At 74.8% G+C, this 55,561-nt stretch carries 60 protein-coding genes and 3 tRNA genes (1 of these 63 cut by a window edge); 15 read left to right on the top strand and 48 right to left on the bottom strand.

Features of this window, described 5'->3' with window-relative positions; genetic code table 11:
- The 15 genes from ACI79K_RS12810 to ACI79K_RS12740 form a co-directional block, all read right to left on the bottom strand.
- A protein-coding gene (locus tag ACI79K_RS12810) for a YifB family Mg chelatase-like AAA ATPase (RefSeq protein ID WP_456599886.1) crosses the window boundary here: on the bottom strand, positions 1–551 show its beginning. Its footprint begins 970 nt before the window's first position; the window shows 551 of its 1,521 coding nt (coding positions 1–551); the start codon lies at positions 549–551; its stop codon lies off the left edge, out of view.
- Complete coding sequence (locus ACI79K_RS12805; protein WP_456596924.1) at positions 548–907, bottom strand: YraN family protein; 360 nt, start codon at positions 905–907, stop codon at positions 548–550. The genes ACI79K_RS12810 and ACI79K_RS12805 overlap by 4 nt, the downstream gene beginning before the upstream one ends.
- Positions 908–985: 78 nt before the next feature.
- Positions 986–1,306 (bottom strand): DUF2469 domain-containing protein, encoded by a 321-nt coding sequence (locus ACI79K_RS12800; protein WP_347057571.1) that lies wholly within the window; start codon positions 1,304–1,306, stop codon positions 986–988.
- Positions 1,303–2,091, bottom strand: a complete 789-nt coding sequence (locus ACI79K_RS12795) for a ribonuclease HII (protein ID WP_456599885.1) — start codon at positions 2,089–2,091, stop codon at positions 1,303–1,305. Before ACI79K_RS12795 ends, ACI79K_RS12800 begins: the two co-directional genes overlap by 4 nt.
- Positions 2,092–2,202: 111 nt before the next feature.
- Positions 2,203–2,925, bottom strand: a complete 723-nt coding sequence (locus tag ACI79K_RS12790) for a LuxR C-terminal-related transcriptional regulator (RefSeq protein ID WP_456588796.1) — start codon at positions 2,923–2,925, stop codon at positions 2,203–2,205.
- Positions 2,926–3,073: 148 nt separating this feature from the next.
- The gene (lepB, locus tag ACI79K_RS12785) at positions 3,074–4,024 is read right to left on the bottom strand and encodes a signal peptidase I (RefSeq protein WP_456599884.1); all 951 of its coding nucleotides are present in this window, start codon (positions 4,022–4,024) and stop codon (positions 3,074–3,076) included.
- Between the two features lie 79 nt (positions 4,025–4,103).
- The gene (gene rplS, locus ACI79K_RS12780) at positions 4,104–4,460 is read right to left on the bottom strand and encodes a 50S ribosomal protein L19 (RefSeq protein WP_091933693.1); all 357 of its coding nucleotides are present in this window, start codon (positions 4,458–4,460) and stop codon (positions 4,104–4,106) included.
- Positions 4,461–4,606: 146 nt separating this feature from the next.
- Positions 4,607–5,104 (bottom strand): NUDIX hydrolase, encoded by a 498-nt coding sequence (locus ACI79K_RS12775; RefSeq protein WP_456588798.1) that lies wholly within the window; start codon positions 5,102–5,104, stop codon positions 4,607–4,609.
- Positions 5,097–5,918, bottom strand: a complete 822-nt coding sequence (trmD, locus tag ACI79K_RS12770; protein WP_456599883.1) for a tRNA (guanosine(37)-N1)-methyltransferase TrmD — start codon at positions 5,916–5,918, stop codon at positions 5,097–5,099. The genes ACI79K_RS12775 and trmD overlap by 8 nt, the downstream gene beginning before the upstream one ends.
- Positions 5,915–6,457: a ribosome maturation factor RimM gene (gene rimM, locus ACI79K_RS12765; protein WP_456588800.1), complete on the bottom strand. Its 543-nt coding sequence runs from the start codon at positions 6,455–6,457 to the stop codon at positions 5,915–5,917. The genes trmD and rimM overlap by 4 nt, the downstream gene beginning before the upstream one ends.
- A 25-nt stretch (positions 6,458–6,482) precedes the next feature.
- Positions 6,483–6,719 carry an RNA-binding protein gene (locus tag ACI79K_RS12760; protein ID WP_113799223.1) on the bottom strand — a complete coding sequence of 79 codons (237 nt, stop codon included), beginning with the start codon at positions 6,717–6,719 and terminating at the stop codon, positions 6,483–6,485.
- 3 nt (positions 6,720–6,722) lie between these two features.
- The gene (gene rpsP / locus ACI79K_RS12755; protein ID WP_456588801.1) at positions 6,723–7,187 is read right to left on the bottom strand and encodes a 30S ribosomal protein S16; all 465 of its coding nucleotides are present in this window, start codon (positions 7,185–7,187) and stop codon (positions 6,723–6,725) included.
- A 204-nt stretch (positions 7,188–7,391) separates the two neighbouring features.
- Positions 7,392–7,733 (bottom strand): ribonuclease E inhibitor RraB, encoded by a 342-nt coding sequence (locus ACI79K_RS12750; protein ID WP_456588802.1) that lies wholly within the window; start codon positions 7,731–7,733, stop codon positions 7,392–7,394.
- Positions 7,734–7,743: 10 nt separating this feature from the next.
- The gene (locus ACI79K_RS12745) at positions 7,744–9,492 is read right to left on the bottom strand and encodes a proline--tRNA ligase (RefSeq protein WP_456588803.1); all 1,749 of its coding nucleotides are present in this window, start codon (positions 9,490–9,492) and stop codon (positions 7,744–7,746) included.
- Between the two features lie 77 nt (positions 9,493–9,569).
- A complete protein-coding gene (locus ACI79K_RS12740) occupies positions 9,570–9,740 on the bottom strand; it encodes a hypothetical protein (protein WP_456588804.1) in 171 nt (56 codons plus the stop codon).
- A 183-nt stretch (positions 9,741–9,923) separates the two neighbouring features.
- Between ACI79K_RS12740 and ACI79K_RS12735 the strand changes: the two genes are divergently transcribed.
- On the top strand, positions 9,924–11,450 hold the full coding sequence (locus ACI79K_RS12735) for an LCP family protein (RefSeq protein ID WP_456599882.1): 1,527 nt from the start codon (positions 9,924–9,926) through the stop codon (positions 11,448–11,450).
- A 31-nt stretch (positions 11,451–11,481) separates the two neighbouring features.
- Here ACI79K_RS12735 and ACI79K_RS12730 read toward each other — a convergent pair whose 3' ends face one another.
- The 7 genes from ACI79K_RS12730 to ftsY all read right to left on the bottom strand — a co-directional run bounded on the left by ACI79K_RS12730 (position 11,482) and on the right by ftsY (position 20,245).
- Positions 11,482–12,567 (bottom strand): amidohydrolase family protein, encoded by a 1,086-nt coding sequence (locus ACI79K_RS12730; protein WP_456588806.1) that lies wholly within the window; start codon positions 12,565–12,567, stop codon positions 11,482–11,484.
- Positions 12,564–14,138: a signal recognition particle protein gene (gene ffh / locus ACI79K_RS12725; RefSeq protein ID WP_456588807.1), complete on the bottom strand. Its 1,575-nt coding sequence runs from the start codon at positions 14,136–14,138 to the stop codon at positions 12,564–12,566. Before ffh ends, ACI79K_RS12730 begins: the two co-directional genes overlap by 4 nt.
- A gap of 186 nt (positions 14,139–14,324) precedes the next feature.
- Positions 14,325–14,516 carry a hypothetical protein gene (locus ACI79K_RS12720; protein WP_456599881.1) on the bottom strand — a complete coding sequence of 64 codons (192 nt, stop codon included), beginning with the start codon at positions 14,514–14,516 and terminating at the stop codon, positions 14,325–14,327.
- Between the two features lie 83 nt (positions 14,517–14,599).
- Complete coding sequence (locus ACI79K_RS12715; protein ID WP_456588809.1) at positions 14,600–16,972, bottom strand: [protein-PII] uridylyltransferase; 2,373 nt, start codon at positions 16,970–16,972, stop codon at positions 14,600–14,602.
- Positions 16,973–17,109: 137 nt separating this feature from the next.
- Positions 17,110–17,448, bottom strand: a complete 339-nt coding sequence (locus ACI79K_RS12710) for a P-II family nitrogen regulator (RefSeq protein WP_135146504.1) — start codon at positions 17,446–17,448, stop codon at positions 17,110–17,112.
- Positions 17,445–18,767: an ammonium transporter gene (locus ACI79K_RS12705; RefSeq protein ID WP_456588810.1), complete on the bottom strand. Its 1,323-nt coding sequence runs from the start codon at positions 18,765–18,767 to the stop codon at positions 17,445–17,447. The genes ACI79K_RS12710 and ACI79K_RS12705 overlap by 4 nt, the downstream gene beginning before the upstream one ends.
- A gap of 257 nt (positions 18,768–19,024) precedes the next feature.
- Positions 19,025–20,245, bottom strand: coding sequence for a signal recognition particle-docking protein FtsY (gene ftsY, locus ACI79K_RS12700; protein ID WP_456588811.1), 1,221 nt, complete (start codon positions 20,243–20,245; stop codon positions 19,025–19,027).
- Positions 20,246–20,329: 84 nt separating this feature from the next.
- Here ftsY and ACI79K_RS12695 point away from each other — a divergent pair, with 84 nt between their 5' ends.
- From ACI79K_RS12695 to ACI79K_RS12685, 3 genes are all read left to right on the top strand, one after another.
- On the top strand, positions 20,330–22,024 hold the full coding sequence (locus tag ACI79K_RS12695; RefSeq protein ID WP_456588812.1) for an alkaline phosphatase D family protein: 1,695 nt from the start codon (positions 20,330–20,332) through the stop codon (positions 22,022–22,024).
- On the top strand, positions 22,021–22,824 hold the full coding sequence (locus ACI79K_RS12690) for an endonuclease/exonuclease/phosphatase family protein (protein WP_456588813.1): 804 nt from the start codon (positions 22,021–22,023) through the stop codon (positions 22,822–22,824). Before ACI79K_RS12695 ends, ACI79K_RS12690 begins: the two co-directional genes overlap by 4 nt.
- A 90-nt stretch (positions 22,825–22,914) precedes the next feature.
- Positions 22,915–23,976, top strand: coding sequence for a DUF2332 domain-containing protein (locus ACI79K_RS12685; RefSeq protein ID WP_456599880.1), 1,062 nt, complete (start codon positions 22,915–22,917; stop codon positions 23,974–23,976).
- On the opposite strand, the gene smc is transcribed toward ACI79K_RS12685, so the two are convergent.
- From smc to ACI79K_RS12625, 12 genes are all read right to left on the bottom strand, one after another.
- Positions 23,973–27,539, bottom strand: coding sequence for a chromosome segregation protein SMC (gene smc / locus ACI79K_RS12680; protein WP_456599879.1), 3,567 nt, complete (start codon positions 27,537–27,539; stop codon positions 23,973–23,975). The genes ACI79K_RS12685 and smc overlap by 4 nt on opposite strands.
- A gap of 97 nt (positions 27,540–27,636) precedes the next feature.
- Positions 27,637–27,828 carry a hypothetical protein gene (locus tag ACI79K_RS12675; protein WP_456588816.1) on the bottom strand — a complete coding sequence of 64 codons (192 nt, stop codon included), beginning with the start codon at positions 27,826–27,828 and terminating at the stop codon, positions 27,637–27,639.
- Positions 27,829–27,976: 148 nt separating this feature from the next.
- Positions 27,977–28,246: an acylphosphatase gene (locus tag ACI79K_RS12670; RefSeq protein WP_456599878.1), complete on the bottom strand. Its 270-nt coding sequence runs from the start codon at positions 28,244–28,246 to the stop codon at positions 27,977–27,979.
- Positions 28,243–29,121 (bottom strand): bifunctional DNA-formamidopyrimidine glycosylase/DNA-(apurinic or apyrimidinic site) lyase, encoded by an 879-nt coding sequence (gene mutM / locus ACI79K_RS12665; RefSeq protein WP_456588818.1) that lies wholly within the window; start codon positions 29,119–29,121, stop codon positions 28,243–28,245. Before mutM ends, ACI79K_RS12670 begins: the two co-directional genes overlap by 4 nt.
- 4 nt (positions 29,122–29,125) lie before the next feature.
- Entirely contained in the window at positions 29,126–29,905 is a 780-nt protein-coding gene (gene rnc, locus ACI79K_RS12660; RefSeq protein WP_456596946.1) for a ribonuclease III, read from the bottom strand.
- A 20-nt stretch (positions 29,906–29,925) separates the two neighbouring features.
- Positions 29,926–30,105 (bottom strand): 50S ribosomal protein L32, encoded by a 180-nt coding sequence (rpmF, locus tag ACI79K_RS12655; RefSeq protein WP_456599877.1) that lies wholly within the window; start codon positions 30,103–30,105, stop codon positions 29,926–29,928.
- Between the two features lie 2 nt (positions 30,106–30,107).
- Positions 30,108–30,743 (bottom strand): YceD family protein, encoded by a 636-nt coding sequence (locus tag ACI79K_RS12650; protein WP_456588820.1) that lies wholly within the window; start codon positions 30,741–30,743, stop codon positions 30,108–30,110.
- Positions 30,744–30,919: 176 nt separating this feature from the next.
- The gene (locus ACI79K_RS12645) at positions 30,920–31,597 is read right to left on the bottom strand and encodes a hypothetical protein (protein ID WP_456588821.1); all 678 of its coding nucleotides are present in this window, start codon (positions 31,595–31,597) and stop codon (positions 30,920–30,922) included.
- Positions 31,594–32,079: a pantetheine-phosphate adenylyltransferase gene (coaD, locus tag ACI79K_RS12640; protein ID WP_456599876.1), complete on the bottom strand. Its 486-nt coding sequence runs from the start codon at positions 32,077–32,079 to the stop codon at positions 31,594–31,596. The genes ACI79K_RS12645 and coaD overlap by 4 nt, the downstream gene beginning before the upstream one ends.
- A complete protein-coding gene (rsmD, locus tag ACI79K_RS12635) occupies positions 32,076–32,630 on the bottom strand; it encodes a 16S rRNA (guanine(966)-N(2))-methyltransferase RsmD (protein WP_456599875.1) in 555 nt (184 codons plus the stop codon). The genes coaD and rsmD overlap by 4 nt, the downstream gene beginning before the upstream one ends.
- Before the next feature lie 7 nt (positions 32,631–32,637).
- Complete coding sequence (gene recG, locus ACI79K_RS12630) at positions 32,638–34,842, bottom strand: ATP-dependent DNA helicase RecG (protein ID WP_456599874.1); 2,205 nt, start codon at positions 34,840–34,842, stop codon at positions 32,638–32,640.
- Position 34,843: 1 nt separating this feature from the next.
- Complete coding sequence (locus ACI79K_RS12625; RefSeq protein ID WP_456599873.1) at positions 34,844–36,451, bottom strand: DAK2 domain-containing protein; 1,608 nt, start codon at positions 36,449–36,451, stop codon at positions 34,844–34,846.
- 173 nt (positions 36,452–36,624) lie between these two features.
- On the opposite strand from ACI79K_RS12625, the gene rpmB reads away from it, so the two are divergent.
- Entirely contained in the window at positions 36,625–36,816 is a 192-nt protein-coding gene (rpmB, locus tag ACI79K_RS12620) for a 50S ribosomal protein L28 (protein ID WP_305999814.1), read from the top strand.
- An 81-nt stretch (positions 36,817–36,897) separates the two neighbouring features.
- On the opposite strand, the gene ACI79K_RS12615 is transcribed toward rpmB, so the two are convergent.
- From ACI79K_RS12615 to ACI79K_RS12605, 3 genes are read right to left on the bottom strand one after another with little or no spacing between them, the layout of a single operon-like run.
- The gene (locus ACI79K_RS12615) at positions 36,898–37,524 is read right to left on the bottom strand and encodes a cytidylate kinase-like family protein (protein ID WP_456599872.1); all 627 of its coding nucleotides are present in this window, start codon (positions 37,522–37,524) and stop codon (positions 36,898–36,900) included.
- On the bottom strand, positions 37,512–38,042 hold the full coding sequence (locus tag ACI79K_RS12610) for a GNAT family N-acetyltransferase (protein ID WP_456599871.1): 531 nt from the start codon (positions 38,040–38,042) through the stop codon (positions 37,512–37,514). Before ACI79K_RS12610 ends, ACI79K_RS12615 begins: the two co-directional genes overlap by 13 nt.
- On the bottom strand, positions 38,026–39,066 hold the full coding sequence (locus tag ACI79K_RS12605; protein WP_456588828.1) for a thiamine-phosphate kinase: 1,041 nt from the start codon (positions 39,064–39,066) through the stop codon (positions 38,026–38,028). Before ACI79K_RS12605 ends, ACI79K_RS12610 begins: the two co-directional genes overlap by 17 nt.
- 92 nt (positions 39,067–39,158) lie before the next feature.
- Here ACI79K_RS12605 and ACI79K_RS12600 point away from each other — a divergent pair, with 92 nt between their 5' ends.
- Positions 39,159–39,392, top strand: coding sequence for an Lrp/AsnC ligand binding domain-containing protein (locus ACI79K_RS12600; protein WP_224500414.1), 234 nt, complete (start codon positions 39,159–39,161; stop codon positions 39,390–39,392).
- Between the two features lie 11 nt (positions 39,393–39,403).
- A complete protein-coding gene (locus ACI79K_RS12595; RefSeq protein ID WP_456599870.1) occupies positions 39,404–39,964 on the top strand; it encodes a DUF3515 domain-containing protein in 561 nt (186 codons plus the stop codon).
- Positions 39,965–39,978: 14 nt separating this feature from the next.
- Here the strand turns inward: ACI79K_RS12595 and ACI79K_RS12590 are convergent, their stop codons facing one another.
- Positions 39,979–40,656, bottom strand: coding sequence for a hypothetical protein (locus ACI79K_RS12590; RefSeq protein WP_456588830.1), 678 nt, complete (start codon positions 40,654–40,656; stop codon positions 39,979–39,981).
- Complete coding sequence (locus ACI79K_RS12585) at positions 40,653–41,789, bottom strand: D-alanine--D-alanine ligase family protein (RefSeq protein WP_456599869.1); 1,137 nt, start codon at positions 41,787–41,789, stop codon at positions 40,653–40,655. The genes ACI79K_RS12590 and ACI79K_RS12585 overlap by 4 nt, the downstream gene beginning before the upstream one ends.
- Before the next feature lie 98 nt (positions 41,790–41,887).
- On the opposite strand from ACI79K_RS12585, the gene ACI79K_RS12580 reads away from it, so the two are divergent.
- Entirely contained in the window at positions 41,888–42,688 is an 801-nt protein-coding gene (locus ACI79K_RS12580; RefSeq protein WP_456596958.1) for a CDP-alcohol phosphatidyltransferase family protein, read from the top strand.
- On the opposite strand, the gene ACI79K_RS12575 is transcribed toward ACI79K_RS12580, so the two are convergent.
- From ACI79K_RS12575 to ACI79K_RS12565, 3 genes are read right to left on the bottom strand one after another with little or no spacing between them, the layout of a single operon-like run.
- Positions 42,659–43,792 (bottom strand): cystathionine gamma-lyase, encoded by a 1,134-nt coding sequence (locus ACI79K_RS12575; RefSeq protein ID WP_456599868.1) that lies wholly within the window; start codon positions 43,790–43,792, stop codon positions 42,659–42,661. The genes ACI79K_RS12580 and ACI79K_RS12575 overlap by 30 nt on opposite strands.
- Positions 43,793–43,806: 14 nt before the next feature.
- Entirely contained in the window at positions 43,807–44,802 is a 996-nt protein-coding gene (locus ACI79K_RS12570) for an NAD(P)H-dependent glycerol-3-phosphate dehydrogenase (RefSeq protein ID WP_456599867.1), read from the bottom strand.
- The gene (locus ACI79K_RS12565; protein WP_456588835.1) at positions 44,799–45,629 is read right to left on the bottom strand and encodes a lysophospholipid acyltransferase family protein; all 831 of its coding nucleotides are present in this window, start codon (positions 45,627–45,629) and stop codon (positions 44,799–44,801) included. Before ACI79K_RS12565 ends, ACI79K_RS12570 begins: the two co-directional genes overlap by 4 nt.
- 113 nt (positions 45,630–45,742) lie before the next feature.
- Between ACI79K_RS12565 and cofC the strand changes: the two genes are divergently transcribed.
- The 3 genes from cofC to ACI79K_RS12550 are packed head-to-tail and all read left to right on the top strand — an operon-like array spanning position 45,743 to position 49,422.
- On the top strand, positions 45,743–46,390 hold the full coding sequence (gene cofC / locus ACI79K_RS12560; protein WP_456588836.1) for a 2-phospho-L-lactate guanylyltransferase: 648 nt from the start codon (positions 45,743–45,745) through the stop codon (positions 46,388–46,390).
- 4 nt (positions 46,391–46,394) lie between these two features.
- Entirely contained in the window at positions 46,395–48,467 is a 2,073-nt protein-coding gene (locus ACI79K_RS12555) for an RNA degradosome polyphosphate kinase (RefSeq protein ID WP_456588837.1), read from the top strand.
- A complete protein-coding gene (locus ACI79K_RS12550) occupies positions 48,451–49,422 on the top strand; it encodes an NUDIX hydrolase (protein ID WP_456599866.1) in 972 nt (323 codons plus the stop codon). Before ACI79K_RS12555 ends, ACI79K_RS12550 begins: the two co-directional genes overlap by 17 nt.
- Here the strand turns inward: ACI79K_RS12550 and leuD are convergent.
- A complete protein-coding gene (leuD, locus tag ACI79K_RS12545; RefSeq protein ID WP_456588839.1) occupies positions 49,371–49,970 on the bottom strand; it encodes a 3-isopropylmalate dehydratase small subunit in 600 nt (199 codons plus the stop codon). The genes ACI79K_RS12550 and leuD overlap by 52 nt on opposite strands.
- A 3-nt stretch (positions 49,971–49,973) precedes the next feature.
- The gene (gene leuC, locus ACI79K_RS12540; protein ID WP_456588840.1) at positions 49,974–51,380 is read right to left on the bottom strand and encodes a 3-isopropylmalate dehydratase large subunit; all 1,407 of its coding nucleotides are present in this window, start codon (positions 51,378–51,380) and stop codon (positions 49,974–49,976) included.
- A 112-nt stretch (positions 51,381–51,492) separates the two neighbouring features.
- Between leuC and ACI79K_RS12535 the strand changes: the two genes are divergently transcribed.
- The 4 genes from ACI79K_RS12535 to ACI79K_RS12520 all read left to right on the top strand — a co-directional run bounded on the left by ACI79K_RS12535 (position 51,493) and on the right by ACI79K_RS12520 (position 53,762).
- Positions 51,493–52,155, top strand: a complete 663-nt coding sequence (locus ACI79K_RS12535; RefSeq protein ID WP_456588841.1) for an IclR family transcriptional regulator — start codon at positions 51,493–51,495, stop codon at positions 52,153–52,155.
- Positions 52,156–52,243: 88 nt separating this feature from the next.
- Entirely contained in the window at positions 52,244–52,453 is a 210-nt protein-coding gene (locus ACI79K_RS12530; protein WP_456588842.1) for a hypothetical protein, read from the top strand.
- Positions 52,450–52,974, top strand: coding sequence for an ArsR/SmtB family transcription factor (locus tag ACI79K_RS12525; protein ID WP_456599865.1), 525 nt, complete (start codon positions 52,450–52,452; stop codon positions 52,972–52,974). Before ACI79K_RS12530 ends, ACI79K_RS12525 begins: the two co-directional genes overlap by 4 nt.
- The gene (locus tag ACI79K_RS12520) at positions 52,971–53,762 is read left to right on the top strand and encodes a M23 family metallopeptidase (protein ID WP_456599864.1); all 792 of its coding nucleotides are present in this window, start codon (positions 52,971–52,973) and stop codon (positions 53,760–53,762) included. The genes ACI79K_RS12525 and ACI79K_RS12520 overlap by 4 nt, the downstream gene beginning before the upstream one ends.
- Before the next feature lie 67 nt (positions 53,763–53,829).
- On the opposite strand, the gene ACI79K_RS12515 is transcribed toward ACI79K_RS12520, so the two are convergent.
- The 4 genes from ACI79K_RS12515 to ACI79K_RS12500 all read right to left on the bottom strand — a co-directional run bounded on the left by ACI79K_RS12515 (position 53,830) and on the right by ACI79K_RS12500 (position 55,163).
- Positions 53,830–53,902 (bottom strand) — tRNA-Glu (locus ACI79K_RS12515).
- 97 nt (positions 53,903–53,999) lie between these two features.
- A tRNA-Glu gene (locus ACI79K_RS12510) sits at positions 54,000–54,072 on the bottom strand.
- A 44-nt stretch (positions 54,073–54,116) separates the two neighbouring features.
- A tRNA-Gln gene (locus tag ACI79K_RS12505) sits at positions 54,117–54,188 on the bottom strand.
- Between the two features lie 78 nt (positions 54,189–54,266).
- Positions 54,267–55,163, bottom strand: coding sequence for a CPBP family intramembrane glutamic endopeptidase (locus ACI79K_RS12500; protein ID WP_456599863.1), 897 nt, complete (start codon positions 55,161–55,163; stop codon positions 54,267–54,269).
- Between the last annotated feature and the right edge of the window lie 398 nt (positions 55,164–55,561).

Raw genomic sequence — 55,561 nt, 5'->3', positions numbered from 1 at the left:
GGCGGCACCGCGCCCCGGACGTGCGGGACCAGCCGCTCGGTGCCCGTCAGGTGCGCGACGAGCTGGGTGAGCGTGCCGACGCCGAGCACCTCGACCCGATCCACCAGGGCGGCCTCGGCGGCGTTCGCGACGGGGACGACGACCTGCGCGTGCCCGGCCCGAGCGGCGGCCAGGACGGCCGGCAGGACTCCGCGGATGGCGCGCACCGACCCGTCCAGCCCCAGCTCGCCGAGGAGCACGAGCCGGTCCACGGCCCGCCGCCGCACGGCGCCGGCAGCGGCCAGAACCGCGGCGGCCAGCGCCAGGTCGAACCCGCTCCCCTGCTTGGGCATCGAGGCCGGCGACAGGCCGATGGTGACCCGGCGGGCGGGGAACTCGCCCCCGGCGTTGGCGATCGCCGCGCGCACCCGGTCGACCGACTGGCGGACCACGGCGTCGGGCAGCCCGACGAGGACGACGCCGGGCAGCCCGGCGGCGATGTCCACCTCGACCTCGACCATCGCGCCGCGGACCCCGGCGAGACCGACCGACCAGGTGCGGGCGAGGGTCACGAGAACGCCCCGCGCAGGTGGGTGACGACCGCCGGGCGCTCGGGGCGCGCCAGCACGCCCACGACGTCGAACCGCACCTCCGGTGCGTGCTCGTCGTGCGCCGCCAGCCAGCGCTGCGCCAGCACCCGCAGCCGCCGCTGCTTGGCCGGCGTGACCGCCTCGACGGGAGAGCCGTACCCGGTGCCCCGCCTGGTCTTCACCTCGCAGAAGACCAGGGCGTCGCCCTCCCGGGCGACGACGTCGAGCTCACCCTCGCGGCAGCGCCAGTTGCGATCGAGGACCTGCAGTCCGCGGTCGGTCAGGTAGGCGACGGCGATCCGCTCGCCGTGGGCGCCGAGTTCGGTGGTGGGAGGCACCCCTCGACCGTGCCGCTCAGGGGGCGGCGGGCGAAGGGCCGGCGGCGGTCTGTGGACGACGCCGCCGGGTGTGGACGGCTAGGGCAGGCGCGGGCCGTCCGGCAGCTCGAGGTCGGGTTTGTCGAGCTCCTCGACGTTGACGTCCTTGAACGTCAGCACCCGCACGTTCCGCACGAACCGGGCGGGCCGGTACATGTCCCACACCCAGGCGTCGGAGAGCTTGAGCTCGAAGTAGATCTCTCCCCCGGCCTCCCGCACCTGCAGGTCCACGGAGTTGGCCAGGTAGAACCGGCGCTCGGTCTCCACCACGTAGGTGAACTGCCGGACGATGTCCCGGTACTCGCGATAGAGCTGCAGCTCCATCTCGGTCTCGTACTTCTCGAGGTCCTCGGTGCTCATCGGTCCTCGGTGCTCGTCAGGGCTCGGGACACAGGGCGCATGGCCCCATCATCGACCATGGCGGTGCGACCGGTCAGGTGGGTGGTCCGCGCGGCGTGCAGGTCGCGGGCCCGGGCGACGTTGACGTACCGCATCCGGTGCTCCGGGCAGGGGCCGTGCCGCTCCAGCGCGGCGGTGTGCACGTCGGTGATGTAGCCCTTGTGGCCGGCGAAGTCGTACTCGGGCCAGCGCTCGTGCAGCTCGGCCATGATCCGGTCGCGGGTGACCTTGGCCAGCACCGAGGCGGCGGCGACGCAGGCGGCCACCCGGTCGCCCTTCCAGACCGCCAGCCCCGGGCGCGCGAGCCCGGGCACGGGGAAGCCGTCGGTCAGCACGTAGTCCGGGCCGGGGTCCAGCGTGCTGACCGCGCGGCGCAGCGCCTCGATGTTGGTGACGTGCATGCCCCTGGCGTCCAGGTCCTCGACCGGCAGGACGACGACCGACCAGGAGACGGCGCGCTGCACGATCTCCTCGTATACGCGCTCGCGGGTGGCTGCGGTGAGCAGCTTGGAGTCGGCCAGCCCCGGCACCCGGCCGCGGCGCCCCGCGGGCAGCACGCAGGCCGCCGCGACCAGCGGACCGGCGCAGGCCCCGCGGCCGGCTTCGTCGGCTCCGGCGACGGTCTCGAAGCCGCGGCGTCGCAGCGCGCGCTCCATGTCCCACAACGCGTCGGGCTGGTCGTCGGCGACCGTCCTCCGGGCACGCACCACCGGCGCGGATCGGGGGTGGGTGGGACGAGCAGCCATCGCGGCACGACAGTACGACGACGGGCGCGGGGACGACGCCCGCCCCCGGACGCCCCGCGGGCCGGCTCCCAGGAGTTCGGGAGCCGGCCCACGGAGCCGTCGGAGGATCGGTCAGAGGTCGGCGGTCGCCTCGGGGGCGGGCGCCGGCAGGGAGTGGGCTCCACAGGTGCAGCCCGGCGTGCGGTTGGAGAGCACCAGCGACACCGCGTGGGCCCGGTCGCGGGCACCCAGCTTGCGCAGGATCGCCTTGACGTGGGACTTGACGGTGTCCTCGCTGATGAAGAGGTTGCGGCCGATCTGCCGGTTGGACAGCCCCTGGAGCAGCTCGTCCAGGACGTCCTGCTCCCGGCGGGTCAGCGGCACCTCGGGTGCGAACGGCTTCGCCGCGGGCACGGCCGAGGGCTCCACCCGGCGGATCTGCGGGTCGACGACGACCCGGCCGGCGCGGGCGGCCAGGACCGCCCAGCCGAGCAGCGTCGGGGACGTGTTGATCATCAGGTAGCCGCGGATGCCGGCGGCCAGCGCCTCGTTGACCACGGCCGGGTCCTCCGAGGTCGCCAGGGCGACGATCGCGACCCGGGGGAAGCGGCGACGCAGGTCGCGGCAGGCGTTCAGCGTGGCCGGTCGGCCGGAGCCCAGCTCCACCACGACCGCATCGGGGCGGGCCGTCTCGACGAGGGTGAGGGCCCGCCGCAGCTCGCCGGGCGTGCCCACCGCCTGCATGCCGGCGGTCTCGTTGACCATGCTGACCAACCCGCGACGCAGGACGGGCGCGTCGGCGAGGAGGAGCACGCGGGTGACACCGCGTGCGGTGCTCGCCATGGGTGCGGACACGACTGACTCCGTTTCACTTCCGAGTAGGTTCAATCTCTGCATCGGAAGGGTGAAACGGTTGCTTTAATGCTTTTCCAACCTTTCCTTCAGCCGTTATCGGCATCCGGAACGGTGCAATGCGTGAGTCACAGCCGTAACGGCGCGACCATTACCGGGACGGCGGCACGCTCCTGGGCCACCGGCGCCGGCGCCAGGCGCTGATCGGCACGGCGCCGGCCAGCCCGGCCGCCCACGGCAGGACCGCCAGCGCCGCCCCGGCCGGGACCGGGGCCTGCTCACCGGCGGGCGCACCCGCCGCCGCCTCGACGCCCTGGATGTCCGGCGAGTCCAGCAGGCCGAACCGGTCCAGCGGCCACACGATGACCGCCGCCTTGCCGATGACGTCGTCGACGGCGATGGTGCCGGCGTACTCGTCGCCCATGTGGGAGCGCGAGTCCGCGGACGCCGAGCGGTGGTCGCCCATGACCCACAGCCGCCCCTCGGGCACGGTCACCGGGCCGAACGCGCGTCGCTCGATGGGCGTGTCCTCGAAGATGTAGGGCTCCTCGAGCGGCTCGCCGTCCACGGTGACCCGGCCCTCGAGGTCGCAGCACTGCACCGTCTGGCCCTCGGTGGCGATCACCCGCTTGACGAAGTCGTCCTCGCTGGGCGGCGCGACGCCGATGGTGCGCCCCACCCACAGCAGCGCGCCGGTGAACCAGTTGTCCGGCTCGTCCACCGAGATCTCCGGCGTCCAGGTGTCGGGGCCGCGGAAGACGACGATGTCGCCGGGCTCGGGCTCGCCGAACCAGTACGGCACCTTGTTGACCAGCACCCGGTCGCCGGTGCAGCCGGTGCAGCCGTGCAGGGTCTGCTCCATCGACCCGGAGGGGATGAAGAACGCCTGCACGAAGAAGGTCTTGACCACCAGGGCCAGCACGAAGGCGATCAGCAGCAGGACGGGCAGCTCCCGCAGCAGCGAGCCCTTCTTCGCGTCCTCGTCCCGGCGACGGCGCCGGCCGGGCTTCTCGGCGGCCGGCGCACCGTCGTGCGTCTCGTCGGGCTCGTCGGGTTCGCCCGGAACGACGTCGGCGGGCCCCCCGGGCCGGTCGCTGCTCATCAGGAGCAAGCGTACGGCGCAGGGGACCCGCCGAGATCCAGCCGGTCGGGCCGGCTGCAGGCGTGTCCTCGCGAGGAGGTCAGCGCGCGACGGTCTCGCGCTTCTCCTTGATCTTGGCGGCCTTGCCGCGCAGCTCGCGGAGGTAGTAGAGCTTGGCGCGGCGCACGTCACCGCGGGTGAGCACCTCGATCTTCTCGACGACCGGGGTGTGCACCGGGAAGGTGCGCTCCACGCCGACGCCGAAGCTCACCTTGCGCACGGTGAAGGTCTCGCGGATGCCCCCGCCCTGGCGGCGGATGACGACGCCCTGGAAGACCTGGATGCGGGAGCGGTTGCCCTCGATGACGCGGACGTGCACCTTGACGGTGTCACCCGGGCGGAACGAGGGGATGTCGTCGCGCAGCGAGTCGGCGTCGAGTGCGTCCAGGGTGTTCATCTCGGCAGTCCTCAGTCTCAGATGGCTCGTTCTCGGTTCGGACAGCGGAACGCCCCGGCTGTCCGTTCCGGGGTGCTGCGGCTCCGGTGCGGAGCTCCCGACAGCCCGGCCGTCGGTCAGCAGCGACTCTCTACTGTGCCACATCGTCAGCCGACGATGCGCGGCGGCCCCGTCCACGGCCCCGCCTGCAACTCGGCCAGCAGCGCGGGGAGCTCGGCCGGCACGAGGTCCACGCGCGCCGCCAGTTCTTCCGCCGCCCACCACCGGTGCGGCTCATCGGCCAGCACCTCCAGCTCGGTCAGCGCCCCGGGAACGACCTCGTGGACGACGTCGCGCAGCACGAAGAAGGTCTCGCGGGTGTCGTAGACCTGGTCGCCGAACGGGCCGACGTGCCGCCGGAGCCACACCGGCCCCTCCAGCGCGCCGGGCTCGACGTGCAGCCCGATCTCCTCGGCCAGCTCGCGAACGGCGGCCGTGCGGAGCGTCTCGCCGTCCTCCACTCCCCCGCCGGGCGTGTACCAGAACAGCACCTCGCCGGGCGGGACGGACGGGTCGGGCAGGCGCGCGCCGAGCAGCAGCACCCGCCCGGCCGGGTCGAGGACGACCACCCGCGCCGTCCTGCGCAGGACCGGCCGGTCACTCACCGGCCAGCGCCGCCCGCTCGGCGTCGGTGAGCGCGCCCTCCGGCAGCGCGGCGAGCAGATCCGGGCGGCGGGCCGCGGTGCGGCGCAGCGACTCGGCCCGGCGCCAGCGGTCGATCTCGGCGTGGTTGCCCGACAGCAGCACCGGGGGCACCTCGCGACCGCGCCAGGTCACCGGCCGGGTGTAGGACGGGCCCTCGAGCAGGCCGTCGGCGTGCGAGTCGAACTCCACGGACTCGCGGTTGCCGACGACGCCGGGGAGCAGCCGGGTCACGGCCTCGGTCATCACCAGGACCGCGGACTCCCCGCCGGCCAGCACGTAGTCGCCGATCGACACCTCGGAGACGGGTCCGGCGTCGGCGGCCCAGTCGGCGACCCGCTGGTCGATGCCCTCGTAGCGGCCGCAGGCGAAGACCAGCCCCGGCTCGGTGGCCCACTCCGCGGCCATGCGCTGGGTGAACGGCCGGCCGGCGGGGGTCGGGACGACCAGCCGGGTGCCCGGCGGGCGGACGGCGTCCAGCGCGCGGCCCCACGGCTCGGGCTTCATCACCATGCCGGGGCCGCCGCCGTAGGGGGCGTCGTCGACGGTGCGGTGGACGTCGTCGGTCCACTGCCGCAGGTCGTGCACGCCGACCTCGACCAGGCCGCGCTCGATGGCCTTGCCCAGCAGCGACTGACGCAGCGGCGCCAGGTACTCGGGGAAGATCGTGACGACGTCGATGCGGAAGGCGTCGCTCAGTGCACCCGGTTCGCTCCCGCGGGCCGCTCCGCTCCTCGCTCGTTCCTCGCTGCGATGCTCACGCCCCTGTCCGCTCACAGGTCGAGCAGCCCCTCCGGCGGATCGACGACCAGGAACCCTCCGTCGACGTCGACGGTGGGCACGATCGCCGAGACGAAGGGGATCAGCGCCTCGCGCCCCTCGGCGCGGCGCACGACCAACAGGTCCTGCGCCTCGTGCCGGACGGCGGTGACCTCGCCGAGCACCGAGTCGTCGGTCAGCCGCGCGGTCAGGCCGACCAGCTGGTGGTCGTAGTAGGAGTCGGGCTCCTCGATCTCCGGCAGGTCGGCGACGCGGACCAGCAGGAGGGTGTTGCGCAGCTCGTCCACGGCCTCGCGGACGTCGTAGACCTCACCGGCCGGACCGGCCAGCTGCAGCAGCAGGGTGCCGCTGTGCCAGCGCTTGTCGACGACGGTGAGCGGGCCCCGGTCGGCCGGATCGGTGAGCAGCACCGCGCCGGGGGCGAAGCGGAGGTCGGGGTCGTCCGTGCGGACCTCGACGGTGGCGAGACCACGGACACCGTGGGGCCGGCCGATGCGGCCGACCACCACGGTGTCGGTGGGTTCGTCCTGTGTCACGTGCTCGCGCTCGAAGAGCTCGTGCTCAGCGCCCGTCGGTGTCGACGACGTCGACCCGCAGGCCCCGTCCGCCGACTCCGGTCATCACCTGGCGCAGCGCCTTGGCGGTGCGCCCGCCGCGGCCGATGACCTTGCCGAGGTCGTCGGGGTGCACCCGGATCTCGAGGGTCTTGCCGCGGCGGTTGGTGAGCAGGTCGACGGTGACGTCGTCGGGGTTGTCGACGATGCCCTTGACCAGGTGCTCGAGCGCTTCTTCGAGCACGTCTTACTCGGCCGGCGTCTCGGCCGGAGCAGCGTCGGCCGCGGGGGCCTCGGCGGCGGCGGCCTTGGGAGCGTCGGCCTTGGGGGCGGCCTTCTTCTTCGGGGTGGTGGCACCGGCGGCCGGCTCGTCCATGCCGGAGCGGACGGCGGCCTCGTAGAGGGCCTTCTTGTCCGGCTTCGGCTCGGCGACCTTCATGGGCGGCGGCGCGGCCTCGCCCTTGAACTTCTGCCAGTCACCGGTGACCCGGAAGATGGCGGCGACGGCCTCGGTCGGCTGCGCGCCGACACCCAGCCAGTACTGCGCCCGCTCGGAGTCGACCTCGATGAAGGAGGGGTCCTCCTTCGGGTGGTACTTGCCGATCGTCTCGATCGAGCGCCCGTCGCGCTTGGTGCGGGCGTCGGCGACGACGATGCGGTAGTACGGCGCGCGCATCTTGCCGAGGCGCATGAGCTTGATCTTGGTTGCCACGGTGTGTGGTGTTCTCCTCGAACGCGTTTCGGTGCTCGCCGGAACGACGTGTGGGGGTACGCCGGGGCGGAGCCAGGGACACGGGCGTCAACGGTGAGAGGGCCGCTGCCGCCGTGTTCGACCGTTCATTGTGCCAGAAAGAGGAGCCCTCCCTCCTCCCGCCCTCGCAGGCCCGGGCGCGGGCCTCTGGACGGGGCCGAGGAGCTAGTCCTCCGCGGCGACCAGGAAGCCGCCCCAGCCGTCGTAGCTCCCGCCGTGCCGGTCGACGATGCCCACGACTTCACGGGTGAAGGCGGCCGCGGTGTCGGAGTCGACGGCGGTCATCGCGCTGAACTCCAGCCAGACGGTGAGGAACCGGCGCCGCAGCCCGTCGATCCGGTAGCCGGCGGCGACCAGCTCCTCCCCCGCCGCCTCGGCCGCCCTCCGCGACCGGAAGCCGGCCAGGTGGTCGATCGGCCGGGGCTGGTGCACCTGGTCGCCCATGCCCAGGCGCTGGTCCACCAGCTGGGCGCTGAGGGCCACCTGCTCCTCGACGTCCCGCGGCACGGCGCGGGGCTCAGCCGCGGACGGCGGCGACGACCCGGCCGGCCGCGCCGTCGACCGGGATCTCCTCGCGCTCGCCGGACTTCCGGTCCCGCAGCTCGACGACGCCCTCGGCCAGGCCGCGGCCGACGGTGACGATCGTCGGCATGCCGAGCAGCTCGGCGTCCTTGAACTTCACGCCGGGCGAGACCTTGGGCCGGTCGTCGTAGAGCACGGTGAGTCCCTGCCCCACCAGCTCCTGGGCGAGCGCCTCGGCGGCCTCGAAGACGGCGGCGTCCTTGCCGGTGGCCACGATGTGCACGTCGGCCGGGGCGACCTCGCGCGGCCAGACCAGACCCAGCTCGTCGTGGGTGGACTCGGCGATCGCGGCGACGGCGCGGGAGACCCCGATGCCGTAGGAGCCCATCGTGACGGTGACGAGCTTGCCGTTCTCGTCGAGCACCTTGAGGTCCAGCGCCTCGGCGTACTTGCGGCCGAGCTGGAAGATGTGGCCGATCTCCACGCCGCGGGCGAGCTCCAGCGGGCCGGAGCCGTCGGGCGCGGGGTCGCCGGCGAGCACCTCGGCGGCCTCGATGACGCCGTCCCAGGTGAAGTCGCGCCCCGCGACCAGGTCGAACACGTGCTTGCCGGGCCGGTTCGCGCCGGTGATCCAGCGGGTGCCCTTCACGACCCGCGGGTCCACCAGGTAGCGGATCCCCGACTCGCTCTCGCTGCCGAGCGCCTGGGGGCCGATGTAGCCCTTGACCAGCGCGGGGTGCTTGTCGAAGTCGGCGAACGGCTCGACCTCGGCGGGGGCGACCTGCGCCTCCAGCCGCTTGAGGTCGACCTCGCGGTCGCCGGGGATGCCGATGACCAGCGGCTCGCGGGTGCCGTCGGGGTGCACCAGCAGGACGACGACGTTCTTCAGCGTCGAGGCGGCGGTGTAGCCCTCCTCGGGGAACATCTCCTGCGCGACGGCGACGAGCGTCTCGATGGTCGGGGTGTCGGGAGTGTCCTCGACGTGCGCCTCCGGCAGGCCGTCGAGCGGGATCTCGTCGGGGACGACCGTGGTGACCGCCTCCACGTTGGCCGCGTAACCGCCGGGCGAGCGGACGAAGGTGTCCTCACCGATCGCCGTCGGGTGCAGGAACTCCTCGCTCTTGGAGCCGCCCATGGCCCCGGACATCGCCGAGACGATGGCGTACTCGAGGCCGAGGCGGTCGAAGATGCGGATGTAGGCGTCCCGGTGCGCGGCGTAGGACTTGTCCAGGCCGGCGTCGTCGACGTCGAAGGAGTAGCTGTCCTTCATCGTGAACTCGCGGCCGCGCAGCAGGCCGGCGCGGGGCCGCGCCTCGTCCCGGAACTTGGTCTGGATCTGGTACAGCGACAGCGGCAGGTCCTTGTACGACGAGTACAGGTCCTTCACCAGGAGCGTGAACATCTCCTCGTGCGTGGGGCCGAGCAGGTGGTCGACACCTCGGCGGTCCTGCAGGCGGAACAGGTTGTCGCCGTACTCGGTCCAGCGGCCGGTGGCCTCGTAGGGCTCCTTGGGCAGCAGCGAGGGGAAGTGCACCTCCTGGGCGCCCATCCGGTCCATCTCCTCGCGGACGATCCGCTCGACGTTGCGGAAGACCCGGAAGCCCAGCGGCAGCCAGCTGAACCCGCCGGGGGCGGCACGCCGGATGTAGCCGGCGCGCACCAGCAGGCGGTGGCTCGGGACCTCGGCGTCGGCCGGGTCGTCCCGAAGGGTCCGCAGGAACAGGGAGGACATCCGCAACAGCACGGAGCGAGTCTCCCAGGCGGCCGCAGGCCGACGTCCACGGGACCGGCTTGGCGCGGCCGACGGCCGGGGGCGACCCGTCAGGCCGGCTCGGGCACCCCGCCCGGGTCGCCGCCGGGGTCGTCGGGCGAGGGCTCGACCGGCGCGGGCGGCAGCGTGTCGGGTGTGTCGGGCAGCAGCTCGCCCGGGTCGTCGGGCGCCGGCTCGGTCGGGTCGATCGGGGAGTCCGGTTCCGGGAGTGGCGTGACCATGCGACGAGTCAACCAGCGTCGCCGCGCGGTCGGCACGTCGTGACGGAGCGCCGTCCCGGTCTGCCGGACTGCCGTGGCCTGAGTCGCAGGCGCCGCCGCCCGGCGCAGCGTGGCTACGATCGAGCAGGTCAGAGGCTCGTCGACATCCCCCGCGCGGGGCCGATCCCGGGAGCGAGGAAGTTCGTGGGCCGAGACCGCCAGCAGGACGATCGCGGCGGTCGGCCGCTGCCCCCACGGCTCGACCCGCGCGCCGGCCTCCCGCCGCGTTCCCGCGCCGGTGCCAGCCCTGCCGGCCTCCGCGAGCGGGGCGGTCGCCGCCGTCTCGTGGTCGGCAGCCGGATCGTCGCCGGGCTGCTCTCGGTGCTGCTGCTCGCCGGCTCCGGGTGGGGCTGGTACCTCGGCCAGGTCGCCGACGCGACGGTCAACCGGACCGACGCCATCCCCACCGACGGCAACGACGACAGCGGGGACGTCGGCGAGGCGATGAACCTGCTGCTGGTCGGCAACGACAGCCGCAGCACGCTCACCGAGGAGCAGCTGGCCGAGTTCCAGGCCGGCACCGACTCCGGCATCAACACCGACACGATGATCCTCGTGCACGTCCCCGCCGACGGGTCGCGCGCCTCGTTCGTCTCCTTCCCCCGCGACTCCTGGGTGGAGATCCCCGGCCACGGCATGGACAAGCTCAACGCCGCCTACGCCTACGGCTACGCCGCCGCCGGCGACGCCGCCAGCGAGAGCGCCCGCCAGGCCGCCGGCGCCCAGCTGCTGGTGCGCACGATCAGCCGGCTGACGGGGCTGCAGATCGACCACTACGCCGAGGTGGACCTGCTCGGCTTCTTCGAACTGAGCACCGTCGTGGGCGGCGTCGAGGTCAACCTCTGCGAGCCCGTGGACGACCGCGAGTGGTCCGGCGCGGTCTTCCCCGCCGGCAAGCAGACGATCAGCGGCGCGGACGCGCTCAAGTTCGTCCGCCAGCGCCACGGGCTGCCGGGGGGCGACTTCGACCGCATCGTCCGCCAGCAGGTCTTCATCGCCGGGGTGCTGCGCAAGATGCTCTCCGACGACGTGCTGCTCGACCTCGGCAAGCAGCGCGAGCTCGTCCAGGCCGCCGCCGAGTCCCTGACGGTGGACGAGGACCTCAACCTGCTGCAGCTCGCCGAGCAGATGCAGTCGGTCACCACCGGCAGCATCGAGTTCCAGACCGTGCCCAACCTCGGGATCGACCGGGAGGGCAACGCGTCGATCGTCCGGCTCGCCGACGAGACCACCCTGCGCCAGTTCTTCGCCCAGCTGTCGGCCGAACCCGAGGAGGCCGCGCCGGAGGCCGCCCCGCCGGAGCCGGTCGACCCCGCCGAGGTGGCGGTCGCCGTCTTCAACGGCTCCGGCACCAGTGGCCTGGCCGCGCAGGCGGAGACCCAGCTGGAGGCCGAGGGCTTCTCGGTGGTCTCCACGGGCAACGCGGACTCCGCCGACTACGCGCAGACCGAGGTCCGGTACGCCGCCGGCGACGAGGCCCTCGCCGCCACCCTCTCCGCCGAGATCCCGGGCGCCGTCACCCGGGCGGTCGACGACGCCACCCCGGGCACCGTCCAGCTCGTCCTCGGCTCGGACTTCAACGGCATCGGCCAGGAGACGGACGTCCAGCCGCTGGTGGCCGAGGCCGAGGAGGAGGCCCGCACCGCCGCCGACACCGGCTGCATCAACTGACGCCCACGCAGCTGCGGGAAACGCTCGCTGATCAGGCGACGACGCGGCCGCGCAGGATGGTTCGTCGCGGTCGCTGCAACGAGTCGAGGTCGGCGCGCGGGTCGGTCTCGTACACGACGACGTCGGCCGTCGCCCCCTCCTCGATCCCCCGCAGCCCGAGCCACTCCCGCGCCCGCCACGAGCCCGCCGCCAGGGCCGCCTCGGCCGGGATGCCGGCCTGGCACAGCGCCCGGATCTCGTCGGCGATGACGCCGTGGTCGATGCCGCCGCCGGCGTCGGTGCCGGCGAACACCGGCACGCCCGCCTCGTACGCGGCCCGCACCACCGCACCGGAGTTCGCGTACAGCCGCCGCATCGTGCTGGCGTAGCTGGGGAACTTCTGCTCCCCCGCCGCCGCGAACCCCGGGAAGTTCTCCACGTTCACCAGCGTCGGGACGACGGCGGTGCCGCGGCGGGCCATCTCGCCGATGAGCTCCTCGGTCAGCCCGGTGCCGTGCTCGATGCAGTCGATCCCGGCCTCGATCAGCGCCGGCAGCGCGTCGGTGCCGAAGGTGTGCGCGGTGACCCGGGCGCCCTCCTCGTGCGCCGCCGCGATCGCCGCGGCGACGACGTCGGCCGGCCACTCGGGGGCCAGGTCGCCGACCGACCGGTCGATCCAGTCGCCGACCAGCTTCACCCAGCCGTCACCCCGGCCGGCCTGGATGCGCGTCTGCTCGACGAGGTCCTCGGGCTCCAGCTCGACGGCCAGCCCCGGGATGTACCGGCGGGTGCGGGCGATGTGCCGCCCGGCCCGGATGATCGTCGGCAGCTCCGGGTCGCCGTCCAGCTCCCGGGTGTCCACCGGCGAGCCGCAGTCGCGCAGCGCCAGCACCCCGGCGTCCCGCTCCACCAGCGCCTGCGTGCGCGCGTGGGCGATGTCCTCGACGTGCCCGCCGCCGCGGGCGATGCCCACGTGGCAGTGCGCGTCGACCAGGCCGGGCAGCAGCCAGCCACCCCGGCTCACCGTCTCCGCTCCCGGGACCGGCTCGAAGGTGAACCGCCCGTCGCGCACCCAGACGTCGCGGTGCTCGCCCTCGGGCAGCACCACACCGGACAGGTGGAGGGCGGGGGCGGTCACCGCCCGTTGCCGTCCTTGAACTGGTCGAAGTTCAGCTTGGTGAGGTCAGGCATGGCCTGACCCGGGGGCAGCCCCGGCATCCCGCCGCCGCCGAAGGGGTTCGCCCCGAAGGTGTTGCCCGCGCCGGGCGGCAGCCCGGGGGCGCCCACGGGACGGCGCGCCGGGCCACCCTTGCCCTTGCCCTTCTTCCCCTTGCCCTTCTTCGACTGCGCCTGCATCTGCCGACCGCGAGCCTTCTTCGACATGGGGCCCATGCCGGGCAGACCCATGCTGCCGGCCATCTGGCCCATCATCTTCTGGGCCTGCGCGAACCGCTCCAGCAGGCCGTTGACCTCGGTGACCGTCACGCCCGAGCCGTTGGCGATGCGCACCCGGCGCGACGAGTTGATGATCTTCGAGTTGACCCGCTCCTCGGGCGTCATCGACTGGATGATCGCCGCCGTGCGGTCGAGGTCGCGGTCGTCGACCTGCTTGAGCTGCTCCTTCATCTGGCCCGCGCCCGGGAGCATGCCGAGCAGGTTGGCGATCGGCCCCATCTTGCGGATCGCCATCATCTGCTCGAGGAAGTCCTCGAGGGTGAAGCCCTCGCGGGAGGCGAGCTTGCCCGCCATCCGCTCGGCCTGCTCGGCGTCGAACGTCCGCTCGGCCTGCTCGATCAGCGTGAGCATGTCGCCCATGCCGAGGATGCGCGAGGCCATCCGCTCGGGGTGGAAGACGTCGAAGTCGCTGAGCTTCTCGCCGGTGGAGGCGAACATGATCGGCTGGCCGGTCACGTACCGCACCGACAGCGCGGCACCACCGCGGGCGTCGCCGTCGAGCTTGGTGAGGACGACGCCGCTGAACCCGACGCCCTCCTGGAACGCCTGGGCCGTCGTGACGGCGTCCTGGCCGATCATCGCGTCGACCACGAACAGCGTCTCGTCCGGGCGGACCGCGTCGCGGATGTCGGCCGCCTGCTGCATCAGCTCGGCGTCGATGCCCAGCCGGCCGGCGGTGTCGACGACGACGACGTCGTGCATGGTCCGGCGGGCGTGCTCGATCGAGTCGCGGGCCACCTGCACCGGGTCGCCGACCCCGTTGCCCGGCTCCGGCGCGAAGACGTCGACCCCCGCCTGACCGGCGACGATCGACAGCTGGTTCACCGCGTTGGGGCGCTGGAGGTCGGCGGCGACCAGCAGCGGTGTGTGCCCCTGCGACTTCAGCCAGCGGCCCAGCTTGCCGGCGAGGGTGGTCTTACCGGCACCCTGCAGACCGGCCAGCATGATCACCGTCGGCGACTGCTTGGCCAGCCGGATGCGGCGGGTCTCGCCGCCGAGGATCTGGATGAGCTCCTCGTTGACGATCTTGACGACCTGCTGCGCCGGGTTCAGCGCCTGCGAGACCTCCGCCCCCCGGGCGCGCTCCTTGACCGCACTGATGAATGCCCGCACCGCGGGCAGCGCGACGTCGGCCTCCAGCAGCGCGATGCGGATCTCCCGCGCGGTCGAGTCGATGTCCGCGTCGGACAGCCGGCCCTTCCCGCGCAGGCCGGTGAACACCTTGTCCAGGCGGTCGGAGAGGGTCTCGAACACAGCACGTCCTCAGCAGTCTCGGGCGCGGGCTCGCCGCGCCACCTGTCTCCCAGCGTATCGAGTGGGGAGGTGACGGGGCGGCCCTCCCGCAGGGTCCCGCCGCCAGCCGGCAGGCGGTGGGGGGCGGGAGCCCCGCCCAGAGGCTCACGCCGAGCGTGCGAGGCGTGAGGGGGACGGGGAGTTTTCTCAGGCCGCGCGGGCGCAGCGGACCTCGGCGCGCAGCAGGGCCGTCTGACCGGTGACGATCGCGGTGCCGCAGTCGGCGCACGCCCACTCGGGGCACTCGCCGCCGTCCTCGGTGTGGCCGTCGACGCACGGCGGCTGCACGAAGTCCCGGTCGTCCCCGCAGGACGGGCAGGGCCAGTGGCGGCTCTCCACGAGTCGGCTCCTCTCGGCAGGTGGGACCGGTCCGTCCCCTCTGCCCACGACCGTCGCACGCGGGTACGACAGAACGAGGTAGCTCAGGACGGCGTGTCGGGTCCCGCCGCCACGGCCGGGCCCCGGGTGGCCGCGACGAGGGCCGCGTCGACCCGTTGCCGCTGCTCCGGGTCCACCGGGGAGCCCGAGGGGTCGGCCACGTAGAAGCAGTCGACCGCGTCCCCGCCGAGCGTCTCGATCCGGGCCGACGTGACGTCCAGCCCCTCCGCCGCGATCGCCGCGGTCAGCCGGTAGAGCAACCCGGTCCGGTCCCCCGCGCGCACCTCCACGATCCCGGTCGCCCGCCCGCTGACCTCGTGGTTGTGCCAGGAGATCCGCGGTGGCGCGGAGCGGGTCTCCTGGCGGTAGTCGGCCTCCCGCTGCCGCAGCCGCTCGGGCAGCGAGAGCGTCCCCTCCAGGGCGGCGCGCACGCCGTCGGCGAGGATCTCCGGCACCGGCGCCCGCCCGAACCGGGGCCGCACCGCGAACACGCCGGTGCCGTAGCCGTCGGCCACGGTCATCTTCGCGGCCCGCACGTCGAGCTGGTTCAGCGCGAGCACACCGGCGCAGGTGCTGAGCAGCCCCGGCCGGTCGGGGGCCCCGATCGTCACCTGCTGGCCGTCGGCCACCTCCTCGATGCCGACCGTCACGCCCCGGGTCGCGCCCGGGATGCCCGGCGCGAGCACTGTCGCCTGCGCCCGCGTGGCCGGGTGCAGCACCGGCTCCGGCTCGCTCAGCGGCGCGCCGCCGAGCTGCGCCTGCACCCGGGCCACCAGCGCCGCGACCAGGTGCGCCTTCCACGGTGACCACGCCGACGCGCTCGTGGCCGCGCCGTCGGCCTGCGCCAGCGCGTGCAGCAGGTGCAGCACGGAGGCGTCGCGGCCGATGGTGGCGGCCACCCGATCGATCGTCGCCGGGTCGTCGATGTCGCGCCGGGTCGCCGTCGCCGGCAGCAGCAGGTGGTGGCGCACCAGCGTGCCGAGCGTGGCGACGTCGGCCCCGGCGAAGCCCATCCGCGCGCCGATGGCGGCGGCGATCGGCTCGCCCACCTCGCTGTGGTCACCCGGCCAGCCCTTGCCGATGTCGTGCAGCAGCGAGGCGACCAGCAGCAGGTCGGGCCGGTCGACGTCGCGGGTGAGCTCCGCGGCCGCGGCCGCGGCCTCGATCAGGTGCCGGTCGACGGTGAAGCGGTGCCAGGGGTGCCGCTGCGGCAGCGACCGGATGCGGTCCCACTCGGGCAGCAGGCGGGCGAGCAGGCCCTCCTGGTCCAGCTGCTCCAGCACCGGCACGGCGGACCGGCCGCTGGCCAGCAGCCGGAGGAAGGACCACCGGACCTCCGACGGCCAGGGCTCCGGCACCGGCGGGCTGTGCACGGCGAGCACCTTGAGCGTGTACGGCGACAGGAGCAGGTCGGCCCGGGCGGCGGCCGCTGCCGCCCGCAGGAGCAGCCCGGGGTCGGCGGCCGGCCGGGCGTCCCGCGCGAGCACCACCTCGTCGCCCTGCCGGACGACGCCGTCGGCCAGCGGCTCGCGCCGCACCCGGCGGTAGCGGCCCCGGGGACGGCGGACCAGCCCGGCCTCCACCCGGCGCCACGTCTCGTCGGCGACGAACGCCAGCCGCCGCCCGGCCAGGCTCACCTCGCGCAGCAGCACGTCCTCGTCGGCCAGGCCCAGCGCGGCGGCCACCGCCCGCTGCTCCTGGCGCACCAGGACGTCGGAGGCCCGCCCGGACCGCCGGCGCAGTTCGTCGCGCACGTCGAGCAGGAAGGCGTAGGCCTGCTCGACCTCCGCGGCGGGCTCGTCGGCGAGCTGGGCGGCGGCCGCCGCACGCAGCACCTGCCCCTCGCGCAGGCCGCCGTAGGCCTCCTTCAGGTCCGGTTCCAGCAGGAAGGCGAGCTCGCCCAGGCGGCGGCCGCGCTCGCGCCGCAGGTCGCGCAGCTGCGGCAGGAGCCGGGAGGCGTGCTGCCGCCAGCTGGCCAGGGTCGCCGTGCGCAGCCGGGCGGCCAGCCCGGCGTCGCCGGCCACCAGCCGGGCGTCGAGCAGCCCGAGCCCGGCCTTGACGTCGGTGGAGGCGACGGCGACCGCCTCGGAGACCGAGCGCACCGAGTGGTCCAGCCGCAGGCCGGCGTCCCAGACCGGGTACCAGAGGGCGTCGGCGAGGGCGGCGACCTCCGGCCGGTCCTCGTGCACGAGGACCAGGTCCAGGTCCCCGTGCGGCGGGGGCTCCCGGCGGCCGAGGCTGCCGACGGCGACCAGCGCCACCCCGTCGGTGCCGGTCCGGGGCGGCGTCCCCCCGCGGCGGGTGTGCGACGGCGGGGTGCCGGCCACGGCGTCGTCCAGCAGCCCGGCGAGCCATCCGTCCAGGGCCGCGACGCGTTCCGCGCGGCTCAGGCCCGGCAGCGCCTCGGTGTCCAGCACACATCCCCCTCCGGTGGAGCAACGGTCGGAAGATGCGTCGGCCGGGGCGGTGGAGGAACCCACCACCCCGGCCGACGCGGGCCCCGTCCAGAGGCTCGCCCGAGCGGGCGAGGGATGAGGAGGACGGGGTCCTTCGACTAGAGCGCGTCGTCCCCGCGCTCGCCGGTGCGGACCCGGACGACCTCGTCGATCGTCGTCACCCACACCTTCCCGTCGCCGATCTGGCCGGTGGAGGCGGCCTCGACGACGGCGTCCACGACCCGGGCGGCGTCCAGCTCGCTGACGACCACCTCGATGCGGACCTTCGGCACGAAGTCCACCTGGTACTCGGCGCCGCGGTAGACCTCGGTGTGACCCCGCTGCCGGCCGAAGCCCTGGACCTCGCTGACGGTGAGCCCGGCGATGCCGATCAGCTCGAGGGCGTTCTTGACGTCGTCGAGCTTGAACGGCTTGACGATCGCGGTGACCAGCTTCATGACCTGATCCCTTCCGTGTTCCGGGCCTCGGCGCGCGCCTGGCCGGCCATTGGGGCGGTGGAACCGCTGCTGCCGAGAGAGGCGAGGTCGTAGCCCGACTCGGCGTGCACGACGGTGTCGATACCGGTGACCTCGTCGTCCTCGGTGAGGCGGAAGCCCATCGTCTTCTGGATGACGAATCCGATGACCAGCGTAAGGACGAAGGAGAAGACGAGGACGGCCACCGCCCCGACGACCTGCCGCCAGAGCTGGTCGACGCTGCCGCCGTAGAAGAGGCTCTCCACGCCGGCGGGGGCGTCGGGGTCGGCGAAGAAGCCGATGGCGATGGTGCCCCACAGGCCGCCGACCAGGTGGACGCCGACGACGTCCAGCGAGTCGTCGTAGCCGAGCTTGTACTTCAGGCCCACTGCCAGGGCGCAGAGCGCACCGGCGATCGCGCCGATGACGATCGCGCCGATCGGCGAGACCGCGGAGCACGCCGGCGTGATGGCGACCAGACCGGCGACCACACCGGAGGCGGCGCCCAGGGACGTGGAGTGCCCGTCCCGCATCTTCTCCACCAGCAGCCAGCCGAGGATCGCCGCACCCGTGGCGACGAGGGTGTTGACCCAGACCACCGAGGCGGTGTTGTCGGCGGCCAGCGCGGAGCCGGCGTTGAAGCCGAACCAGCCGAACCACAGCAGCCCGGCGCCGATCATGACCAGCGGCAGGTTGTGCGGCCGCATGGCGTCCCGGCCGAAGCCGCGCCGCTTGCCCAGCACCAGCGCCAGCGCCAGGCCCGCCGCACCGGCGTTGATGTGCACCGCGGTGCCGCCGGCGAAGTCGATCGCGGCCAGGTCGTTGGCGATCCAGCCGCCGACCACGTCGTCGCCGTCGAAGGCGAAGACCCAGTGCGCCACCGGGAAGTAGACGATGGTCGCCCAGATGCCGGCGAAGACCATCCAGGCACCGAACTTGGCGCGGTCGGCGATCGCACCGGAGATCAGCGCGACGGTGATGATGGCGAAGACGGACTGGAAGCCGACGAAGGCCATCGTCGGGAGCGCGGCGTCGGTGTCCTCCATCAGGCCGTTGAGCCCGAAGAACTCGAAGGGGCTGCCGAGGAGGCCCCCACCGATGTCGTCCCCGAACGCGATCGAGTAGCCCCAGAGCACCCAGAGCACGCTGATCAGCGCCAGGGCCCCGAAGCTCATCATCATCATGTTGAGGACGCTCTTCGCGCGGACCATGCCGCCGTAGAACAGTGCGAGGCCTGGGGTCATCAGCAGCACGAGCGACGCACTGGTGAGGATCCAGGCGGTATTGCCGGTGTCGAGCACGGCAACCTCCTGTGTCGGGTCGTCGGCCGGGCGGCCGTATCGGTGAGCTCGCGACCTCCGTGCGAGGAGGGCGACGCGGAGTTCACCGTGCCGGGCCCGTGTTTCCGGCGACGTCGGCGCCACGTTTCGGGGTCGTGAACTCCGCAGCGCGTGTCCCGCCCCCGCGTTGCGGGCGTGTTGCGCCGACCGGACCGTGTGATCCCTCGCACCCTCAGGGCGCGCGAACGCTCCGGCTGCTCACCCCGCCGACCCCGGGGTCACCCCTCGCCGACGAGCCCCTCGGCGAACGCCCTCGGCTCGAACGGCGCCAGGTCGTCGGGGCCCTCGCCGAGCCCGATCAGCTTCACCGGGATGCCCAGCTCCTGCTGCACCCGCACGACGATGCCGCCCTTCGCGGTGCCGTCGAGCTTGGTGAGCACCACGCCGGTGACCTCGACCGCCTCGGTGAACACCCGGGCCTGCACGACGCCGTTCTGCCCCGTGGTGGCGTCGAGCACCAGCAGCACCTCGGTGACCGGCGACTGCTTCTCCACGACCCGCTTCACCTTGCCCAGCTCGTCCATGAGCCCGGACTTGGTGTGCAGCCGCCCGGCGGTGTCGACGACGACGGTGTCCACCTCGGCCTCCATGCCGGTGCGCACCGCCTCGAAGGCGACGGCGGCGGGGTCGCCGCCCTCGCGGCCGCGGACGGTGAGCACGCCCACCCGCTCGCCCCACGTCTCCAGCTGGTCGGCGGCGGCGGCCCGGAAGGTGTCGGCCGCACCGAGGACGACGCTCTTGCCGTCGCCGACGAGCACGCGCGCGAGCTTGCCGACCGTGGTCGTCTTCCCGGCGCCGTTGACCCCCACGACCAGCACCACGCCGGGCCGGCCCTCGTGCCGGGCCGTGCCGAGCGTCCGGTCGAGGTCGGGGCCCAGGACCGCGGCGAGGTTGTCGACGAGGAGCTCGCGCAGCTCGGCCCCGGAGGCGGTGGCCAGCACCATCGACTGGGTGCGCAGCCGCTCGACGATCTGGGTCGTGGCCGCGACGCCGACGTCGGCGGCGAGCAGGGTCTCCTCGATCTCCTCCCAGTCGTCCTCGGTCAGCTTCTCGCGGGCCAGCACTGTGAGCAGGCCTCGGCCCAGCGAGGACTGCGAGCGGGCCAGCCGCGAGCGCAGCCGCACCAGCCGTCCCGCCGAGGGCGCCGGGGTCTCGAACACCAGCCCCGGCTCGGGCTCGGCCGGGGGCAGCTCCACGGTCGGCGGAGCCTCGGGGACCACCGCGTCGGGCTGGTCCTGCAGGCCCAGCCCCGAGGCGGTGGCACCGGTCGGCCGCGGCTGCTCGACCGGCGGAGCGGGGGGCCGGGGGCGGGTCAGCGTCGTGCCGCTGGCGGCGTCGTCGTCGAGCCGCGTCGTCCGCCGGCCACGGCCGACGAGCAGGCTGACCCCGGTGATGAGGGCGACCAGCAGGATCGCGATCGCGATCAGCACGAATTCCATGCCCCGAGTCTTCCAGCCGCCGCCCGGCCGGCACCTGCGGGACACCGGGTGTCCGCAGCCGGGGACGTAGGCCAGGCTGTGCCCATGCCGCCCTCCGTTCCCAGCGCCCCCGCCCTCGTGCTGGGCCCCCTCCTGCGGCACGTCGATCCCGTCTCCGCCACCGTCTGGGTCGAGACGGACCGGCCGTGCGAGGTCGACGTGCTGGGGCGGCGGGCCCGCACCTTCGCGGTGAGCGGCCACCACTACGCGCTGGTGCTGGTGGAGGGGCTCGCGCCCGGCAGCACCACGCCCTACGAGGTGCGGCTCGACGGCGTCGTCGTCTGGCCGACGGCGGGGACCGGCTTCCCGCCCAGCCGCATCCGCACTCCCGGCCGGCCGGGGCCCTTCCGGCTCGCGTTCGGGTCCTGCCGGTACGCCAGCGCCCGGACGGTGGAGGAGTCGGAGGGCATCCCGCCCGACGCCCTCGACCTCTACGCCCGGCAGCTCGCCGCCCGGCCGGAGGACGAGTGGCCCGACGCGCTCGTCCTGCTCGGCGACCAGGTCTACGCCGACGAGCTCACGAAGCGCACCCGCGGCTGGCTGGCCCGCCGCCGGGACCGGGCGCAGCTCCGCCGGGCGCCGCGCGCGCAGGTCGCGGACTTCGAGGAGTACACGCAGCTCTACGTGGAGTCGTGGCGGGACCCGGAGGTGCGCTGGCTGCTCTCCACGATCCCGTCCTCGATGATCTTCGACGACCACGAGATGATCGACGACTGGAACAGCTCGGCCGCCTGGCGGCGGACGATGCGCGCGAAGGACTGGTGGCGCGGCCGGATCACCGGCGGCCTGATCAGCTACTGGGTCTACCAGCACCTGGGCAACCTCAGCCCGCGGGAGCTGGCCGAGAACAAGGTGTGGCGCGCGGTCCAGGACCTCACCGACGCCGCCGGGGACGCGACCGTCGACGCCGAGCCGGTCCTGCGGGAGATGGCCGTCCGCGCCGACGAGGACCCCACGAGCACGCGCTGGAGCTTCGTGCGGCACTGGGGCGACGCCCGGCTGGTCATGGTCGACAGCCGCGCCGGGCGGGTGCTGCAGGAGGACGGCCGGCGCATGCTCGACGACGACGAGTTCGACTGGGTGGAGGCGGCGATGCGGCAGGCCGCCGCCGACGAGGTGCAGCACCTGGTGATCGGGACGTCGCTGCCGTGGCTGCTCCCCCACGCCGTCGACTCGCTCGAGCGGTGGAACGCCACCCTGAACGTGCGCCACCACGGCCGGCTGCGGGGCCGGCTCGCCGAGCTGGTGCGCCAGCTGGCCGATCTCGAGCACTGGGCGGCGTTCGGGCACTCCTTCGACCGGCTCGGCCGCGCGGTGCTCTCGGTGGCCCGGGGCGAGTACGGGCCGGCGCCGGCGACCACCCTGGTGCTCTCCGGCGACGTGCACCACGCCTACTCGGCGGAGGTCGTGGCGCCGGTGGGGCTCACCTCGCGCGTGCACCAGCTCACCGTCTCGCCGCTGCACAACCAGGCACCGCACCCCATCAAGGTCGCCTTCCGGATCGGCTGGAGCCGGCGCGCCCGGCGGCTCACCGAGCGGCTGGCCCGCTGGGTCGGCGCCGAGCCCGCGGGCCTGGAGTGGGAGAAGCAGGCCGGCCCGTACTTCGGCAACCAGATCGGTGAGCTGTTCCTCGACGGCCCGGAGGCCCGCTTCGTGCTCTCCGTGAGCGAGCGGGGCTCCGCTGCCCTGAGCGAGGTCGCCGACATGCAGCTCTCCGAGCCTGAGAGGGTGGCGCGGTGACGAAGCCGGCCCCCGGTCCCGACCAGCCGCCGATCCCGGTCCGCCTGGTCACGTTCAACACCCACCACGGCGTGGGCGCCGACGCCCGCCACGACCTGCCGCGGCTGGCCACGCTGCTGGCCTCGCTCGACGCCGACGTGATCTGCCTGCAGGAGGTCGACCGCCACTTCGGGCCGCGCAGCGAGGACGTCGACCAGGCGCTGCTGCTGTCCCGGGCGCTGGACATGCAGCTCGCGTGGGGGCCGGCGATCGACGAGCAGCGACCGGGCGACCAGCCGCCCCGCCAGTACGGCAACGCCCTGCTGTCGCGGTTGCCGATCCTGATCAGCGACGTCCACCCCCTGCCCGGCAGCGGCGAGCCGCGCAGCGCGCTGCGGACCATGGTGGAGCTCGACGGCGGAGCGCTGTGGATCACCGCGACGCACCTCACCACGCGGTCGGCCGAGGAGCGGGCGGCGCAGGTGGCCGCGCTGGCCGGGCTGCACACCGACGCGATGGAGACCGGCGTCCTGGTCGGTGACTTCAACACCGCACCCGACGCCCCGGAGCTGGACGCGCTGCGGCAGCGGTTCACCGACGCCTGGCGACTGGCCCGCGCCCGCGACGACCAGGGCGCCGGGTGGCGGTTCTGGCAGGCCGACGCCGGTCACACCCATCCGGCGCGGTCGCCGCACCGCCGCATCGACCAGGTCTGGGTGTCGGCCGGGATCGCCGTCGCCGGGGCCCACGTGCTCGATGCCGAGGGCGCCTCGGACCACCTGCCGGTCGTCGTCGACCTGGAGGTCCGCTCCGGGGTCTAGGCATAGGAAGCTCTACCTACGATTCGGGCGCGGATCCGCAGGTAGAGCTTCCTATGCCCTTGGCACGCGCACCGGCGTTAGCCTCGCCGGGTGCGCGAGGTGTACCGGCGCTTCGCCGTGACCGAGGCCGCGATCTCGCCCCTGCACGCACACGTCGCCCGGGCCCTCGCCGGCTCCGACGCTGCGCTGCGTGCCCTCGGGGCGCTGCCGGCGCGCAGGCGGCACCCGGACCTGGTCCTCGCCGGGCTGCACGACCTCGCCCTCGCCGGACGCGCCCCCGCGCTCGCCGCCGCCTACGCCACCGGGGACGGCGACGCGGCTGCCGCGGCGGCGATCGACACGCTGCTGCGGAGGACCGAGGAGCTCGTGGCCCTGGCCGGGCGCCGGCGGCCGCGCACCGACGGCACCGGCGCCTGCACCGTCCTCCACCCGGCCGTCGCCGAGGCGGCGCACCGGGTGGGCACCGAGGCGGTCGGGCTGGTCGACGTCGACTGCGCGGCGGGGCTCCGGCTCGCCGTCGACCGCGTCGGCATCACCTACGGCGGCGGCCCACCGCTGGGCGACCCGGCGTCCCCCGTGCAGCTGTCCTGCTCGGTCGTCGGCGACCGGCCCGTCCCGGCCCGGCCCCTGCCCGAGGTCGTCGCCCGGATCGGCATCGACCCCGATCCGCTGGACGTGACCGACGCGGACGACGCCCGGTGGCTGCGCGCGTGCCTGCGACCGGACGACGCGGAGCGGCGCGCCCGGCTCGACGCGGAGCTGGCGCTGGCGGCGACGGCCCCACCGGAGCTGCTGCGGGGCGACGCCGTCGAGCTGCTGCCCGAGGCCGTCGCCCGGGTGCCCGCCGACGCCCTCCCCGTCGTCGTCACGGCGTGGGCGCTGTCGCGCCACCCGCCCGAGAGCCGCCTGCGCTTCCTGCACCGCCTCGACGAGGTGGCCGCGCGCCGGCCGGTCGCGTGGGTGTCGGCGGAGGGCGTCGGCGTCGCACCGGGGGTGCCGACGCTCGGCGACCGGCGCGCCTCCGGCCACAGCATCCTCGGTCTGGCGCTGCTCGACGGACCGTCGCTGCGGGTGGAGGCCGTCGGCCGCTGCTGGTCGAGGGGACGCCTGCTGGCCTGGCTGGCCGGGTCCCGGGCACTCGGGAGCCGCTAGGCCGTCTCGAGCTCCCGCAGCCGCTGGCTGATGACGCCGGTGATCCCGTCGCCGCGCATGCTCACGCCGTAGAGCGCGTCGGCGATCTCCATCGTCCGCTTCTGGTGCGTGATGATGATCAGCTGCGAGGTCGACCGCAGCTGCTCCACGAGCACGAGCAGCCGGCCCAGGTTAACGTCGTCCAGCGCCGCCTCGACCTCGTCGAGCACGTAGAACGGCGACGGCCGCGCGCGGAAGATCGCCACGAGCAGCGCGACCGCCGTCAGCGACCGCTCGCCACCCGACAGCAGCGACAGCCGCTTGACCTTCTTGCCCGGTGGCCGGGCCTCCACCTCGACGCCGGTGGTCAGCATGTTCTCCGGGTCGGTGAGCACCAGCCGGCCCGAGCCCCCCGGGAACAGGGTGGCGAAGACCTGCTCGAACTCCCGCGCCACGTCGGCGAAGGCGGCGGCGAAGACGTCGTGGATGCGGCCGTCGACCTCGCGGACGACGGTGAGCAGGTCCCGGCGGGTGGTCTTGAGGTCCTCCAGCTGCGTGGCGAGGAAGGTGTGCCGCTCCTCCAGCGCCGCGAACTCCTCCAGCGCCAGCGGGTTGACCTTGCCGAGCGTGGCGAGGTCGCGCTCGGCCCGGGCCACCCGCCGCTCCTGGACGGCGCGCTCGTAGGGCACCGGTTCGGGTGCCGGCTCCCCCGCCGCCTCCGCCTCGGCCACCTGCTGCGGCGACGGCGGCACCGGCGCGGCCGGCCCGTACTCGCCGAGCAGGGTGGGCAGGTCGACGCCGAACTCCTCGGCCGCCCGGGTCTCCAGCGTCTCGATGCGGTAGCGCTGCTCGGTCCGCGCCACCTCGTCGCGGTGCACCTCGTCGGTGAGCCGGTCGAGCTCCGCGGTGGCCGCGCGCACCCGGCTGCGGACCTCCAGCAGCTCCGCCTCGGCGCCGCTGCGCGAGGACGCCAGCGCGTCGCGCTCGGCCGCGGCGCGGGCCAGGGACCGCTCCAGCGCCGTGAGGGCGGCCTCGGCGTCGGTGCGCACGGCTGCGGCGACCGCCGCGCCGCGCTGCCGTGCCGCCCGTTCGGCCGCGGCCCGCTCGCGGGCGGCCCGCTCCTGCCGGGCCTGCCGGCGCAGGGACTCGGCCCGGCCCTGCAGGGCCCGCGCCCGCTCCTCGGCGGTGCGGACGGCGAGGCGCGCCTCCGTCTCGGCCTGCCGGGCACCGGCCACCTCGGCCCGCAGCCGGTCCCGGTCCTCGGTGGGCGGCTCCTCCTCGACGGGCGCCGCCTCCGCCGCGGCCAGCTGCTCCGCCAGCCGGGTCAGCGTCTCCAGCGCCTGCTCCAGCGCCTGCTCCGCGCGCACGCGGGCGGCCAGCGAGCGCTCGGCCTCCGATGCCGCCGACCGCGCCGCGGCACCCAGCTCGGCCAGCGCCGCCGCCTCCGCAGAGCGGGTGCGGTCGGCGGTCTGGCGGGCGGCGAGCGCCTCCTCGACGGCGGCGGACCGCGCCTGCGCCTCCAGCCTCGCGGCGGCCAGCTGCTCGGCGAGCTCGGCGGCCCGGGCCGACGCGGCGGTCAGCTCGTCGCCCGCCTCGTCGACGCGGGCCCGCAGCTCCAGGTTCGACGGCGCATCGGCCTGCCCGCCCAGCGCCCAGTCGGCGCCGAGGAGGTTCCCGGTCGCGGTGACCGCGCGCACCCGGGGGTGGGTGCGGACCAGCGCGACGGCGGCGTCCAGGTCGGCGACCAGCGCCACCCGCTCCAGTGCCCGGGCCAGCGCCGGGCGCAGCGACTCGGGGGCCTGCACGGCGTCCAGCGCCCACCGGGCCCCGGCCGGCAGCTCCGGCCAGCCGTCCCGCGGGACCGGTGGCAGGCCGCCGGTCACGAGCAGCCCGGCGCGGCCGCCGTCGGTGCGGGTGAGGTGGTCCAGCGCCGCGGCGGCCTCCGCCACCCCGGCGACGACGACGGCCTCGGCCATGCCGCCCAGGGCGGCCGCCACGGCCACCTCGTCGCCGGGGGCGACGGTGAGCTGCTCGGTGACCGGGCCGACGACACCGGGCAGGCCTGCGCCGAGCACCGCGGCGGCGCCGTCGGCGGGGGTGAGCCCGAGGGCGAGCGCGTCGCGGCGCGCCTGCCAGGACGCCCGGTCCCGCTCGGCGGCGCGCTCGGCCTCGGCCAGCTCGGTCACCCGGCGCGCCGCGGCGGCGTGCGCGGCGGCGGCGTCCTCGTGCGCGGCGACCAGGGCGAGGTCGGTGTCCTCCTGCTCGGCGACCTGACCCCGCCGGTCGGCCAGCCGGTCGGCGGCGGCCTCGGCGCGGTCGGTGGCCTCGCGGGCGGCGACGGTGAGCCGCTCGATCTCCGCCTCACCGGCGTGCACGCGGGAGCGCGCCGCGGCGACCTGACCGGAGAGCCGGGCCAGGCCCTCGCGGCGGTCGGCGAGCGCGCGGGCGGCGGCGACCCAGGCCTTCTCGGCGGCGGCCAGGGCCGCCTCCAGCTCGGCCCGGCCCGCCACCACGGCCGAGAGGCGCTCGCGCTCGGCGGCCAGGCCGGCCGCCAGCTCCGTCTCGGTGGCCGCGACCCGGTCGGCCTCGGCGTCCAGCTGGTCCGGGTCGCGCCCGGTCGCGGCAGAGGGGGCGGCGGCCGAGAGGTGCCGGTGCCGCTCGGCAGCCAGCTGGGCGACGCTGCGGAACCGCTCCCCCAGGGCCGAGAGCCGGTACCAGGTGTCGGAGGCCGCCTGCAGGCGAGGCGCGCTCGCCGCCAGGCCGCTCTCCAGCTCGGCCTCGCGCCGGGAGACGACGGAGAGCTCGCGCTCGACGACGGCCCGCCGCTCGCGGGCCGCGGTCTCGTCGGCCACGTCGCGGTCGAGGGCGTCGCGCAGCTGCACCAGGTCGTCGGCGAGCAGCCGGAGGCGCGCGTCGCGGAGGTCGGCCTGGACGCCGGCGGCGCGCCGGGCCACCTCGGCCTGGCGGCCCAGGGGCTTGAGCTGGCGGCGCAGCTCGGCGGTCAGGTCGGCCAGCCGGTCGAGGTTGGCCTGCATGCCGTCGAGCTTGCGGAGCGCCTTCTCCTTGCGCTTGCGGTGCTTCAGGACGCCGGCGGCCTCCTCGATGAAGGCGCGGCGGTCCTCCGGTCGGCCGGAGAGGACGGCGTCGAGCTGCCCCTGGCCGACGATGACGTGCATCTCGCGCCCGATGCCGGAGTCGCTGAGCAGCTCCTGGACGTCGAGCAGCCGCACCTTGTCGCCGTTGATCTCGTACTCGCTCTCACCGGAGCGGTACATGCGGCGGGTGATCGACACCTCGGTGTACTCGATCGGGAGAGCGCCGTCGGAGTTGTCGATCGTGAGCGTCACCTCGGCGCGGCCCAGCGCCGGCCGCCCCGCGGTTCCGGCGAAGATGACGTCCTCCATCTTGCCGCCGCGCAGGCTCTTGGCCCCCTGCTCGCCGAGAACCCAGGAGATGGCGTCCACGACGTTGGACTTGCCCGACCCGTTGGGGCCGACGACAGCGGTGATGCCGGGCTCCAGCCGCAGCGTGGTGGCGGACGCGAAGGACTTGAAGCCCTTGAGCGTCAGGCTGGAGAGGTGCACGGGACGTGGACTCTAGCCCGGTCGCCGCGCGGCCGGGTGCGGCGCGAGGCCGGTGGTGCGCCTGTGACGGATCAGTTCGCGAGCTGGGAGGTCCGAGCTACGCGAGCGCGGGCTCGGCGGTGTCGCCGGTCATCGACAGCAGCTCGTGCGCGATGGCGGCGTCCCGCTGGGCGCGCAGCTCGGCGAGCTCCTGCTCCAGCCGCTGCACCCGGGCCCGCAGGGCTGCGTTCTCCTCGACCACCCGGAGCTCCGCAGGGGTGACGACCGAACCGAACAGGGCCTTGGCCATGGCTGTGACGGCCTTTCGAGAGCGAGAGGGGATGACCGGCGCCCCGGTAGACGGTCGGCGCGGGCTGGATGTTCCCAGGGTGACACCACCATCGGCGCTGGTCAACGGCGACGGGGCAGGGCCCCGTGTCGGGGGGATGTCGGCTTCGTCACGCCGTGGTGAAGCCCGACAGCTCTTCCGGCGTCGCGAAGCGGACGTCGACGTCGGTGACCCGTCCCGGGGCATCCGGGCCGTCGAGGGCAGCGACCACGTCGCGCACGGCCTGCTCCGGCCCCTCGGCGATGACCTCGACCCGGCCGTCGGCTCGGTTGCGCGCGACCCCGGCGAGGCCTGCGTCGCGCGCCAGGCCGCGCACGAAGGCGCGGTAGCCGACGCCCTGGACGTGGCCGGAGACCAGCGCCTCGACCCGGACGGTCATGCTCGCCGCGCTCTCGGTCGGGGCTGGCAGGTGGGGCAGCTGTAGCTCGAGCGGTTCATGAAGGACTCCCGGCGGATCGGGGTGCCGCAGCGGGGGCACGGCCGGTCCTCCTGCCCGTAGACGGCCAGGAACCGGGAGAAGTAGCCGCTCTGCCCGTTGACGTCGACGTACAGGGAGTCGAACGAGGTGCCGCCCTGGGCGAGGGCCTCCCCGAGCACGTCCCGCACCCCGTCGAGGAGGTCGGCGACCTGCGCCCGGGTGAGCCGGTCGGTGGGCCGGGCGCCGTGCAGGCGGGCCCGCCACAGCGCCTCGTCGGCGTAGATGTTGCCCACCCCGCCGATGAGCGTCTGGTCGAGCAGGGCGCGCTTGACCTCCGTGCGGCGCCGGCGCAGCGCGGCGGTGAACGCGTCGACGTCGAAGGAGGGGTCGAGCGGGTCGATCGCGATGTGCGCCAGCCGCGACGGCACCCCGCCCTGCTCGGGCACGTCCTCCACCGCCAGCCCCCCGAAGGTGCGCTGGTCGACGAAGCGCAGCTCGCGCCCCCGGTCGGTGAAGGTGAAACGGGCCCGCAGGTGGGTCTCGTCGGGGGCAGACGGCTTCTCGACGAGCAGCTGGCCGCTCATGCCGAGATGCCCGACGAGCGCCTGCCCGGTCGGCGTCCCGTCGGCCTCGGCCAACGGCAGCCACAGGTACTTCCCCCGGCGGTGGGCGGCGGTGAGGGTGCGCCCGGTGATCGCCGCCACGAAGTGGTCGGCGCCCTCCAGGTGCCGGCGGACGGCCCGCGGATGGTGCACCTCGACGGTGGCCACGGTGCGCCCCGCCACCCACTGCTCCAGCCCCCGGCGCACGACCTCCACCTCGGGCAGCTCGGGCACGGGGCTACTCCTCCGAGAGCGAGCGCCAGGCGGCCTCGGCGGCCTCCTGCTCGGCGGCCTTCTTGGTGCGGCCCGCGCCGGTCCCCCGCACGATGCCGGCGAGCAGCACCTCGGCCCGGAACGTCTTGGCGTGGTCGGGACCGTCGTCGTCCACCTTGTAGACGGGCGCCCCGAGCCCCTGCGCCGCCCCGAGCTCCTGCAGGCTGGTCTTCCAGTCGAGGCCGGCGCCGCGAGTGGCCGCCTCGACCAGCAACGGGTCGAACAGCCGGTGCACGACGGCGGAGGCGGTGTCCAGCCCGCAGCCCAGGTGCACCGCGCCGATGAGCGCCTCCATCGCGTCGGCGAGGATCGAGTCCTTCTCGCGGCCGCCGGTGGTCTCCTCACCCCGGCCGAGCAGCAGGTGCGGGCCGAGCCCGCCGTCGCCCAGGCGCCGGGCGACCCGGGCCAGCGACGTCATGTTGACCACCGAGGCACGCAGCTTGGCCAGCTGCCCTTCGGGGAGGTCTGGCTGGCTGCGGTACAGCTCGTCGGTGACGACGAGCCCGAGCACCGAGTCGCCCAGGAACTCAAGGCGCTCGTTGGTCGGCAGGCCACCGTTCTCGTAGGCGAACGACCGGTGGGTCAGCGCGAGCGGCAGGAGGCCACCCGGCAGCGCGACGCCGAGCGCGTCGAACAGCCAGGTGGCGGCGCGCTCGGCGTGCTCCGCACCGCCCGGAGGCGCCGCGGGGACGCGACCGTCGACGGCATCCCCGTCAGGATGCCGAGCGGCGGCCGTCGTCCCCATGGCGGTGCGGGTGTGCGAGATCAGATCGACAGGACCTGGCGGCCGTCGTACTGCCCACAGGTCGGGCAGGCCTGGTGCGGGGGCTTGAGCTCGCCGCAGGCGCGGTTCGGGCACGGCGACAGGGTCGGCGCGCTGGCCTTCCACTGCGACCGGCGCATGCGGGTGTTGGCACGCGACATCTTCCGCTTCGGAACGGCCACGATCAGTTCTCCTCTGGGGTGGTGGATTCGCCGGGGGTGCCCGGCGAGGAAGCAGTGGTGCCGAACTTCGCCGCGAGGCCCGCCCAGCGGGCGTCGACGACCTCGTGGGCGTGATCGGCGGGGAGATCGTCCAGGCGCTGGCCGCAGTCGACGCACAAGCCGGAGCAGTCCTCGGTGCAGACCGGGGCCAGCGGGAGGCTCAGGACGACGACGTCGCGGGCGAGCGGCTCCAGGTCGAGGAAGTCGCCCTCGATCCGGCGCACCTCGTCCTCCTCGCTCGTCGCCTCCGTGGTGCTGCCCGCGTAGGCGTACAGCTCCTGGACGTCGAGGCGGAGGACGTCCTCGATCGGCTCCAGGCAGCGCGCGCAGGAGCCCGCGACCGGGACCGAGAACTCGCCGGTGACCAGCACGCCCTCCATGACCGACTCCAGACGCAGGTGCAGGTGGACGTCGGCGGCCTCGGGCACGCCGAGCAGCTCGACCCGCCAGTCACCGGGGGCCGGCGCGGTCCGATCCAGCTCCTGCATCGACCCCGCCCGCCGGCCCAGCTCCCGGAGGTCGACCTTCCAGGGGTTGGCGGCGGGACGCCGGTCCTCGTGAGGCACGGCGCCGGAGCGGTTCGGCGAAGCAGCAGGCATGTCGGTACTCGCGGTCGGGAGCGGGAGGGGTGGACGGCCGGGCGTGAAGCCGACGGCCGGACCAGGGATCGAGACTACCCGATCCCCGCCACCGACCGGGGCCAGGGACCGGAACGGCCGCCGTCCAGGGACCCGCCCCGAGCGTGCGAGGGGTGGGGAGGACGGTGGTCCTTCACCTACTCCCGGAGGGTGCTGCGAGCCTTGTCCACCGAGCGCAGCATCCGCTCCAGCGTCACCCCGAACTCGGCCAGCCTGCTGTCGACGTACTCGTCGACCTCCGCCCGCATCCGCGCGGCCTCGGCGTGCGACTGCTCGCCGAGCTCGTCGGCGCGGGTGACCGCGGAACGGTAGACCTCGGTCTCGGTGATGAGCCGCTCGTGCTCGGCGTGCGCCTCGGCGATGAGGGCGGCCCGGTGCTGCTGGCCCTCGGCGACCAGCGCCTCGGCCTCGGCCTCCGCCTCCAGCAGGATCTGCTCGGCGTCGGTCTGGGCCTGGGCCAGCAGCTCGTCGCGCTGCCGCCGGGCCGTGCCGACGATCTCGTCGCGCTGCCGCTTGGCCTGGGCGAGGAGCTGCTCGCTGTCCGCGCGGGTCCGGCCGGTGAGCCGCTCGGCCTCGGCCTGCGCCTGCTGCAGGATCTCGGTGCGCTGCTCGACGATCGCACCGGCGGCCTGCACGTCCTCGGGGAGCGACTCGCGCAGGTCGTCGAGCAGGTCGAGCACGTGGTCGCGCGGCACCATGCACGAGCTCGACATGGGCACGCTGCGGGCGTTCTCGATGACCGTGGTCAGCTCGTCCACGGTCTCGTAGAGGCGGTAGACGACCTCGGTGGTGTGGCCGCGCCCGGGCCGGGTCACGAGCGCCCCTCCCGGGCCCGCTCGCGCAGCCGGTCGTCGACGGCCTTGGGCACCAGCCGGGAGACGTCGCCGCCGAAGGTGGCGATCTGCTTGACCAGGCTGGAGGAGAGGTGGCCGACCTGCGGGGCCGTCGGCACGAACAGCGTCTCGACGGCAGCGAGCTCCCGGTTCATCTGCGCCATCTGCAGCTCGTACTCGAAGTCGCTCACCGCGCGCAGACCCTTGACGATGACCGGGATGTCGTGGCTGCGGCAGTAGTCGACCAGGAGGCCCTGGAAGCTGTCCACCCGCACGCTGGGCAGGTCGGCGACGGCCTCCCGGAGCAGCTCCATGCGCTCCTCGACCGAGAACAGCCCCGCCTTGCCGGGGTTGACCAGCACGGCCACGACCAGTTCGTCGTAGAGCCCGGCGGCCCGGTTGATGACGTCGACGTGCCCGTTGGTGACCGGGTCGAAGGAACCTGGGCAGACGGCACGCCTCACGGACGCCGACCGTACCGGAGCACGGCCTCGCCGTAGCGTCGCTCGCGCACACCTTCCAGGGGTGTCGGCCACTCCCACTCCCGTTCCCGGCTGGACCGCTCGACCACGACCACGCCTCCGGGGGCCAGCCACTCCCCCGCAACCAGGGCGCCGAGCACCTCGCGGACCTCCTCGGCCGGCGTGGCGTAGGGCGGGTCGGCGAGCACGACGTCGAAGGCCTGCGGGGCCGGGCCGGTGACGACGGTGCGGACCGAGCCCGCCACCACCCGCCCGCCGGGCAGGCCGACGGCGGCGAGGTTGGCCCGCAGCACGGGGAGCACCTTCGGGCCCGACTCGACGAACACCACGGCGGCCGCGCCGCGGGAGAGCGCCTCCAGGCCCAGCGCGCCGGAGCCGGCGTACAGGTCCAGCACCGCGGCCCCGTCGAGGTCGACCAGCGTGCCGAGGGAGTTGAACAGGGCGCCGCGGGCCTTGTCCCCGGTCGGGCGGACCCCCGCCGGCGGCACCTGCAGGCGCCGGCCCCCGGCGAGCCCGGCGATCAGCCTCGTCACTCCCGCCTCACGCCTTCTCCAGCCACTCGGCGCGCTCGTCGCTGGCGAGGGCTGCGACCTCGGCGGCGAGCCCGGGGTGGTCGGCCAGCCCCCGCTCGGTGGACAGCAGGGTGGTCGCCTCGGCCCGCGCCTCGGCGATGAGCTCCTCGTCCTCCAGGAGCGAGAGGAGCTTGATGCCCGACCGCCGGCCGGACTGGGCAGCGCCGAGGACGTCGCCCTCCCGCCGGGTCTCGAGGTCGAGCCGGGCCAGCTCGAAGCCGTCGGAGGTCGATGCGACCGCCGCCAGCCGCTGCCCGGTCGGCGACGCCGACGGCGCCTCGGTCACCAGCAGGCACAACCCGGCGTGCTGTCCCCGGGCCACCCGGCCGCGCAGCTGGTGCAGCTGGCTGACGCCGAACCGGTCGGCGTCCATCACCACCATGACGGTGGCGTTCGGCACGTCGACGCCGACCTCGACGACGGTGGTGGCCACGAGCACGTCGATCTCCCCTGCGGCGAAGTCGCGCATGACGCCGTCCTTCTCCTCGGGGGTCATCCGCCCGTGCAGGACGGCGAGGCGCAGCCCGGCCAGCGGGCCCGCGCGCAGGGCGTCGGCGACGTCGAGGACGGCCAGCGGGGGCCGGCGGTCGCTGCGGCCGTCCTCGTCGGGCGGTGCGCCGTCGGCGTCCTCGGGCTCCTCGTCGGCGCCGGCCTTGTCCTCCTCGACGTCCCCGATGCGGGGGCACACCACGTAGGCCTGCCGGCCCGCGGCGACCTCCTCGCGGAGCCGCTCCCACGCCCGGTCGAGCCAGCCGGGCTTCTCCACGACCGGGACGACGGAGCTGGCGACACCCCCGCGACCGCTGGGCAGCTGCCGGAGGGTGGAGGTCTCCAGGTCCCCGTAGACGGTCATCGCCACGGTTCGCGGGATCGGCGTGGCGGTCATGACGAGCACGTGCGGGGGCCGGCTCCCCTTGGCCCGGAGGGCGTCCCGCTGCTCCACGCCGAAGCGGTGCTGCTCGTCGACGACGACCAGCCCGAGGTCGGCGAACTCGACGCCCTCCTGCAGCAGGGCGTGGGTGCCGACGACGATGCCGGCCCGCCCTTCGGCGACCTCGGCGCGGGCCTCGCGGCGGGCGGCGGCCTTGAGCGAGCCGGTGAGCAGGGTGACGCGGGTGCCGGCGGGGTCGCCGTCGAGCTCGCCGGCGCGGCCCAGCGGCCCGAGCAGGGCGCGGATGCCACGGGCGTGCTGGGCGGCGAGCACCTCCGTCGGTGCGAGCAGCGCGGCCTGGCCGCCGGCGTCGACGACCTGGGCCATCGCCCGCAGGGCGACCACGGTCTTGCCCGACCCGACCTCCCCCTGCAGCAGCCGGTGCATGGGCTGGTCGCGGTCCAGCTCGGCGGCCAGCTCCTCGCCCACCTCCCGCTGCCCCTCGGTCAGCGCGAACGGGAGCGCCGCGTCGACGGCGTCGAGCAGGCCGCCGGGCCGGCGGGGCCGCGCGGTGCCCGGCTCCAGGGCGGCGGCCCGGCGGCGGGCGGCCAGCGTGAGCTGGAGGGTGAGCGCCTCGTCCCACTTCAGCCGGCGCTCGGCGCGCTCGACGTCCCGGCTGGTGGTGGGGCGGTGGATGTCGAGCAGGGCCGCGGGCAGGGACAGCAACCCGTGCCGGGTGCGGATCTCCTCGGGGAGCGGGTCGGTGACCAGGTCGGCGAGGTTGCCCGCGCCGCCGAGCAGCAACTTCACCGACTTCTGGATGACCCAGCTGGAGACGTCCTTGCTCGCCGGGTAGATCGGCACGAGCTCGCGCGCCCAGTCGTCGTCGTCATCGTCGCCGCTGAGCAGGTGCATGTCGGGGTGCGTGAACTGCAGCTTGCCCTGGTAGCTGCCGACCGTGCCGGCGAACATGCCCCAGACGCCGGGCGCCAGGCGGGCGTGCTTGTGGCTGAAGAAGACCAGCTTCATGGTGCTGGCGCCGTCGCCGACGGTGACCTCGGTGATCGTGCCGCGGCGCTGCCGCATGGGCCGGGTCCTCACGGTCTTCACCTGGGCGAGCACCGTCACCCGGTCGCCCGGCTGCAGGTCGTCCAGCCGGGCCATCTCCCCGCGCCGCGCGTAGCGGCGGGGGTAGTGCCGCAGCAGGTGGCGGACCGTGTGCAGGCCCAGCTGCTCGGCCATGCCGGTGGCGGTCTTCGGTCCCAGCACCCGCGCCAGCGGGGTCTCCAGGGTCACCGCCACGTCACTCGACCCCGATCTGCAGCGGGATCGAGCTGGGGCCCCCGCCGTAGCGGACCACCTCGACGGTGGGGTGCACCGTCGCGAGGTGGTGGCAGACCGAGTCGCCGAGCGCCTCGTCGGGGCCGACGACCAGGGTGGCCATCTCGCCGCCCGCCGAGAGCAGCCGGTCGAGCAGGTCGCAGGCGACGGCGGCGAGCTCCGCGCCGATCACGACGACGTCCCCCTCGGCGGAGCCGAGCACGTCGCCCGGCCGGCAGCGGCCGGCGGAGGTGAGCGCCTCCTGGTCGGCGACGGTGAGCTCGGCCCAGCGGGTGGCCGCCGCGGCCTCGGCCATGGTGATGACGTCGTCACCGAACCGCTGCTGCGGATCGGCGACCGCCACCGCGGCCAGGCCCTGCACCGGGGAGCGCGTGGGCACGACGCCGACCTCCCGCCCGGCCTCCCGCGCCCGGGTGGCCGCCCGGGCGGCGAGCGCGTGCAGGCCGGCGTCGTTCGGGAGCACCACCACCTCCTGGGCGGCGGCGGCGACGATCTCCTCGTACAGGTCGTCCTCGGTGACCCCACCGGCGTCGCAGACGACGACGCGGACGCCCTCGGCGCGGAAGAGCTCGGCCAGGCCGTCGCTGTGCACCGCCGCGACGGCCGCGCGCAGGCCGGGCACCGGCGCGGCCGGGGGCACCGGCGCCAGCGGGGTGACCGTGATGCGGTGCGGCCGGCCGGCCTCGATGCCCGCCTCGATGGCGGCACCGACGTCGGAGACGTGCACGTGGACGTTCCACTCGCGGCCGGTCGGCGTGTCCACGCCGACGACGACGAGGCTGTCGCCGAGCTCGGCGAGGCGCTCGTGCAGCCGGGCGACCGCCGTCTCGTCGGCGTCGGCGAGGAGGTACTGCACCTCGCTGCCCGGACCGGGCGGCGGCTGGTGCGGGGCGTGCTCGACGCCGTGCCGGTGGGGCCGGCGCCCGTCGCGGCGGGCCAGCGCCGGGCGGACCGGCTGCACGCCGGTGACGGTGCGCACGAGGGCGTCCAGGACGATCGACAGACCGGCTCCCCCGGCGTCGACGACGCCCGCCTCGCGCAGCGCGGCGAGCTGGCCGGGGGTCCCCTCCAGGGCGCGCCGCGCACCGTCGGCCGCGGCCAGGACGACGTCCGCCAGCGCCGCGCGCCCCTCGTCGACGGCCGCCACGGCCGCCTCCCCGGCGGCCCGGGCCACGGTGAGGAAGGTGCCCTCCTCGGGGTCGGCGACGGCCGTGTAGGCGCTCTCGGCGGCCTTGTGCAGCGCGGCGGCGAAGGCCGGGCCGTCGGCCGGTGGCTCGCCGGCGAGCTGGTCGGCCAGCCCACGCAGCAGCTGGGCGAGGATGGTGCCGGAGTTGCCGCGGGCGGACAGGACCGCGCCACGGGCCACGACCGCCCAGCCGGACTCCCCCGGGGTCGCCGCGTCCAGCGCCGCGCGGGCACCCTCGGCGGTGTGCAGGAGGTTCGTGCCGGTGTCCCCGTCGGGCACGGGGAAGACGTTGAGGTCGTCGAGCCGCCCCCGGGAGTCGGACAGCGCCTCGACCGCGGCCCGGCACCACTGACCGACCGCGGCGTCGTCCAGCGCCGTCAGCACGGGAGCAGGCTACCCACCGGTGCCGACACGGCCCGGCCTCGTGCGCGGCGGGCCCCCGTCCGGAGGGTGCCGCGACATCACCTCCGCGGAGCGGTTAGACTGCTGGACGGTCTTGATGCGGGTGCTGCCTTGCCCCGCCGTCTGTGAACGATTCTTTCTGGGAGTGATCCACCGTGGCTGCCGTGTGCGATGTGTGTGGCAAGGGCCCCGGTTTCGGTATGTCGGTGTCGCACTCGCACCGCCGCACGCCGCGCCGTTGGAACCCGAACATCCAGTCCGTGCGGGCGCTGATCGCCCCCGGCAACCGTCGCCGGATCAACGCGTGCACCTCGTGCATCCGCGCCGGCAAGGTCGCCCGCGCCTGACGCCGGGCCCCCGCGGGGGCTCGTGAACCACCACCGAGGAGCCCCGGAGGTCGTCGACCTCCGGGGCTCCTCGCGTGCGCCTCAGCGCCCGATGCCGCGTCCCCGCGCCGCGGTCACCACCAGATCCACGACGGTGCCAAGCGGGAGCTCGGTGCTGTCCACGACCAGGTGGTAGTGGCCGGCCGCGGCCGGGTCGCAGCGGTAGAAGTGCCGCACGTACGCCTCCCGCGCCCGGTCGTTCCCGGCCATCTCGCGCGCCACCTCCTCGCGGGGCCGCCCCGACCGCGCGACCGCCGCGGCCAGCCGCCGGTCCCGCGGCCCGTCGAGCCGGACGTGCAGCGCGTCGGTCCGGTCCCGCAGCACCATCGCCGCGGCGCGGCCGAGCACCACCCCGCCGCCACCCGCCGCGATCTCGGCGAGCACCCGCTCGGTCTGCTCCCGGTAGGCCCGCGCGTCGGGCAGCGGCGCCCCGGGCACGACCCCGCCCACCGGGTCGGGCATCGTCCCCAGCGAGGCGACCAACCGCCAGAGCCCGCGCACGACCGTCTCGTCGTTGGCCTCGGCCTCCTCCACCGGCACCCCCAGCCGTCCGGCCACCTGGGCGGGGATCGCCCGGTCGTGGAACGGCAGGCCCAGCTGCGCGGCCACGGCAGGCCCGACCTCCGCTCCCGCGGCGCCGTAGGGCGCCGAGATGGTCACGATGCCCACGTCGCCTCCTCCCCGCTCCCGGGGAGCGGCAGGTCCTTGCCGAGGAACACGGCCTCCGGCGAGCAGGCGTAGACCCCGTACCCCTGGACGGGGTCGTAGCCCAGCTCCCGGTACAGCGCGACCGCCTCCGGCTGCCGCTGGCCCGTGTTGAGCACCACCGACCGGTGGCCGGCTCGGGCGGCGGTGGCCTCCAGCTCCGCCATGAGCACCTGCGCGAGCCCGCGGCGGCGGAACGCGGGCGCCACGTAGACCCGCTTGATCTCCACACCGCCCGGCGGGTAGACGCGCCACGCTCCGCACCCCGCCGCCGCGCCGTTCATCTCGGCCACGAGGAAGAGCCCGGCCGGCGGCAGGAACTCGGCGGGGTCGACGACGGCCTCGTCCCGGCCGCCGTACCGGCGCACGTACTCCTGCTGGACGGCCTCGACCAGCTCCTGCGCCACGGGGTCGTCGTAGGGCACCGGCCGCAGCCGGGCCACCGATCCGTCCCGCAGCACCCGCTCAGCCGAAGTGGACATGCCCCGCCCGCTCCGCTCCCAGGGCCGCCAGCACGTCCGCGGCGGCCACCCCGTCCACCCGCACCCCCGGCCGTGGCTTGCCCGGGCGCACGACGCCGATCGCCGTCCACCCCGGCGGGAGCGCCACCTTCCGCGGGAACGTGGCCACCAGCGCGTGGTCCTCCCCACCGGTGAGCACCCAAACCAGCGGGTCCACGCCCAGCGCCGACCCCACCTGCTGCAGCGGCCCCACGGGCTCCAGGCACGCCTCCGCGAGGGCGCCGCGGTCCAGGTCCATGACGACGCCGCTCGCCTCGGCCAGGTGCCCGGCGTCGGCCAGCAGCCCGTCGCTCACGTCGCACATCGCGGTGGCACCGGCGTCGGCCGCCACCGGACCCGACACGTACGGCGGGGTCGGGCGGCGGTGCGCGTGCACGACGGCCAGCGGGCTGGTGAACCCCCGGCGCAGCACCGCGAGGCCGGCCGCCGACCACCCCAGCCGCCCGGCCAGCGCCACCACGTCGCCGGGACGGGCGCCCGAGCGCAGCACCGGCGCCCGTCCCCCGAGGTCGCCCAGCGCGGTCACCGACACGACGATGCCGGCGCTGTCGGGGGCGGACGCCACCGTGTCCCCGCCGACGACGGCTGCCCCCGAGCCCGCGCACTCCTCCGCCAGGCCGGTGGCGAGCCCCTCCAGCCAGCTGGTGGGGGTGTCCGGCGGGCAGGCCAGCCCGACCACCAGCGCCGTCGTCCGGGCGCCCATCGCGGCGACGTCGGCCAGGTTGGCCGCGGCCGCTTTGTGCCCGACGTCCTCCGCCGAGGACCAGTCCCGCCGGAAGTGCCGGCCCTCCACGAGGACGTCGGTTGTCACCACGACGCGCTGGTCGGGCGTGCGCAGCACCGCGGCGTCGTCGCCGGGGCCGACGTCGGCCGCCGGGGCGGTGCCGGACCGGGCCAGCACGCGGGAGATCACGCCGAACTCCCCGACGACCCGCACGGTGTCGGCCGGATCACCGCGCGGGACCAGGGGACGGGGTCGGCTCATCGATGCTCTCCAGTCACTGCGGTAGGTTGCCGACGAGTCCGCCAGCCGGCGGGGACGACGTCTCGGCACTGTTGCCGGAGGAAGGATCTCCCGTGGTCCACGCCTACATCCTCATCCAGACCGAAGTCGGCAAGGCCGCCCAGGTCGCCTCGACGATCAGCGAGATCAGCGGCGTCACGAAGGCCGAGGACGTCACCGGCCCGTACGACGTCATCGTGCGCGCCGAGGCGGACACCGTCGACGAGCTCGGTCGGCTGGTGGTCGCCCGGGTGCAGTCGGTCGACGGGATCACCCGGACGCTGACCTGCCCGGTCGTCAACATCTGAGCGCTCGCCCCGTGGACCCGCTGCGCCGGGCCGCGATCCTGATCACGGCGATCACGCTGCCGGTGGTGATCGCGCTCGTCGTGCTGGTCAACGTGCGCGGCGAGGAGCCGGCCTCCGCACCGGAGGGCCCGGCCCAGATCGAGGGCGCCGCCCCGGTCCGTCCCGAGGACCTCCCGGTGCTCGAGGTGGACACACCGGAGATCACCCCCGAGGCCGAGGCGCACTGCCCCGCGCTGATGGAGAACCTGCCGCTGGAGCTGGCCGGGGAGCCGTCGCGCCGGGTGCGGTCCGAGAGCCCCTTCGTCTACGCCTGGGGCGAACCGGCTGCAGTGCTCACCTGCGGCGTCCAGCGGCCGGAGGGGTGGACCGTCGGCGCGTCGGCCATCCAGATCAACGGTGTCCAGTGGCACGTCGACACCAGCGACCCCGACGCCACGGTCTGGACGGCGGTGGACCGCCCGGTCTACGTCGAGATGCGGCTGCCCGCCGGCGTCGACAGCGCACCGGTCACGGCGCTGACCGTGCCGCTGGCCGAGGCGCTCCCCTACCAGGAGCCGACACCCGGCCCCTGAGCCCGCAGGAGCGCTCACCCGGGCGGCAGCAGGTCCAGCTGCGTCTCCAGCACGGCGCCGACCTCCCGCACCGCATCGGGGACCGATCCGGCCACGGCGGTCACCGACACGCTGAAGACGCCGTGCCAGCACCACGCGAAGGCCGCCGGGTCGACCAACCCCGCCGCCGGCACGGGCGCGTCCACGGTGAGCAGCCGGCAGTTGGCGGGCAGCTCGGGTGGGTCGACGCTGAGGACGCCCCCGTACAGCTCGGCGTCGTTGCGCGCCAGGTTCTCGGCGTAGGCCCGGGCACCGGCCCGCTGCTCGAACTGGTCGACGAACACGCCGGTCATCGGGCCGGACTCCCGGCCCCAGAAGCGCTCCCACCCGTACCGGTAGCCGTAGCTCTCCAGCACCGCGAGCTCGCGCTCCGGGTCGGGCGCGTAACCGGCGACGTCCTCCAGCCGCTTGGGTCCGGCCGGTGGCTCCAGCTCCTCGTCGCGCAGGCGCGGCAGCCCCGAGGGCACCTCCCGGACGATGAGCTCCTCGAGCTCCGCCGGGGAGGACGGCCGGTCCGACGGCGGCCCGGCGGTGGCGACGCCGTCGACCGTGCGCCCGCACCCGCTCAGCAGCGCGGCGGCGACCACGACCACGGGGACGACCCCGGACCGGGTGGCGGCCGCGTTCCGCGGAGCCGGCCGCCCCGCGGTCACCGGCCCGGCCGCGCACCGCCGGCGAGCGCCCCGCTCACCAGGCGGTCCACCAGGTCGGCGAAGTCCACGCCGGTGGCCGCCCACATGCGGGCGAACATCGAGATCGGGGTGAACCCCGGCATCGTGTTGACCTCGTTGATCACCAGGCGGTCCGCGCCGTCGGGGCCGGTGCCGAGGAAGAAGTCGACCCGGGCCAGCCCGCGGCAGTCCAGGGCGAGGTAGGCGCGGCGCGCGGCGGCCTGCACCGCGGCGAGCTGCTCCGGGGTGAGGTCGGCCGGGATGTCGAACTCCGCGGCGTCGTCGAGGTACTTGGCCGCGAAGTCGTACCAGTCGACGCCCGGCCGCAGCCGGATCTCGGCGGGCAGGCTCGCCTCGGGCAGCCCCGATCCGCGGGCGGCGAGGACGCCGCACTCGATCTCCCGACCGGGGACGGCCGCCTCCACGATCACCTTCGGGTCCACCGCGGCGGCCGCCGCGACGGCCGCCGGGAACTGCGCCCAGTCGGTGACCTTGCTGATGCCGATGCTGGACCCGGCACGGGCCGGCTTCACGAAGACCGGCAGGCCGAGGCGCTCCCGCCCGGCCTCGTCGAGCACCGCCGGGTCGGCGCAGACCGCGCCGTGCTCGTCGCGCAGGACGACGTGTTCGCCCTGCGGCAGGCCGGCCGCGGCCAGGAGCTTCTTGGTGAACTCCTTGTCCATGGAGGCGGCGCTGGCGAACACCCCCGAGCCCACGTAGGGCAGCCCGGTCATCTCCAGCAGCCCCTGGACCGTGCCGTCCTCGCCGAAGGCGCCGTGCAGGACCGGGAAGACGACGTCGACCTCGGTGAGCGCCCGGCCGACCGCCGCACCGGGCTCCAGGACGGCCAGCCCGCGCGCCTCCGGGTCACCGACCAGCGAGACCGCCGTGCCGCCGGTGACCTCGGGCAGCGCGCCGTCGGTGAGGGCGAGCTGCTGGCCGGCGTCGGGGAGCACCCAGCGCCCGTCCTTGGCGATGCCGACGGGGACGACCTCGTAGCGGTCCGGGTCGAGCGCGGCCATCACGCTGCCGGCGGAGATGCAGGAGATGGCGTGCTCCTCGCTGCGCCCCCCGAAGACGACGGCCACACGCACCTTGCCCTGCTGTCCGCTCATTGCCGCGACCCTAACCGAGGCCGCGTTCCGGGCCCCGCCGCGTCGTCGGTGCACGGCTCGGCCCGCCGGGTCGAGCGTGGTGTGGCAGCCTCGTCGCCGTGCACGACGACCCAGCCCACCAGACCGCACCCGGGGCGGTGCGCACCAGCGACGGGACCGGGCACTCCCGGCGCCTGCGCCTGGCCGGCGCGGCGGTGCACCTGTACACCGCCAGCGGCTCGGTGCTCGGGCTGCTCATCGTCCTGGCCGCCTTCGACGGCGCCGTGGAGACCGCCCTGTGGCTGATCCTCGCGACGCTGTTCATCGACGGCACGGACGGGATGCTGGCCCGGCGCACCCGGGTCAAGCAGACGATCCCCTGGTTCGACGGCGCCCGGATGGACGACATCGTCGACTACCTGACGTACGTCTTCGCACCCGTCGTGCTGCTCTGGACGACCGACCGGCTGCCCGGCGGCGCCCTCGGCTGGGTCCTGGCCGCGCTACCGCTGCTCGCCTCCTGCTACCAGTTCTGCCGGACCGACGCGAAGACCGAGGACCACTACTTCCTCGGCTTCCCCAGCTACTGGAACGTGGTCGCGTTCTACGCGATCATCCTGGACGTCGGCACCACCGGTGTCGGCATCGCGCTCGCGGTCCTGACGGTGCTGGTCTTCGTGCCGGTCAAGTACGTCTACCCGTCCCGCACCAAGCTGCTCCGGGGGCTGAACCTGGGGCTGGCGACGGTCTGGCTGGTCGCCTCCGCGGTGCTGGTCGTCCAGTACCCCGACCCGCACCCGCTGGTGGTCGCGCTGAGCATGGCCTACCTCGCCTACTACTTCGGCGTCAGCATCTGGCTCACCGTCGCGGGCAACCGCCGCCGGTCGTCGTCAGCCGAGGGCGTCGAGCGCGTGGGATAGGTCGGCGACCAGGTCGGCGGGGTCCTCGATCCCGCAGGACAGCCGCACGAAGCCCGCGGGCACCGCGTCCCCGCCCCACTGCGCGCGCCGGTCGATCGTGCTGTGGACGCCGCCGAAGCTCGTCGCCGCGGCCCACAGCCGGCTCTCCGCCAGCAGCCGGGCGACCGCGGTCTCGTCGGCCAGCTCCGCGGACACCACGCCGTTCGGGCGCAGCATCTGGCGCGCGGCCAGCGCGAACGACGGGTCACCCTCGCGCCACGGCCAGCGCAGGTTCGTGACGGCCGGGTGCCCCGCCAGCAGCTCGGCGACCGCCGCCGCGTTCGCCGCCTGACGGGCCAGCCGGAGGTCCAGGGTGCTCATCGACCGGTGCCCGAGCCAGGCCTCGAACGGCCCCGGCGTGCTGCCGGTGCGGTCGCGGAAGCCCTTCACGGCCGCGTACAGCTCCTCGTCGGTCACGGTCACGTGCCCGAGCAGCACGTCGCTGTGGCCGGTGAGCGCCTTGGTGTCGCTGCCCACGGTGAGGTCGGCCCCCAGCGCCAGGGGACGCTGACCCAGCGGGGTGGCGGTGGTGTTGTCGACCGCGACCAGCGCGCCCGCGGCGTGGGCGGCCGCGGCCACGGCGGCGATGTCGCAGACGTCCAGCTGCGGGTTGCTCGGCGTCTCCAGCAGCACCATCCGGGCGCCCGCGAGCCCCCCGTCGGCGGCGACGCGCCCGATCTCCGGCGTGGGCACGTACTGCACCTCGATGCCGAAGCGGGCGAGCTCCTCGGCGGCCAGCAGGCGGGTCGTGTAGTACCCGTCCGACGGCAGCACGACGCGGTCACCGCTGCGGGTGGGGGCCAGCACGGCGGCGGTCAGCGCCGCCATCCCGGTGGCGAAGGACAGGCAGCGCCCGCCGTCGAGCTCCCCGACGGCGGACTCGAAGTGCCGGAGCGTCGGGTGCTCGGTCCGCGCGTAGGCGTCGGCCCCGCCCGCACGCGGGGGCTGGTCACCGAGGTGGAAGGGGGCGGCGAACACCGGCGAGGGCCGCATCGGCTCGCCCGGCGCCGCGGGTCCCTCCCCCGCGCGTACCGACCTGGTCCCGTCGCCCCATCCGCTGTCCACGTCCGCAGACTCCATCACTCCGGCTTCGCCTCGCGCGACATGATCTCGCGCACCATCCGGCCGGGCGCCTCGCCCTCGTGGCACACGCGGACGACCGCCTCGGTGATCGGCACGTCGATGCCGTGCGCCCGCGCGAGGTCGAGCACCGACCGGCAGCTCTTCACGCCCTCCGCCGTCTGCCGGGTGCTCTGCTGGACCTCATCCACGGTCATGCCGCGGCCGAGCTTCTCGCCGAAGGTGCGGTTGCGCGACAGCGGCGAGCTGCAGGTGGCCACCAGGTCCCCCAGCCCCGCCAGCCCCGCGAAGGTGGTCAGCTCGGCGCCCAGCGCGATGCCCAGCCGGGCGGTCTCGGCCAGCCCGCGGGTGATGAGCGAGGCGCGGGTGTTGTCCCCGAAGCCGAGCCCCTCGGCGATACCGCAGGCCAGGGCGATGACGTTCTTCACCGCTCCGCCCAGCTCGCAGCCGACGACGTCGGGGTTGGTGTAGGGGCGGAAGTACCGGGTGTGGCACGCCGCCTGGAGCACCGCGGCGCGGTCGGGGTCCGAGCACGCGATCACCGTGGCGGCCGGCTGCTCCTCGGCGATCTCCCGGGCCAGGTTCGGGCCCGACAACGCCGCGACGTGCGCAGCCGGGGAGCCGGTGATCTCGCAGATCACCTCGCTCATCCGCATGGTCGTGCCCAGCTCGATGCCCTTCATGAGCGAGAGCAGCGTGGCGTCCGGCGGCAGCAGCTCCCGCCAGGCCGTGAGGTTGCCGCGCAGCGACTGCGAGGGGACCGCGAGCACGACGACGTCGGCGTCGTCCAGTGCCTCGGCCGGGTCGACGGTCGCCCGCAGCCGGTCGGGCAGGCGCACACCCGGCAGGTAGTCGGGGTTCTCCCGCGTGTCGGTGATGGCATCGACGAGCTCCGGCCGCCGCGCGTGGAGCCGGACGTCGCAGCCGGCGTCGGCGAGCACCTTGGCGAACGTCGTGCCCCAGGAACCGGCGCCCAGGACCGCCGCCCGGGTCACGCGGCGCTCCCGGGCAGGTCGCCGTGCCGCTCCCGGCGGGGAGCGGGGTGGACCACGCGCGGCGCGGGCTCCCCGCGCAGCTCAGCCAGCTGGTCGCGGACCCGGGACATCATCTGCTCCGTCGTCTCCCGCAGCAGCGCGGGCTCCAGGGGGCGGCCGGCGCGCACCTCGGCCCGCGCCGCGGAGAGGTCGATCGGCTCGCCCACGAGGTAGTGGGTGGGCGTGCGGAGCCGCAGGTGCAGCTTCTTGGTGTGGTAGTCGTGCACCCGCTGCGGCCCCCACTGGGCGACCGGGACGACCACGGCGTCGGTGGTGAGCGCCAGATGGGCCGCCCCCGTGCGCGCCTGCATGGGCCACCAGTCGGGGTCCCGGGTCACCGAGCCCTCCGGGTACACCACCACGATGTTGCCCGCATGCAGATCGGCCTCCGCCGCCGCGAGCGCGCCGCGGGCGGCGCTGGAGAACCGGGCGACGGGGATCTGGCCGGCCGCCCGCAGGATCGTGCCGGCCAGCCCCCTGAAGACCGCCTCCTTGGCCAGGAAGTGCGGGATCCGACCGCGGTCGAACACCAGGCGGGCGCAGGCCAGCGGGTCCAGCACCGACACGTGGTTGACCACCAGGAGCACCGGCCCGGTGACCGGGATGCGCTCGGCGTGGTGGTAGCGCAGCCGGAAGATCAGGGCGGACACCGGGTAGATCACCACGATGCACAGCCACAGCGGGAAGGAGATGCGCCCCCGGGTGCGCCACTTGGCAGCGCGGCGGGCACCGGGTGCGCGCACCGGTCCGCCCGCGCTCGTCCCGCGCGGGGACGTCTCGTCCGACACCGGCTCCCCTCCCTGTCCTGCGAGCCAGCCCATGATCGACCCGTGCGGCCGCCGGGGGAGCACCGGGTCCCGGCCGACGGGGTCCCGGGTCACCGTGTGCTGACATTGTCGTCGTGTCCAGGTGGTCGGTCGTGGTCCCGGCGAAGCGCCTCGCCGCCGCCAAGACCCGGCTGCGGCCGCTCACCGGCGTCCCCGGCGGCGACCACGGCGCCCTGGTCCTCGCCCTGCTGGCCGACACCGTGGCCGCGGCGCTGGCCTGCGAGCGGGTCGGGTCGGTGGTGGTCGTCACCGACGAGCCGGTGGCCGCCGACCTGGTGCGCGGGCTGGGCGCCCGCGCGGTGCCCGACGAACCGGACGGCGGCCTGAACCCCGCGCTCGAGCACGGCGCCGGGAGCGCTCCCGGGGACGCCGTCGCCGCGCTCTCCTCCGACCTGCCCGCCCTCCGCCCGGTGGAGCTGGCGGCGGCGCTGGCGGAGGCGGAGGCGGCGCCCCGCTGCTTCGTGGCCGATGCCCAGGGAACGGGCACCACCCTGCTGACCGCCGTCGGCACGCCGTTGCGCCCGCGGTTCGGCCGCGGCTCCGCCGCAGCCCACCAGGCCGGCGGCGCGGTTCGGCTCACCGGCGCCTGGCCCGGCCTGCGCCGCGACGTCGACGTCCCCGCGGACCTCCGGGCAGCGCTGGCGCTGGGGGCCGGACCACGCACGTCCGCGCTGGTGCGGGGGTCGTCCTCGCTCGCCATCCGGGTCCGTACGGCACGATGAGGGAGTGGCAACAGAGAGCGCTCCCCGGACCGATGCCCTCCCCGTCGACCGCTACCTGAACCGAGAACTGTCCTGGCTGGACTTCAACGCCCGCGTGCTGGAGCTCGCCGAGGACGACTCGCTGCCGCTGCTGGAGCGGGTGAAGTTCCTCGCGATCTTCGCCAGCAACCTGGACGAGTTCTACATGGTGCGCATCGCCGGTCTGAAGCGCCGGCAGAGCACCGGTCTCACCGTCCGCTCGCCCGACGGGCTGACCATCCGCGAGCAGCTGGAGCGGGTGACCGCCCGCACGCAGGAGCTGGTGCAGCGGCACTCCGACGTCTTCAACAAGGACGTGCTGCCCCGCCTCGAGGAGGCCGGCATCCGGATCGTCCACTGGGACGACCTGGACGAGGACGCGATGCGCCGGCTCCGGGACTACTTCCGCGACCAGGTGTTCCCGGTGCTGACCCCGCTGGCCGTCGACCCCGCGCACCCGTTCCCGTACATCAGCGGCCTGTCGCTGAACCTCGCGGTGTCGGTGCACGACCCGGACACCAACGCCCCCCGCTTCGCGCGGCTCAAGGTGCCCAACAACGTGCCGCGCTTCGTGTCGGTCACCTCGCAGGACGACACCGTCATCTTCCTGCCCCTCGAGGACCTGATCGCCGCCCACCTGCCCCAGCTCTTCCCGGGGCTCGACGTGCTCGACCACCACTTCTTCCGCGTCACCCGCAACGCCGACGTGGAGGTCGAGGAGGACCGCGACGAGGACCTGCTGCAGGCGCTGGAGCGGGAGCTCGCCCGGCGCCGGTTCGGCCCCGCGGTCCGCCTCGAGGTCGCCGAGCCGATGGACCCCCGGATCCTCGAGGTGCTCGTCTCCGAGCTCGAGGTCTCCCCGGACGACGTCGTGCACGTGCCGGGGCTGCTCGACCTGGCCTCGCTCACGGCGCTCTACGACCTGGACCGGCCGGAGCTCAAGGACGAGCCGTTCGTCCCGACCACCCACCCGCGGCTGAGCGAGGGCGAGACGCCGAAGAGCGTCTTCGCGACCCTGCGCGAGGGCGACGTCCTGGTGCACCACCCCTACCACTCGTTCGCCACCAGCGTGCAGCGGTTCATCGAGCAGGCGGCCGCCGACCCGAACGTGCTGGCGATCAAGCAGACGCTCTACCGGACCTCGGGCGACTCCCCCATCGTCAACGCGCTGATCGAGGCGGCGGAGGCCGGCAAGCAGGTCGTGGTCCTGGTGGAGATCAAGGCCCGGTTCGACGAGGAGGCCAACATCAGCTGGGCGCGCTCGCTGGAGCGGGCCGGCTGCCACGTCGTGTACGGACTGGTCGGGCTGAAGACGCACTGCAAGACGGCGCTGGTCGTGCGCCGCGAGCAGGGCGTGATCCGCCGCTACTGCCACATCGGCACCGGCAACTACAACCCGAAGACGGCGCGGATCTACGAGGACCTGGGCATCCTCACCGCCGACCCGCGGGTGGGCGCGGACCTCACCGACCTGTTCAACGTCCTCACCGGCTACTCGCGGCAGACGAACTACCGCACGCTCATGGTGGCGCCGCACAGCATCCGCAACGGGCTCATCGAGAAGATCCGCCGCGAGGCGCGGAACGCGCGCGAGGGACGCCCCTCGGGCATCCGCATCAAGGCGAACTCCATCGTCGACGAGCGCCTCATCGACGCCCTCTACGAGGCCTCGCAGGCCGGTGTGCCGGTGGAGCTGTTCGTCCGCGGGATCTGCGCGCTGCGACCGGGCGTGGCCGGGATGTCGGAGACGATCCGGGTGCGCTCGATCGTCGGCCGGTTCCTCGAGCACTCCCGGGTGATCTCCTTCCTCAACGGCGGGGACCCGGAGTGGTGGATCGGCAGCGCAGACCTCATGCACCGCAACCTCGACCGCAGGGTCGAGGTGCTGCTGCGGGTCTGCGACGAGGCGGCCCGCAGGCAGCTGGAGGAGACCCTGCGCCCGGCCATGGAGCCGGGGGTGCGGTGCTGGGAGCTGCGCAGCGACGGGCAGTGGGACCGGCTGGACGGGCGGGACTACCAGGCAGAGCTGATGCACCGGATCCATGAGCTCGCCGGCTGAGCGGGGACCGATCGCGGCCGCCGGCGGCGTCGTGTGGCGCCCGGCCGGGGACGACGGCATCGAGATCGCCGTGGTCCACCGGCCCCGCTACGACGACTGGTCGCTGCCGAAGGGGAAGCTCGACGCCGGTGAGCACGCCCTGGCCGCCGCGTGCCGCGAGGTGGTCGAGGAGACCGGGCTGCGCATCGTCGCCGGACGCCGGGGCCCGACGACCCAGTACGCGGTCGACGGCGTGCCCAAGCACGTCGACTACTGGCTGATGCGGTGCGTGGGGGGCTCCTTCGGCGCCAACGACGAGGTGGACGAGCTGCGCTGGCTCGCCCCCGACGACGCCGCCGCGCTCGTCACCCACGAGCACGACCGGCTGGTGATCGCCGACGCCGCCCGCACCGACGTGCCGCGCGAGGTGGGCCTGCTGCTGGTGCGGCACGGCCGCGCCGGCAGCAAGCAGGAGTTCGGCGGCCCGGACGAGCTGCGGCCGCTGGATGACAAGGGCCGGCGGCAGGCCGAGCAGCTGGCCGACGCCCTGACGTGGTTCGCCCCGGACGAGGTGTTCAGCACCCCGAAGGTGCGCTGCACGCAGACGGTGGAGCCGCTGGCCGAGCGACTGGCCGTGGACGTGCGGCCGTCACCCCGGATGGGCGAGGAGTCCTTCGCCGACGACCCGCAGGCGGGGATGGCGCTCGTGGCGGAGCTGCTGGAGCGCCCCGGGGCGACGGTGCTGTGCAGCCAGGGCGGGGTGATCCCCTCGGTGCTGCAGACGCTCGGGGTGCACGGCCACGGTGTCCGCGGCCTGCTCCCGCCGGCCGCCAAGGGCAGCGTCTGGGCCCTCGGCGGCCGGCCGGGCGCGCTGGTCGCGGACTACTACCGCGACTTCGAGCCCGACCCGGACGCCCCGCTGCCTCAGCGCGCGGGCAGCGCCGCCGGGAGCCAGGCCGGGCGCGCCGCCTCGTAGGCCTCGATGTCGTCGAGGTGCCGCTCGGTGAGGCCGACGTCGTCGAGCCCCTCCAGCAGCCGCCACCGGGTGTAGTCGTCGATCTCGAACGGCACCGCCACGTCGCCGTACGTCACCTGCTTCGCGCGCAGGTCGACCGTCACCGGTGTCGCCGGGTCCGCCTCGACCGCGGTCCACAGCGCCTCGACCTCGGCCTGCGGCAGCACGACGGTGAGCAGCCCCGACTTGGTCGAGTTGTTGCGGAAGATGTCGGCGAATCGGGAGCTGATGACGACGCGGAACCCACCGTCGAGCAGCGCCCAGTTGGCGTGCTCGCGGGAGGAGCCGGTGCCGAAGTCGGGGCCGGCCACCAGGATCGAGGCGTCGGCGTACTCGGGCTTGTTGAGCACGAAGTCCGGCTCGTTGGTCCGCCAGGCGATGAACAGCCCGTCCTCGAAGCCGGTGCGGGTGATCCGCTTGAGGTACTCGGCCGGGATGATCTGGTCGGTGTCGACGGCGCTGCGGCGCAGCGGCGCGGCGGTGCCGGTGTGCGTGGTGAAGGCGTCCATGGCTCAGGCTCCGATCAGGTCGGCGGGGGCGGTGAGGCGGCCGGTGAGCGCCGTGGCGGCAGCGACCGACGGCGAGACCAGGTGGGTGCGCCCGCCCTTGCCCTGGCGGCCCTGGAAGTTGCGGTTGCTGGTCGAGGCCGACCGCTCGCCGGGCTTGAGCTGGTCGGGGTTCATGCCCAGGCACATCGAGCAGCCCGCCCCCCGCCACTCGGCGCCGGCCTCGACGAAGACCTTGTCCAGGCCCTCGGCCTCGGCCTGCAGCTTCACGCCGACCGAGCCGGGAACGACGAGCATGCGGGTCTCCGGATCGATCTTCTTGCCCTGCAGGAAGGCCGCGGCGGTGCGCAGGTCCTCGATCCGGCCGTTGGTGCAGGACCCGAGGAACACGGTGTCGACCTTGATCTCGCGCAGCGGGGTGCCGGGGGTCAGCCCCATGTAGGCCAGCGCCTGCTCGGCGGCCCGCCGTTCGCCGTCGTCGTCGAACTGGGCCGGGTCGGGCACCACGCCGTCGATCGGCAGACCCTGGCCGGGGTTGGTGCCCCAGGTGACGAACGGCGTGAGCGTCGAGGCGTCCAGCGTCACCTCGCGGTCGAACACCGCCCCGTCGTCGGTGCGCAGCGTGCGCCAGTGCTCGACGGCGGCGTCCCAGTCGTCGCCCTGCGGGGCGTGCGGGCGGCCGCGCAGGAAGTCGAAGGTGGTCTGGTCGGGCGCGATGAGCCCCGCCTTCGCGCCGGCCTCGATCGACATGTTGCAGATGGTCATCCGGGCCTCCATCGAGAGCGCCTCGATGGCGCCGCCGCGGTACTCGATGACGTGTCCCGCCGCACCGTTGGTGCCGATCTGGGCGATGACGGCCAGGATGATGTCCTTCGCCGACACCCCCGGAGCGAGCTCGCCGTCGACGGTGACCGACATCTGCTTCGGCCGGTACTGCGGCAGGGTCTGCGTGGCCAGCACGTGCTCGACCTCGCTGGTGCCGATGCCGAAGGCCAGGGCGCCGAACGCTCCGTGCGTGGAGGTGTGGCTGTCGCCGCAGACGATGGTCATGCCGGGCTGGGTGAGCCCCAGCTGCGGGCCGATGACGTGCACGATGCCCTGGTCGCGGTCACCCATCGGGGCCAGCCGGATGCCGAACTCGGCGGCGTTCCGGCGCAGCGCGTCGACCTGCGCACGGCTGATCGGGTCGGCGATCGGCTTGAGGATGTCCAGGGTCGGGACGTTGTGGTCCTCCGTGGCCATCGTCAGGTCGGGGCGACGCACGGTGCGCCCGGCGGCGCGCAGGCCGTCGAAGGCCTGCGGGCTGGTGACCTCGTGCACCAGGTGCAGGTCGATGTAGAGCAGGTCGGGCTCCCCCGACGTGCTGCGCACGACGTGGGCGTCGTAGACCTTCTCGGCCAGGGTCTTCGGCACGGGCGCGTCCCCTTCGGGTGACTGGTCGATCCCGAGTTGACTGTCTCAGTGTTCGGGATGCGAGTATTGCTGTGTGGGACAGCCTAACCCGGTCGCGGTTCTAGACAAAGCGGTGTCGATCCTGCACGCCGTCGCACAGGAACCGGCCACCCTCGCCGAGCTCGTCACGCGCACCGGCCTACCCCGGGCCACCGCCCACCGGCTCGCCGTCGCCCTGGAGGGGCACCGCCTCGTCCGGCGCACCGACAGCGGCAGCTGGGCACCGGGTCCGGCGCTGGCGGAGCTCGGGCGGACGACCGCCGACATCGGCGAGATCGCCTCGCGTCACCTGGTCACGCTGCGGGACGCCACCGGCGAGAGCGCCCAGTTCTACGTCCGCGACGGCGCGACGCGCGTGTGCGTCGCCGCCGCCGAGCGGACCAGTGGCCTGCGCGACACCGTCCCGGTCGGCGCCCGACTGCCCATGACCGCGGGCTCGGCGGCGCACGCCCTGCTGGCGTTCATGCCCGCCGACGAGGTGACCCGCCTGCTGCCGTCGGCCAGCTTCACCGCCCGCACCCTGCTCGACGTGCGCCGCCGCGGCTGGGCGCACAGCGTGGCCGAGCGGGAGGCCGGCGTGGCGTCGCTGTCGGCCCCCGTCCGGGACGGCAACGGGTCCGTGCTGGGCGCCGTCTCGATCTCAGGGCCGGTGGAGCGCCTGGGCCGGCGCCCCAGCCCGGAGGTCATCGGCGCCGTGCTGGACGCCTCGGCGGCCATCGCCCGCGCCGCGCGCTGAGCTCGCCGGGAATCGCCGCCCGATCAGCGCCGACGGCCGGGCGCTCGACCCCCTGGCCTACTAGTACGTAGGTACGTATATTCGTCGTATGCAGCGCACCGGGTCCGCTCTCGTACGCACGCTCCGAGGTGCCCTCGCCGGCTTCGTCGTCGGCTTCGTCGTGGGCCTGCTGGTCCACGTCGTGGACGACGCCGCGGTCAACCCGTTCTTCTTCGGGTCGATCGGCATCGCGGTGGGCGCCGGGCTCGCCGGCGACCGGCCGCGGCGGGAGAACGACCGGCCGGTCGACGCACCATGACCGACGAGGACCGCTTCACCCGGATCGAGCAGCGCCTCGCCGCACTCGAGTCAGCCGCGGAGCGGGCCGGCCGGCCACCCGCGGCACCGGCGGAGACCGGGTCGCAGGAACGGTTCTGGGCGCTGGACGGCCTCGCCGAGGACGCGGCCGCCCTCCCCGGTGGCGCCGTCGTCTACGCGGGCTCGGTGCGCCTGCCCAGCGGGGAGCAGTACGCCTGGCAGCGCACGCACGGCGCGGAGGATGCGCTCGGCGACGGCTCGGCCGACGCGGAACTCGCCGCCGAGCTGTCCGCGCTGGCCCACGCGGTCCGGCTCCGGCTGCTGCGGGAGGTGCTGGGCGGGACCCGCACGACCGCCGGGCTCGCCGCGCTCCCGGGACTGGGCACGACCGGGCAGCTGCACCACCACCTCCGCCAGCTCACCGCAGCGGGGTGGCTCCGCGCCACCGCCCGCGGGAGCTGGGCCGTGCCCGCCGAGCGGGTGGTCCCGCTGCACGTCGTCCTCGCGGCGGTGTCGTCGTGAACCCGCGCGTCCTCGCGGCCCGGTGCCGCGCCCCGCTGGCACCGGCCGGCGTCCTGCTCATCGCCGTCGGCGGGAGCGGCGTGCCCGCGGCCGCCCTCGCCGGGTTCCTGCTCGTCGTCGGCTTCCTGGTGCTCGACCGGGTGCGGCCGCCCGAGCACCCGGTGACGGTGGTCGAGCCGCCGGTCGCGGGCCGGTGGCGGGCCGTCAACTCCCCCGCCTCCGGCGTGCCCTCGCACGGCACCAACGGGCTGGGCCAGACATGGGCCATCGACCTGGCGGCCGAGCCCGGCGACGGAGCGCGTCCCGCGTTCGGCTCCGGCGGTCAGTGGCGGCGGCCGACCGACTACCCGGCGTTCGGCCGGCCGGTGCGCTCCCCCGTCGACGGCCTGGTCGTGCGGGTCCACGACCGCCGTCGCGACCACCGGGCGCGCAGCGGGTGGGTGTCCCTGATCGTCCTGCTGGTCGTCGAGGGCTTCGTACGCCAGGTGGCCGGCACGCGGTGGATGCTGGGCAACCACGTCGTCGTCCGCCGGGACGACGGCACCCATGCCGTCCTGGCCCACCTGCGCCGCGGCTCGGTGCGGGTGGCCGTCGGCGACCGCGTCGCAGCCGGGCAGCAGGTCGCGGAGTGCGGCAACTCCGGCAACAGCAGCGAACCGCACCTGCACGTCCAACTCACCGACTCCGCCCGGGTGGCCGCGTCCTGCGGACGCCCGATGGCCTTCCGCGCGGCGGCGCCGGACGGCTCCGACGGGCTCCCGGGCAACGACGAGCTGCTCCAGGTCTGAGCCCGCCGCTCAGTGGCCTGGGAACGGCGAGAGCCCCCGACCGGGTGGTCGGGGGCTCTCGATCGCGTAGCCCCGAAGGGATTCGAACCCTCGCTACCGCCGTGAGAGGGCGGCGTCCTAGGCCGCTAGACGACGGGGCCGTGCGGAGAACATCTTGCCATGCCCGTTCCCGGCCCCCGCAGCGGGGGCCGGGACGGCGAGAGCCCCCGACCGGGTGGTCGGGGGCTCTCGATCGCGTAGCCCCGAAGGGATTCGAACCCTCGCTACCGCCGTGAGAGGGCGGCGTCCTGGGCCGCTAGACGACGGGGCCGTGCTGTGTCACTGCTGTACTGCAAGAGGAACCAGGCTTCCTCGCTGGGGTACCAGGACTCGAACCTAGACTAACGGAACCAGAAACCGTCGGGCTGCCAATTACCCCATACCCCATGGGTAGCACCTCGCGGCGCCGGAGAGAACTGTACCCGACGCTGCGCGGGCGGGTGGCACCACCCCCCGGTCGGCGGGTCAGCCGGCCGGGGCGGGCGCCGCGGCCCGCGGGAGGCGCAGGTCCAGCGCGGGCGTGTGCAGCTCCGGCCGCGCCCGCCGCCGCCACCGGGCGACGAGCAGGACGTAGCCGCCGAAGCCGACCGCGGTGAGCGTGAGCGACACCGGAACCAGCCCCGCCGGCACCACGTCCGTGGCCACGGCATCACCCAGCAGCGCCACCAGCAGGAACAGCACCACGTTGTTGACCGCGTGCAGGACGACCGCGGCCTCGAGGCCGCCGGTCAGCCAGACGACGGCGGAGGCGGCCAGGGCGAAGGCGAAGCGGTCGAGGAACGTCGCGAGGTCCGGCGGGAGGTGCGCGAGGGAGAAGAGCGCGCCGGTGACCAACGCGGCCACCACGGCACCGACGCGGGGGCTGCGGATCCAGCCGGCGATCGCCTGGCTCAGGTAGCCGCGGAACAGGTACTCCTCGGCCGCGGACTGCAGCGGTGTGGTGAGCAGGACGACAGCCAGCAACCAGCCCCACGAGGGGACCGGTCCCGTCACCTCGACCTCCTCCGCGGTGATCCCCAGGAGCACGGAGAGGCCGATCACGACCCCGATCGAGGCCAGCGCCAGCAGCGTCAGCCGGGGCAGCAGCCGCCACCGGAACCGGGCGAGCACCGACGACGACCAGCCGGGGCGCATGCCGTGCGCCACCGCCCAGGCCAGCCACACCACCGGGATGCCCACGGCCAGGGTCGCGTTGGTGACCAGCAGCGTGCCCGGGTCGGTGAGCTCGATCAGGGCCAGGTCGGGGCTGAGGCCGGTGAGGATGCCGATCACGCCGAGCAGCGCGCCGGCCACCAGGAAGACCACCCCCAGCAGGAGCAGCCCCAGCAGCGGCCGCCACCAGGCCCAGTCGCGGGTCCGCATGATGCGCAGGTACGGCTGCGGGACGTCGTGCGGCGGTGTGCCCGGCGGGAGGGCCCAGCCGGCCGGGGGAAAGGGCGCCGGGGGGAAAGGAGGCTGCGGGAACGGGCCCGGGGCATACCCACCCGGCGGGAACGGACCCGGGGCGTACCCACCCGGGGGGAACAGACCCGGGGCGTACGCACCCGGGGGGAACGGACCCGGGGCGTACGCACCCGGCCCGAACGGCGCGGGCGGCTGCGGCCAGGGCGGGACCGGGAACCGCCCGGGGTCCGGCCGCAGGGTCGGGGGGGGGGGGGGGGGGGGGGGGGGGGGGGGGGGGGGGCCCGCGCCCCCGCCCGCGCCGCCCCCCCCACACCCCCCCACCCCGGCCCCCCCCCGGCCCCCCCGCCCCCCGCGCC

It is taken from the genome of Blastococcus sp. SYSU DS0616, assembly GCF_054051015.1.
This window is presented reverse-complemented; position numbering and strand designations above follow the sequence as displayed.

Bases quoted from the DNA above. Each gene is read 5' to 3' on its own strand.
- ACI79K_RS12800 (WP_347057571.1), bottom strand. From the start codon at position 1,306: ATGAGCACCGAGGACCTCGAGAAGTACGAGACCGAGATGGAGCTGCAG.
- ACI79K_RS12795 (WP_456599885.1), bottom strand. From the start codon at position 2,091: ATGGCTGCTCGTCCCACCCACCCCCGATCCGCGCCGGTGGTGCGTGCC.
- lepB (WP_456599884.1), bottom strand. From the start codon at position 4,024: ATGAGCAGCGACCGGCCCGGGGGGCCCGCCGACGTCGTTCCGGGCGAA.
- rplS (WP_091933693.1), bottom strand. From the start codon at position 4,460: ATGAACACCCTGGACGCACTCGACGCCGACTCGCTGCGCGACGACATC.
- ACI79K_RS12740 (WP_456588804.1), bottom strand. From the start codon at position 9,740: ATGGTCACGCCACTCCCGGAACCGGACTCCCCGATCGACCCGACCGAG.
- ACI79K_RS12710 (WP_135146504.1), bottom strand. From the start codon at position 17,448: ATGAAGCTGGTCACCGCGATCGTCAAGCCGTTCAAGCTCGACGACGTC.
- ftsY (WP_456588811.1), bottom strand. From the start codon at position 20,245: ATGGAATTCGTGCTGATCGCGATCGCGATCCTGCTGGTCGCCCTCATC.
- ACI79K_RS12695 (WP_456588812.1), top strand. From the start codon at position 20,330: ATGCCGCCCTCCGTTCCCAGCGCCCCCGCCCTCGTGCTGGGCCCCCTC.
- ACI79K_RS12675 (WP_456588816.1), bottom strand. From the start codon at position 27,828: ATGGCCAAGGCCCTGTTCGGTTCGGTCGTCACCCCTGCGGAGCTCCGG.
- ACI79K_RS12670 (WP_456599878.1), bottom strand. From the start codon at position 28,246: ATGACCGTCCGGGTCGAGGCGCTGGTCTCCGGCCACGTCCAGGGCGTC.
- rnc (WP_456596946.1), bottom strand. From the start codon at position 29,905: ATGGGGACGACGGCCGCCGCTCGGCATCCTGACGGGGATGCCGTCGAC.
- ACI79K_RS12650 (WP_456588820.1), bottom strand. From the start codon at position 30,743: ATGCCTGCTGCTTCGCCGAACCGCTCCGGCGCCGTGCCTCACGAGGAC.
- ACI79K_RS12610 (WP_456599871.1), bottom strand. From the start codon at position 38,042: ATGTCCACTTCGGCTGAGCGGGTGCTGCGGGACGGATCGGTGGCCCGG.
- ACI79K_RS12605 (WP_456588828.1), bottom strand. From the start codon at position 39,066: ATGAGCCGACCCCGTCCCCTGGTCCCGCGCGGTGATCCGGCCGACACC.
- ACI79K_RS12585 (WP_456599869.1), bottom strand. From the start codon at position 41,789: ATGAGCGGACAGCAGGGCAAGGTGCGTGTGGCCGTCGTCTTCGGGGGG.
- ACI79K_RS12550 (WP_456599866.1), top strand. From the start codon at position 48,451: ATGAGCTCGCCGGCTGAGCGGGGACCGATCGCGGCCGCCGGCGGCGTC.
- leuD (WP_456588839.1), bottom strand. From the start codon at position 49,970: ATGGACGCCTTCACCACGCACACCGGCACCGCCGCGCCGCTGCGCCGC.
- ACI79K_RS12530 (WP_456588842.1), top strand. From the start codon at position 52,244: ATGCAGCGCACCGGGTCCGCTCTCGTACGCACGCTCCGAGGTGCCCTC.
- ACI79K_RS12525 (WP_456599865.1), top strand. From the start codon at position 52,450: ATGACCGACGAGGACCGCTTCACCCGGATCGAGCAGCGCCTCGCCGCA.
- ACI79K_RS12500 (WP_456599863.1), bottom strand. From the start codon at position 55,163: ATGCGGACCCGCGACTGGGCCTGGTGGCGGCCGCTGCTGGGGCTGCTC.